Origin of the sequence: Stenotrophomonas maltophilia, assembly GCF_001676385.1 — a bacterium.
Classification (GTDB): domain Bacteria; phylum Pseudomonadota; class Gammaproteobacteria; order Xanthomonadales; family Xanthomonadaceae; genus Stenotrophomonas; species Stenotrophomonas maltophilia_J.
Genome location: NZ_LYVJ01000005.1, coordinates 57,672 through 115,104 on the forward strand (window position 1 = coordinate 57,672; position 57,433 = coordinate 115,104).

Genomic DNA, 57,433 nt, shown 5'->3' on the forward strand with positions numbered 1-57,433 from the left:
TGGCGCAGGCGTTCGGCCAGGGCCAGCACGCCCTCCAGGGCAGTACCCGGCACGATGACCGCGAACTCCTCGCCGCCATAACGCGCCACGCTGTCGGCCGCCCGGCCGGCAGTAGCCTGCAGCAGCGCAGCGACCGCCCGCAGGCAGCGGTCACCGGCGGGGTGGCCGTGCGCATCATTGAAGGCCTTGAAGTGATCGATGTCGACCAGCAGCAACGCCAGTCCGGTGCCATTGCGCCGGGCCCGGTTCCATTCCGCCTGCAGCACGGCGTCGAACTGCCGGCGGTTGGCCACGCCGGTCAGGCCATCCTGCCTTGCGAGCTGGTCGAGCGCTGCCTGCCGTTCCATCAGATCGGTCTGCAGCAGGACACTGCGCAGGCCGAAGCCCAGTGTCGCCACCACGAAGCCTGCGACGGCCAGCGCGCGTGCATGGTCGACCACCAGGGTACCCACCACCAGCAGCAGCAACGGCAGGATCATCGGGCCTGCGGCCTGCACCGTACGTACCAGCCGGGGATGCGGTCCTGTGCCCGTCGCCGGTGCGCGGCCCACGGCCAGCACGGCCAGCAGCAGGAACGGCAGATCGATCAGCAGATCATTGAGGGCGCCGAACGACTGTTCGGACGTGTAGTGGTTGATGTAGTACGCCACCAGCAGATAGGCCAGTGCGTACGCCGCCAGCGCGCGGAAGAAGCTGCGCCGCTCGGGTGCCTCGCCGGCCAGCCAGCGCACCACCGCAAAACCGGCGATGCACAGGTTCTGGATGTCGAACATGCGTTGCATGTTGGACATGGCGTAGCGGTCGACTTCGACGTGTTCAGCGAACGAGCGGGTGTGCACGAAGAACAGCACACCCAGCAGTGCCGCCATCACTGCGTCGATCAGGCTGATGTTCAATTGCTCACGGCGTGCGCGGGCGAGGATGAACACCAGGGGCACGCCGTACAGCACGTACAGCAGCAGGCTGGCCTGCGGGGTGAAATCCGCGCGGCCGACACCCAGCGCGTCCACCATGTTCAGGCCCATGCCACCGGCCCACAGCAGCAATGCCATCGCGGTCGCACGCCAGCCCAACGCAGCGCGGTCGCGGCGGGCCCGGTACAGGCAGGCCACAGCCGCCAGCAGCGGCGCAGCGGTCAGGAACACGAACGAGCCCAGGCCGGCCGGACCGGGCCACAGGATTACGACCACTCCATGGCACAACACATACAGCAGCGCCAGCACTACCGGCATGCTTCCCCCAATCCGCAAGGCCGTACGGCCGCACCATAGCGCGGAGCGGTACCACGAGGGTGTGACCCACACCCGAAAAGCGGTGCACAACCGCAGAGCCAGGCCCAGGCTCGGCGGTCATCCGGGCGCAGGCTCAAGGGAGAGCCCAGCGTGGGCTCCGCTCTACAGGGAGTCAGTCCTTCAGCGCGCGGGCGTGGTGGGCGATGTGCTCGCCGATGAAGCTGGCGATGAAGTAGTAGCTGTGGTCGTAGCCGGGCTGCAGGCGCAGGGTCAGTGGATGGCCGGCGGCGATGCAGGCCTGCTGCAGGCGCTGCGGCTGCAGCTGGACCTGCAGGAACTCATCGGCTTCACCCTGGTCGACCAGCAGCGGCAGGCGCTCGCCTGCCGTGGTGATCAGTTCGCAGGCATCCCACTGCGCCCAGTCGGCGGGGTTGTCCCCCAGGTAGGCGGTGAACGCTTTCTGCCCCCATGGCACCTGGCTGGGTGCAGCGATCGGCGAGAACGCAGATACGCTGCGGTAGCGCCCGGGGTTGCGCAGCGCGATCACCAGCGCACCGTGGCCGCCCATCGAGTGGCCACTGAGGGCACGTGCAGCGGTCACGGGGAAGTTCGCTTCGATCAGCGCCGGCAGCTCCTGCGCCACATAGTCATGCATGCGGTAGTGCTTCGCCCAGGGCGCGCGGGTGGCATTGAGGTAGAACCCCGCCCCCTTGCCGAGGTCGTAGCCTTCGGCATCGGCCACGTCGTCACCGCGCGGGCTGGTATCGGGCGCGACGATGATCACACCGTGTTCGGCCGCATAGCGCTGCGCGCCCGCTTTGGTGATGAAATTCTGCTCGGTGCAGGTCAGCCCGCTCAGCCAGTACAGCACCGGCAGCTTCTGGGTTGCCGCCTGCGGCGGCAGGTACACGGCGAACTGCATGGCGCAGCCCAGCGTGGTCGAATGATGCCGGTAGACGTCCTGCCATCCGCCGGAACAGGCGCGGTGTTCGATGCATTCCATGGGGCTCTCCTGCGTGGCGCTTGCGCGCACACGCGCTTTTGGTAGATGCCGGCCCTGGCCGGCCTATCCACGCTTGGCGTGGATCCCTTTGTTGATCAGTTCATCCAGCTGCGACAGCAGGCGCAGCAACGGCTCGACACCGGGCTGGCCATCGAGGTTGCGATACGCCGCCACGGCCACAGTGCTGCGCGAAGGCCATTGGCCCTCGGCACGCGCTTCGTGCAGGCGCGGCAGGAATACCTGGGCCAGCCAGTGCTCGAACGGCATCTCGTCGATGCCGAACGGCGAATCCACCGCGCGCGGTGGCCCCACCTCGCCCTCGACCCAGCCCAGCGCGCGCAGCGCCTGCTCGATCGGGTCGACCAGGGCCGCGCGCGGATCCTCCGCGTGCGGCCTGCGCAGGGCATCGAGCCAGCCCACGCCGCGGCTCAGTAGTGGATCACCGAACGGATCGACTTGCCTTCATGCATCAGGTCGAAGGCTTCATTGATCCTGTCCAGGTCCATGGTGTGGGTAACGAACGGTGCCAGTTCGATGTCGCCCTTCATCGCGTCCTCGACCATGCCCGGCAGCTGGCTGCGGCCCTTCACGCCGCCGAAGGCGGTGCCCATCCACTTGCGGCCGGTCACCAGCTGGAACGGGCGGGTGGAGATCTCCTGCCCGGCACCGGCCACGCCGATCACCACGCTCTGGCCCCAGCCGCGGTGCGCGCATTCCAGCGCCGCGCGCATCACGTTGACGTTGCCGATGCACTCGAAGCTGTGGTCCACGCCCCAGGTGGTCATTTCCACAATGACCTGCTGGATCGGCTTGTCGAAGTCCTTCGGGTTGATGCAGTCAGTGGCGCCGAATTCGCGCGCCAGCTCGAACTTGGACGGGTTGGTGTCCACCGCGATGATGCGGCCGGCCCTGGCCTGGCGCGCGCCCTGGATGACCGCCAGGCCGATGCCACCGAGGCCGAACACCGCCACGCTGTCACCTTCCTGCACCTTGGCGGTGTTGTGCACCGCGCCGATGCCGGTGGTGACACCGCAGCCGAGCAGGCAGACGTGCTCCGGGTTCGCTTCCGGATTGATCTTCGCCAGCGAGACCTCGGCCACCACGGTGTACTCGCTGAAGGTCGAGCAGCCCATGTAGTGGTACAGCGGCTCGCCGTTGTAGCTGAATCGGCTGGTGCCGTCGGGCATCACGCCCTTGCCCTGGGTGGCGCGCACCGACACGCACAGGTTGGTCTTGCCGCTCTTGCAGAACAGGCATTCACCGCACTCGGCGGTGTACAGCGGAATCACGTGGTCACCCGGCTTGACGCTGGTCACGCCCTCGCCCACCTCCACCACGATGCCGGCACCTTCATGGCCCAGCACCACCGGGAACAGGCCTTCCGGATCATCGCCGGACAAGGTGAACGCATCGGTATGGCAGACGCCGGTATGGGTGATCCTGACCAGCACTTCGCCCTTCTTTGGCGGAGCAACGTCGATCTCGACGATCTGCAGCGGCTGGCCGGGACCAAAGGCGACGGCGGCACGGGACTTCATGGTGGCTTCTCCAGGATCAGGCGGGAATGGGGTACAGCGTGATCGGCGCAACGTCGCGCCATCGTCATTTCAGGTACGAGCGGAGCAACGCGCTCATGTCGCGCACGCGTTCGGCGCGCTGTTCGTCGGATGCCGCAGGCTGGCCGAACTCCTCGCGCAGATGGGCCTCCATCACCTCGGACATCAGGCCGTTGACCGCGCCACGGATGGCGGCGATCTGCTGCAGCACCGGCCCGCAGTCGGCGCCGGCTTCCAGCGCGCGGTCCAGCGCATCGCACTGGCCGCGGATGCGGCGCACGCGGGCCAGGACCTTCTTCTTCTCTTCGGGGGAGTGCGGCATGGCGAGGCCACCCAGGAACTATACTGGGGGATAGTATACACAGCGTGCCGTGGAGCTCAATCGACGTCGCTCGATCGAACGCCCTCAGCTGCCGACCCGGCGACGTTCGCCTCTCCGTTCACCGCCGATCCGGAACAGGTCGAGCGCAGCGGCGATAGCGCGCCGGCCAGGCTTGGGCACGGCACCTGTTGCGGCGAGGAAGGCGGGCTTGATGACCCGGTCGCAGGCCGACCGCGCGATGGGCCGGAGCACGGCTGATGGCCGCGCTCCGACCGACGTGGATCAGGCCTCTTCGCGTACGTAGGCGAACGACTCGTCCAACCGCTCGAAGCCGATCACTTCAGCGACGATGTCCTGGGCGTCGTCGTCGCTGATGTCTCCTTCCTCAATGTCCTCGACGCGGGCGAACAGCCGCTGCAACGCCGCGTACTGGTCGTCGCGCAGGAACGGCTGGTGGCTCTGCAGCCAGCGCTGCAGGTTCCCGGCCAGCTCGCCGTGCGAAAGCAGCGAGTAGGGTGGCTCATATTCGGCAACCGCTTCGACCATCTTGCGGAAGAGGAAATCCTGGTAGTTGGCGGCCAGCACATCGGCACGGTCGTCGTCATGCCACACCAGCACGACTGGCGGCTCGGCGAAACCGGGCGCGTTGCTCCAGAAACAGTAGCTGTCGCCCGCGCCGGTCCGCGCGAACGGCAGCAGCTGCAGGTCGGGGCGCAGGGGATTGTAGTGGTCTTCGGCAGTCAGCTCCTGCCACGCCTCGAGCAGCTCATCGAGTTCCAGGGGTTCATAGTCCTGGGCGTACAACAGCACTGGCGGATCTGCCTGCAGCGTCGGGAACACCACCTCGGACCATTCCGGATGGGGGGCGCCCCAGCTCAACCGTCCGGCCTCATGCAGCTGCTTGAACAACGGCGGGAAAGACTGGCCGGTGGCCTGTTCGATGGCAGATAGCGTGCTCATGGATGTCCTTGTCGACAGAGGTCGCACAGCTTGCCCGAATTCCCGCAGAAGATGAACCGGCAGCTGCTGGCGGCGGGACTAGACTGCGGGCCACCGGATGCCGCCAATCACAGCCATGGACTCCACTGCCTGCAGCTTCATCGCCAATATCGACGTCCCCGACCTGCCCGCCGCCGAAGCGTTCTACGTGGCCGCGTTTGGATTGCGCGTCGGCCGCCGGCTCGGTACCGGCGCGGTGGAGCTGCTGGGTGGACCGACGCCGCTGTACCTGCTGCAGAACGTCGCCGGCAGCGCCGCCACCGACGACGGCGACGTGCGCGACTACGAGCGCCACTGGACGCCGCTGCACCTGGACTGGGTAGTGGATGACATCAAGGCCGCGCTGGTTCGTGCGGTCGCGGCCGGGGCGACGGTCGAGCAGCCCGTGCGCGATCGCCGCTGGGGGCGCATCGCCGCGCTGGCCGATCCGTTCGGGCATGGTTTCTGCCTGATCCAGTTCAGTGGCGATGGCTACGATGCACTGGTGACATGAGCGATGGCGGTTGCCGGCCGTTGGTCGGCACTGCAGCCCCCAACCGCAACTACTCCCGCAACATATCCACGAACGCACGCAACGCGCCCGGCATCTGCCGCTGCCTGGGGTAGTAAAGCGCGAAGCCGGCGAATGGCTCGCTCCAGTCTTCCAGCACCGCCACCATCTGCCCCGATTCGATGTACGGCCTTGCGGTGTCTTCCAGCACATAGGCCAGGCCGATGCCATCGAGCACCGCCCGCACGACCGTGCCCTGCTCGCCCAGGGTCAGCCGCCCGGGCACGTCGATTTCCAGCGCCTGTCCATCGCGTTCGAACTGCCACTTGTACAGGTGCCCGCTGGCGAAGCGGAAGCGGATGCACTCGTGCATGGCCAGGTCGCGCGGATGCTGCGGTGCCGGCCGCCGCCGCAGGTAGTCCGGCGAGCCGACGATCAGCCCGCGCAGCGGCGGCCCCATCGGCACCGCCACCATGTCCTCCGGCACGAACTCGTGCAGGCGTACGCCGGCGTCGTAGCCCTCGGCGACGATATCGACCAGGCCATCGTTCTCGGTCAGCTCAACGCGCACGTCGGGGTGGGCGCGCAGGAAGTGCGCCAGGCGGGGTCCCAGTTGGGTCGGTACCGCCGCACGGGTGGCATTGATGCGCAGCAGGCCGGCCGGAGCGGCGCGGAACTGGTTCATCTCTTCCAGCGCATCGTGCACCTGCCCCAACGCGGGCTGCAGGCGCTCCAGCAGGCGTTGCCCGGCTTCGGTCAGGGCCACGCTGCGCGTCGTGCGATGGAACAGGCCCACACCCAACCGTTCCTCCAGCGCGCGGATCGCATAGCTCACCGCCGAGGTGGACAGCGCGAGCTCGGCACCGGCACGGCGAAAACTGCGATGGCGGGCGACCGCGGCGAACGCGGCCAGGTGCGAGAGGTTGTCAGTGGCCATGATTATGCAGTCCGACTTGATGAATCATGCCGATATCCACGCTTCTTGCTGCTGGGTACGGGGCGTATTGTAAAACGCCTTTCCATAAACCCCGCCAAGGATTACCCATGTCCCTTGCCCATGGCTATGCGGTCCGCAGCAACACCGCCCCGCTTGAGCCTTTCACCTTCGAACGCCGCGCCGTCGGCGCCAGCGACATCCGCATCGAGGTGCTGTACAGCGGCATCTGCCATTCCGATCTGCACCAGGCCCGCGACGACTGGGGTGGTGCCGCATACCCGATGGTGCCCGGCCACGAGATCATCGGCCGGGTGGTCGAAGTCGGGCCGGACGTCACCACCCTGAAGGTCGGCGATTTCGCCGGCGTCGGCTGCATGGTCGATTCCTGCCGCCACTGCGATGCCTGCGACCACGACCTGGAGCAGTACTGCGAAAAGGGCCCGACCTACACCTACAACAGCCACGACCGGAACACCGGCGAGCTGACCATGGGCGGCTACTCCGACCACATCGTGGTGGAACAGCGTTTCGTGGTGAAAGTATCCGCGAAGCTGGACCTGAAAGCGGCAGCGCCGCTGCTGTGCGCCGGCATCACCACCTACTCGCCGCTGCGCCACTGGAAGGTCGGCCCCGGCCAGAAGGTAGGCGTCATCGGCCTGGGCGGCCTGGGCCACATGGGCGTGAAGTTCGCCAAGGCGATGGGCGCCACCGTCGTGATGATCACCACCACTCCAGAAAAAGGTGCCGATGCCAAGCGCCTGGGCGCGGACGAGGTGCTGGTCTCGCGCGATGCCGCACAGATGAAGGCCCACGCCAACAGCTTCGACTTCCTGCTCAACACGGTGCCGGTCAGCCATGACACCAACCCGTACATGAGCCTGCTCAAGCGCGACGCCACCATGTGCCTGGTCGGCGTCATCACCGAACTGGACCCGCCGCTGAGGGGCGGTGCGGTGATCTTCGGGCGCAAGCACGTTACCGGTTCGGCGATCGGCGGCATGGCCGAAACCCAGGAAATGATGGACTTCTGCGCCGAGCACAACATCGTCAGCGACGTTGAGGTGATCGACATCAAGGACGTCAACCAGGCGTGGGAACGCATGGCGAGAAACGATGTGCGCTACCGCTTCGTGATCGACATGGCAACGCTGAAGAACGCGGCTTGATCCAAGGCAGATGTAAGAAAGAAAAACCCCGGCAATGCCGGGGTTTTTTCATGGCATGCCGACCAAGGTCGGCACCCACCCAACATCATCAATAAGCGAACTCGCGGAATACCGGGTCGACATCGCCATGCCAGCGGCCGTGGAACAGCGCCAGCTTGCGTTCGGCCGGGGTGAGGCCGGATTCGACGATCTCCTGCAGCACGTCCAGGAACTTGCTCTCGTCTTGGCCGTCGGCATTGCGTGCGGCGCGGCGCTTGAGGCCTTCCACCGAGATCTTCAGGGCTTCACGTGCCAGGTCACGTACCGTGCCATTGCGGAACGGCAGGTTCATCGCATGCTTCGGCACGCCATCGCGCAGCGCATGGCGCTCGGCCAGGGTGAAGTCACGCACCAGGTCCCAGGCAGCATCCAGCGCAGCGTCGTCATACAGCAGGCCGACCCAGAACGCCGGCAAGGCACACAGGCGGCTCCACGGACCGCCGTCGGCGCCGCGCATTTCCAGGTATTTCTTCAGGCGCACTTCCGGGAACGCGGTGGTCATGTGGTCCGACCAGTCGCGCAGGGTCGGAAGCGCGCCCGGCAGGACCGGCAGCCTGCCCTGCATGAAATCGCGGAAGCTCTGCCCGCTGGCGTCGTGGTAGATGCCATCGCGGTAGGAGAAGTACATCGGCACGTCGAGCAGGTAATCGACATAGCGTTCGTATCCGAAGCCATCTTCGAACACGAAGTCGAGCATGCCGGTGCGGTCGGCGTCGGTGTCGGTCCAGATGTGCGAACGGTAACTCAGGTAGCCGTTCGGCTTGCCTTCGGTGAACGGCGAATCGGCGAACAACGCGGTGGCGATCGGCTGCAGTGCCAGCGATACGCGGAACTTCTTCACCATGTCCGCTTCGGTGGCGTAGTCCAGGTTCACCTGCACCGTGCAGGTGCGGGTCATCATGTCCAGGCCCAGCGAGCCGACCTTGGGCATGTACGCGCGCATGATCCTGTAGCGGCCCTTCGGCATCCATGGCATTTCGTCGCGCTTCCACTTCGGCTGGAAGCCCATGCCGAGGAAGCCCAGCTGCAGTTCGCCGGCCACCTGTGCCACTTCGTTGAGGTGGGTGCCGGTCTCCACGCAGGTCTGGTGGATGGTTTCCAGCGCCGCGCCGGACAGTTCCAGCTGGCCGGCCGGTTCCAGCGTCACCGAGGCGCCATCGCGCAGCAGGGCGATGGTGTTGCCATTCTCCTGCACCGGTTCCCAGCCGAAGCGGACCAGGCCGTTGAGCAGCGCTTCGATGCCGCGCTCTCCCTCAAAGGTCGGCGGCCGCAGGTCATCCAGGCGGAACCCGAACTTCTCGTGCTCGGTGCCGATGCGCCACTGCGCGCGGGGCTTCTCGCCGGAGGCGATCACCTCCACCAGCTGCGAGCGGTCGGTAATGGGGGTATCGGCGACGTGGCTGGGGCTCGACAAGGGGAAGACTCGCTGGGCTGTGGCGGGGGATGTGGGGCTGGCGGCCTCCCATCGCAAGGGCGCACTATAGCGTGGCACTCCGTCGCGTCATGCAACGATGACAGGTTTCAGCATCCTATCGGCACCCACTTGACCCTCGTACACTCCGAGGCATGAGCCGCCATTCACGACATACCGAACTGCACCGCTCCGAACGCGTCGGCTGGCTGCGCGCTGCCGTACTGGGGGCAAATGACGGCATCGTCTCCGTGGCCGGCCTGGTGGTCGGCGTAGCCGCCAGCGGCGCGTCGGCCAGCACCATCCTGGCCACCGGCGTGGCCGGCACCGTAGCCGGCGCGATGTCAATGGCCGCTGGCGAGTACGTCTCGGTACAGACCCAGGCCGACACCGAAGACGCCGACCTGGCGATGGAAAAGCGCGAACTGCGGGACAATCCGCACAGTGAACTGGAAGAACTTGCCGCGATCTATCGCCACCGGGGCCTGGACCCGGCGCTGGCGCGCCAGGTCGCCGAGCAGCTGACCGCCCACGACGCGCTGGGCGCCCATGCCCGCGACGAGCTGGGCATCACCGACACGCTGCGCGCGCGCCCCCTGCAGGCGGCGCTGGCGTCGGCCGGTGCCTTCACCTGTGGCGCTGCGTTGCCGGTGCTGATCGCGCTGCTGGCGCCGGTGGACAGGGTTGCGTTGATGACCACTACCAGCACCCTGCTCGGCCTGTGCCTGACCGGCGCGATGGCGGCCCAGGCCGGCGGCGCGTCCCCACTGCGCGGTGCAGTCCGGGTCGTATTCTGGGGCGCCTTGGCCATGGCCGCTGCCGCCGGCGTTGGCCGCCTGCTTGGCATCCACGTCGCATGACCGGCATGTTGCCCCCGGCCACCGCCCTGCTGGCCGAACTGGCCAGCCTGGCCGGCTGCGAACGCGCCGAAGGCTACGCCTGCATCAGCGCCCGCCGTGAGCATGGCGCCAGCTCGGTGGAGGTTCCGCAACCACAGTTCGCGATCCTGCTGGAGGGCCGCAAGCAGGTGCGTACAGCGCACCAGGCACTGGCGTTCGTCCCCGGTGACATCCTGCTGCTGACCCAGCGCTGTCGCATCGACGTAGTCAACACCCCTGATCCACGCAGCGGCCGCTACCTCAGTGTCATCGTGCCGCTCTGCGCCGAAGTGCTTTCGGCGGCGCGCACGCTTTGGAACGAGGAGCTTCCCGCGCCTGGCCAGGCGATGGCGCGGCTACCGTTGACCGAACACGGCGCGGTACTGCGCCAGTGGCGGCAATCGCTGCAGGACGGCCGATACAGCGACGCACGCCTGGCCCTGGCCACGCTGGTACTGGCCCTGTGCCGGCAGGGCCATGGCAACCTGCTGCTGCCGCAGGCGCCCAGTCTGGGCGAGCAGATCCGCGACCGCATCGCCGCCGACCCGGCACGCGACTGGCAATCCCGCGATGTGGAAGAACTGTTCGCGCTGAGCGGCGCGACCCTGCGCCGCCGGCTTGCCGCCGAAGTCACCAGCCTGCGCCAGCTGCTCACCGAGGCGCGGCTGGCGCATGGCATGCAGCTGCTCTACACCACCGACCTGCCGCTGAAGACCGTCGCCGCACGCGCGGGCTACCGGTCTGCGGCCAGTTTCAGCAAGCGCTTCGCCGAGCAGTACGGCCTGGCTCCCACAGACATTTGAGGGGGTTCGGCAGGGCTTGCAGCCCTGCACCTGCAGAGGCAACGGCAACAGCGAAAGCAACAGCAACAGCGGGCTATCCGTGGGATGGCGGGGCGGTGTGGGTGGGCAGGACACGCCGTAAACCCATCCATGGCGCCAACGGTCCTGCCCACCCACACCGCCCCGCCTCTGACAGATCTTCGCGGCTGTTGGTAGGTGTCGACCTTGGTCGACACATCTGTCAGATATCGAAATCGATCTGGGGTCAGATCCGTTTTCCTCCGGAAAACGGATCTGACCCAAAGAGAATTTCCAACAGATCGCGGAAAACTGTCGAAGGCGGGGTGGGTCCGGTTGCGGGAGTGTCCGCGGCATGGATGCCGCGGCCAAGCCCCCAGGGATGGGTTTACGGCGTCTCCCCCAACCGGACCCACCCCGCCATCCCACGGATAGCCCGCTGTTGCTGTTGCTGTTGCTGTTGCTTCGGCCGTTGCCCTGGCTCGTAGCGGGTGCAGGGCGCAGCCCTGCAGACAACACCCCCCTGAGCATTCCGCGCAGTGGATTGAGCGCCACGCACACGCTGGCCACGGCACGCTGGCGGCAACGGAACTGCCCGTCATCTACCGAGAACCGCCATGACCTCCCATTACCTGCCGCTGCGCGGCGCCCTGTTGCTGGCCCTGTCCTCCCTGCCGCTGGCCGCGCTGGCCGAGGCCACTTCGCAGGCCCCCACCCAGCAGGTGCCGGGCGTCTACCACCAGCGCGTCGGTGCACTGCAGGTCACCGCCCTGTTCGACGGCGTGGTCGCGCTCGGCCGGCAGGAGGTGGTGGACGTGCCGCCAACGCTGGTCAGCCGGCTGCTGGAAGGCCGCTACGTGCCGGAGGACAAGAAGGGCCTGCAGACCGCGATCAATGCCTTCCTGATCCGCCAGGGCACCCACCTCACCCTGGTTGATACCGGCACCGCGCAGTGCTTCGGACCCGGCCTGGGCCAGGTGCTGGGCAACCTCCGCGCATCCGGCGTGGACCCGGCCGAGGTGGACGAGGTGCTGCTGACCCATGCCCATCCGGACCACCTGTGCGGGGTGCTCGACGCACAGGGCAAGCCGGCCTACCCGAATGCAACGGTGTGGCTGTCCAGGGCCGATGCCGACTATTGGCTCGATCCGGCCAGCGAGGCCACCGCGCCGAAGGGCGTGCGCTTCGCCTTCCCGCTGGCGCGCAATGCGGTTGCGCCGTACCAGGCCAGCGGCCGCCTGCGCACCTTCAGCCCCGGCGATGCCCTGCCCGGCGGCGCAGTAGCGATGGATACCCATGGCCATACCCCCGGCCATGTCTCCTACCGGTTTGACAGCCAGGGCCAGGCCCTGCTGGTGTGGGGCGATGTGCTGCACTTCCATGCAGTGCAGTTCGCGCATCCTGAAGCGGCGTTCGAGGCGGATTCGGACCGCAAGGCAGCCGTGGCCAGCCGTCGCAGCCTGCTGCAGCAGGCCACCGCCCAGGGTTGGTGGGTGGCCGGTGCCCACCTGCCGTTCCCCGGCCTGGGCCACGTACGCAGTGAAGGCCAGGCCTATGCGTGGGTCCCGGCGGAGTATTCGCCGTTGAACTGACCCGTGTAGAGCCGAGCCCATGCTCGGCTACCGCGCTCAGCGTGCCGGGATTCCACAGCCGAGCGTAGGCTCGGCTCTACAGGAAGGCAGGGGAAGCCTTATTCCAGCCCCAGCCAGCCGCCGATCACGGCACGGGCTTCGTCCACGCCGGTACGGTCTTCGCCGGAGAACACCTGCACGCTGACGCTGTCACCGTAGGCCGACTGCAGCTCCTTGCGCACCTTCTGCAGGGACTGCATCTGCTGGCTGCGGCTGAGCTTGTCGGCCTTGGTCAGCAGCGCGTGCGCCGGCAGGCCGCGCTGCACGGCGTAGGACAGCATCTGCCGGTCGTAGTCCTTCAGCGGATGCCGGATGTCCATCACCACCACCAGCCCCTTCAGGGCTTCGCGGGTGCGGAAATACTTGTCGATGAAGGCCTGCCAGTGCGCCTGCAGGTCCAGCGGCACCTTGGCGTAGCCGTAACCGGGCAGGTCGACCAGATGCGCTTCCGGGGTGACCTGGAAGAACACCAGCTGCTGGGTACGGCCGGGGGTCTTGGAGACACGGGCCAGGGCGTTCTGGCGGGTCAGCGCATTGAGCGCACTGGACTTGCCGGCGTTGGAGCGGCCGGCGAAGGCCACTTCGGCCCCTTCGTCGGGCGGCAGCTGCCGCACGTTGTGGGCCGAAAGATGGTAACGGGCGCGTTCGATGAGCAATGACATGTGCCTAGGATCGCATGTTGCGGCGCCGCGCGCCCGTGCCGGCGGCCGCTGCGGCCACTTTGCTGCACTGCTGCGTTGACCGTGCGCGGAAACGGCGTTGATAATCCGGGCGATGCCGGCGGCCACCGCCCGGCCCGGTCCATACGGAGCTTCAGCATGCGCCACGCTCGCGTTCTTGCCGTATCCGCTCTTGCCACTGCCGTAGTCGTTGCCGCCGCTGCGTTCGCGCAGACCACGTTGACCCCGCTGCCCGACAACGGGCCGATCAACACCGCCTCGCTGGAGGTGGATTTCAGCAAGACCCACTGGGGCGACGCCAAGGCCGGCCAGGCCAAGGCCTCGGCCTGCGCGGCCTGCCATGGCGTCGACGGCAATTCCACGGTCGAGATGTACCCGTCCATCGCCGGCCAGAGCGAACGCTACGTGGCCCAGCAGATGGCCCTGATCGCCAACGGCCAGCGCAGTTCAGGCGCGGCGGCGGCGATGGTGCCGTTCGTGCAGAACCTGACGCCGCAGGACATGCGGGACATCGGTGCCTTCTTCGCCACCCAGAAGGCCGCGGCCGGCATCGCCGACGACACTGTAGTTGCCGACGGCCCCTACAAGGGCATGAAGTTCTACGAGATCGGCCAGCAGCTGTATCGCGGCGGCGATGCCAAGCGCGGCCTGCCGGCCTGCATGGCCTGCCACGGCCCCAGCGGTGCCGGCAATCCGGGCCCGGCCTATCCGCATATTGGCGGCCAGCACGCCAGCTATGTCGCACGCCGCCTGCAGGAATACCAGGCCGGCCAGACCCACGAAACGGACAGGACGCATTTCCAGATCATGGCCACGGTCGCGCAGAAGCTGAGCGAGCAGGAGGTGCAGGCGCTGTCGAGCTACCTGCAGGGCCTGCACAACAAGGCCGACGACGTGGCCGCAGCGGCCGCGCCGACGCAACCGGCTGCCGCCCCCTGACCACCACTGGTCGGCCCGGGCCGCCACGTCGGCCCACGGCTGCGGTATGTTCCTTCACGCCGGCGGCTGCGCCGGCGTTGCTTTTTTCAACGGAGATGCGTGTCGATGAGGTTGATTTCCCGCCTGCTGTTGTCCCTGCTGGTCCTGTTGCCGCTGGCCGCCAGCGCCGCCCCTGCCAACGCGCCGCTGGTCGAGGGCCGAGACTACGAGCGCATCGCCCAGCCGGGCCCGTTCCAGCCGCTGGCCGGCAAGATCGAGGTGGTCGAAGTCTTCGGCTACACCTGCCCGCACTGCGCCCATTTCGAACCGCAGCTGGAAGCCTGGGCGGCCAAGCTGCCGGCCGACGTACGCTTCACCCCGGTCCCGGCGGCCTTCGGTGGCACCTGGGATGCCTGGGCACTGGCCTATTACGCCGCCGACGAAGTCGGCGTGGCCAAGCGCAGCCACGCTGCCGTGTTCAAGGCCCTGCACGAACAGGGATCGCTGCCGATGCAGAACGTCTCGGCCGATGAGCTCGCCACCTTCTACAAAGCCTATGGCGTGACCCCGGACCGTTACCTGCAGGCCCTGCGCGGCGATGCCGTGCAGAAGAAGGTCGATGCCGCCCGTGCGTTCGCCCAGCGCACCCGGATCCCGGGCACCCCGGCGCTGATCATCAACGGCCAGTACCTGGTGCGTGGCAACAGCTTCGATGACCAGCTGCGCATTGCCTCCAGACTGATCGCCGAGGCCCGCGCCGCCCGCGGCCGCTGAACCGATACCCACCCTTCAACACGGCGCTGTCGCCGCCGCGTGTCATCATTTCCCCCTGGCTGGCGCCTGCCGCCGGCCCCACCTTTCCAGATGCTGGAGACGTTTCCATGAAGATCCGTTACGCCCTCGCCCTCGCCGCGCTGCTGCCGATCCTGGCCGCCTGCAAAGCCGACGACGGCAGCACCAACACCACCGCCCCAGCCGAACCGGCCGCCGTTCCTGCCACCACCGAGCCTTCGGCTCCGGCCGCCGGTGCCGAGGGCGCCGCCCCGGCCGCTACCGAAGGCGACAAGGCCGCAGCTGACGCCACGCCCGCCGCCGCGCCGGCCCCGACCACTGCCGCGCTGACCGGCCCGGCCCCGGTGGAAGGCGCCGACTACCAGGTGATCCCGAACGGCCAGCCGTTCCAGCCGGCCACCGGCAAGATCGAAGTGACCGAGATCTTCGGCTACGTCTGCCCGGCGTGCGCCGCATTCCAGCCGCTGGTCGGCCCGTGGAAGGCCGGGCTGCCGAGCGACGTGAACTTCGTCTACGTGCCGGCCATGTTCGGCGGCACCTGGGATGACTACGCCCGTGCCTTCTACGCCGCGCAGACCCTGGGCGTGCAGGAAAAGACCCATGAAGCGCTGTACGCCGCCATCCACTCGCAGAAGACCCTGAAGGGCGAGCGCGGTCGTGACTCGGTGGAAGACATCGCCAAGTTCTACAGCGCCTACGGCGTGGATCCGAAGCAGTTCGCCGCCACCATGGGCAGCTTCGCGGTGAACGCCAAGACCAACTCGGCCAAGCAGTTCGCGCAGCGCAGCCAGATCAGCGGCACCCCGTCGATCATCGTCAACGGCAAGTACCTGGTGAAGGGCAAGAGCTTCCCGGACATGCTGCGCATTGCCGATCACCTGATCGCCCGCGAACGCGGTGCGGCCCAGGCTCACTGATCCAAGAGAAGCGTTTCCCGGCCGTGAATTCCCCCCAGACACGGACCCTGCGCTTGCTGACGGCCAACATCCAGGCCGGCTCAAGTACCCGCCGCTACAGCGATTATGTGACCCGCAGCTGGTCACATGCGCTGCCGGCGGGCCGCAAGCGCAGCAGCCTGGACGCGATCGCCACCCTGGCGCGCGACCATGACATCGTCGGCCTGCAGGAGGCCGACCCGGGCAGCCTGCGCTCGGGCTTCACCAACCAGACCCACTACCTGGCCCAGCGCGCCGGCTTCAATTACTGGAGCCACCAGCCGAACCGGCGCATGGGCGGTGTCGCCTCCAGCGCCAACGGCCTGCTGAGCAGGCTGGAACCGGTCGAAGTGCAGGACCACGCCCTGCCCGGCCGCATCGGCGGGCGCGGCGTGCTGCTGGCCAGGTTCGGCGATGGTGCCGATGGCCTGGCGGTGGCGGTGGCCCATCTGTCGCTGGGCGCGGGCTCGCGGATGGCGCAGCTGGGCTTCATCGCCGAGCTGCTGTCCGATCATCCCAACGCGGTGCTGATGGGCGATTTCAACTGTCTGGCCGAACGCCCGGAAATGCAGGTGCTGTACCAGAAGACCCGGCTGCAGCCGCCAGACTGCATCGTGCCGACGTTTCCCAGCTGGCGCCCGGACCGCGCCATCGACCACATCCTGGTCAGCAGCGGACTACAGACCCGCACCGTGGAAGCCGTACCGGCCGCGTTCTCCGATCACCTCGCCCTGGCGATGCAGATCGACGTCCCGGCCGACGCCCTGCGCTGACTCGCCGTTACGGTAGGTGCGGACCGTTGGTCCGCACGCTCTGCGCCGGGCGCCGCCCGGCGCCCCCTAAATCGGGGCACAAACGACTTAATCCCCTCCGTCCCCTTTTTTCATGCGGTGGCCGGCGCCTTCAACCCCCGCGCCGTCATCGTGCTGCCCACCGAGGCCAGCACCGTGCAGCCGATCGCCAGCCACTGCAGCCCGTGCAGGTGCTCGTGCAGCAGCAGCATCGCCCACAGCGCAGCCACCGCTGGCTCCATGCTGATCAGGATGCCGAAGGTCTCCTTCGGCAGGCGCTTGAGCGCCATCATCTCCAGCGACATCGGAATCGCGCTGGAGACCAGTGCCACCAGCAGGCCCGCAGCCAACAGCTTCGGATCAAGCAGCGCGGCGCCGGCATGCACCACGCCCACCGGCACCACCACCAGCGAAGCTGCCAGCAGCCCCAACGACACCGAATGCCCGGCGTGCAGGTGGCCGGCGCGCTTGCCGAACACGATGTACAGGCCCCAGCATGCCGCCGCGCCCATGGCGTACAGCACCCCGGCCGGATCCAGCGCCGGGCCACCACCGAGCGGCAACAGCAGCAACAGCCCCACCACGGCGCAGCCGACCCAGACGAAGTCGATCCACCGTCGTGACGACAGCATCGCCACGGTCAGTGGCCCGGTGAACTCGATGGCCACCGCGATGCCGAAGGGAATCGTGCGCAGGGCCATGTAGAACAAAAGGTTCATCAGGCCCAGGGTGAGCCCGTAACGCAGGATCGTGATCGCATCCACGCGCGTGGTTTTCCAGCGCCATGGCCGCCAGAACAGCAGCAGCAACAGCGCCGAGAAACCCACGCGCAGCGCGCTGGTGCCCTGCGCGCCGATCAGCGGGAACAGCTGTTTTGCGTACGAGGTGCCGATGGCCAGCGAGGTGACCGAGCCGAGCACCGCCAGCGCCGGCAACATCTGCGCAAGTCGTGAGGTCTGCATGGGCCAAGTCTATTGCGCCGGCGCCGAGCACTTGGCTCAATTGACGGCCCGTTCGTGCAATTTCTGCTCGCCATGGCTACCGCCCCCGTGCTCGACCGCTTCGACCGCGCCATCCTCGATCTGCTGCAGCGTGACAACACCTGCCGCAGCGCGAAATCGCCGAGGCCGTGCACCTGTCCACCCCGGCCGTGCAGCGCCGCATCAAGCGCCTGCAGGACGGCGGCGTGATCGCCGCCAACGTGGCGGTGATCGACGCAGCCAAGGTCGGGCGCCCATTGACCATCATCGCCGAGGTGCGCGTGGTCAGCGAGCAGCGCGAGCGCGTGGCGCCGTTCAAGCGCCGCGTTCAGGACGACCCGGCCGTGCAGCAGTGTTATTCGGTCACCGGCGATGGCGATTTCCTGTTGCTGCTTTCAGCGGCCTCGATGGAAGAGTACGAGGCGATCAGCGAGCGCTTGTTCGGCGGCGACGACAACATCGAGCGCTTCCGCACCTCGGTGGCGCTGGCCACGTTGAAGCGGAGTTTCCAGGTGCCGCTGGCACCGCCCCTGTAGCGTCGAGTCGTGCTCGACTGCCGTTCGCACCGACGGCCGGGGCCCACCTCTGCATTCCCTGGATTTGTAAATGGGAATAGTTCGTATTAACATTCCTTTCGTTTCCGGGGGTGGGGCCAGGACGGCCCGCTTGCCCTTCCCTTCTCCGTAGCGCCTCGCCTCCTGGATGCCGGCCGAATGCGCGTGCTCGTCCAGGATCCCCATGACCCGTCCCGCCCTTCGTACCCTGCAGCCGCAGCGGCTGTCCGTTGCCGTGCTCGTCATCCTCTGCGCCGTGGCCCCGGCCGCCTTCGCGGACACCGCCGCCGACCCGACCACGCTGGACAAGGTCGTGGTCAAGGGCGAACGCGCCGAGGGCTATTCGGTGCGCCGCACCTCGGCCGGTACCCGCTTCGACCTGGCACCGCGCGAGATCCCGCAGTCGGTCAGCATCATCAGCCACCAGCGCATCGAAGATCAGAACCTGGACGACATCATCGACGTGCTGGCCAACACCACCGGCGTGACCAGCACCCAGTCCGACAGCGAGCGCACCGAGTTCTACGCGCGCGGCTTCTACATCGATGCCTACCAGTTCGATGGCCTGCCCACGCAGATGGTGCAGAACTGGAGCTATGGTGATTCCGGCCTGGACCTGGCGCTGTACGACCGCGTGGAAGTGGTGCGTGGTGCCACCGGCCTGCTCAGTGGTGCCGGCAATCCGTCCGCGTCGGTGAACCTGGTCCGCAAGCACGCCGACAGCGCCGAACGGGCTGGCAGCGTGTCGGTCAATGTCGGCAGCTGGGGCCGCACCCGCACCACGGTGGACGTGGGCAGCGCACTCAACGCCAGCGGCAGCGTGCGTGGCCGCGTCATCGGCAGCTACCTGGATACCGACGCGCAGATGGACCGCTACAACCAGCAGAAAACGCTGGGCTACGTGGTGATCGATGCCGACCTGACCCCGGACACGCAGTTGAGCGTGGGCTACGACTACCAGCACAAGCGCGCCAACGGGGCTACCTGGGGCGGCTTCCCCATGCTGTACTCGGATGGCTCGCGCACCGGCTACGACGCATCGTTCAACGCCAGCCCGGACTGGACCTACTGGGACACCACCAGCAAGCGAGCCTTCGCCACGCTGCAGCACGCCTTCAGCAATGGCTGGAAGTTCAAGGTCGGCGCAACCCATGATGAAACCAAGGCCGACGACAAGCTGTTCTATCCGGCCTACAACGATTGGACCACGGGTGCGTCGAACTTCGACAGGACCACGGGCACGGGCATCTCGCCGTCCGCGGGCTTCTACAACACCGAGCGCAAGGTCACCGGCGTCGACGGCTACGTGGATGGCCCGTTCCAGCTGTTCGGCCGCGAGCACCAGTTGATGGCCGGCCTGAGCTACAACAAGCGCGAGTACGCCAACTACGGCGACTACCAGGTCGGTGGCCCCGGCCAGGCCTGGGACCCGTTCGCCAGCTATCTGAACTGGACGGGCAATATCAGCGAGCCAAGCTGGAATCCGCTGGCCTTGGCCAGCGAAGGCGCGATCACGCAGAAGGCCGGTTACGCGGCCGCACGCCTGTCACTGGCCGATCCGCTGAAACTGATCATCGGCGCACGCTACACCGACTGGAAGAGCGAGGGCGAAGGCGCCGACCGCACGCACAAGGTGACCACGCCTTACGCGGGCCTGGTCTTCGATATCAACGCGACGTACTCGACCTACGCCAGCTACACCGAGATCTTCCAGCCGCAGACGCTGAAGGACCGCAACGGCCGCTACCTCGATCCGGTCGATGGCAAGAGTTACGAAGTGGGCGTCAAGGGCGCCTGGTTCGACAACCGCCTCAACGCATCGCTGGCTGTGTTCCGCATCGAACAGGACAACGTCGGCCAGGCCACCGGTGAGCCGGTGCAGGGCAGCCAGAACGAGTTCGCCTATCGCGCCGCACGTGGCACGGTCAGCCGTGGCTTCGAGTTCGAGCTCAACGGCGAACTGGCACCGGGCTGGAATGCCACCTTCGGCGCCTCGCGCTACGTGGCCAAGGACATCGACGGCGCCGACATCAACACCAACCTGCCGCAGACCGCGCTGAAGCTGTTCACCAGCTACACCCCGCAGTCGCTGCAGGCACTGACCGTCGGTGGCGGCGCCAACTGGCAGAACCGCATCTACTACCCGGTGCCGGCCTACGGTCGCATCGAGCAGAGCGGCTACGCACTGGTCAGCGCCTTCGTGCGCTACCGCCTCTCGCCCGAGTTCAGCGTGCAGGCCAACCTCAACAACCTGCTGGACAAGGAGTACCTGTCGCAGATCAACGGCTACGGTGCCTACGGCGATGGCCGCAACGGCTCGCTGACGTTCACCTGGTCGTTCTGATCAGGCGCGGGGCACGACCGCCCCGTAACTGTAGAGCCGAGCCCATGCTCGGCTCAGAGAATCAGCCGAGCGCGGGCTCGGCGCTACATCCGCAAGGCAGCGCCGGAACCGACCGGCGCTGCCACCCTCACATCAGAACCGCAGGTCCGCGCGCAGGTACCAGTAACGGCCACGCGGGATGTCGTAGGTCGAGGCGTCGTAGCCGTTCAACGAGCACGACAGGCAGATCGGCGGATCCTTGTCGAACACGTTGTTCAGGCCGGCTGTCAGCTGCAGCCCTTTCATCCAGTCGATCTTGTAGCCGACCTGCAGGTCATGGAACGTAGTGGCCGACAGCGTGTTGGTGCCGGCGGCCTGGTTGCTGCACACCGGGAACGCTACCGCGTCCCCGCAGTCTTCGGTCAGCTCGGAGATATGGCGCACCGTCCAGTTGGCGCTCCAGTTGTCCAGCGTCCAGCCGATGCTGGCGTTGCTGGTCCACTCCGGAATGGAGCTGTCGGCCACCTCCACGCCCGGCTTCTGCGGCTGCCTCTGCCCGGCGGCGCCGGTAGCCTCATAGCGACCGACGAAGGTGTTCTTCCAGGCCAGCTTGAACTGGCCGATGGAGGTCTGCGGCAACGTCCAGAACAGGTCCACGTCCCAGCCGTCGGTCTTGATCGAGCCCAGGTTGGTGAGGCGGTTGTTGAAGCTGCTGACCGCACCGGTGCTGGCACGGGTAATGCCGTCGCAGTAGACCGGGTCCAGCGTATCCACGCACAGGTCCAGCTGGGTCTGCGCATTGATCGCCTGGATCGCGCCATCGATGGCGTGGCGGTAGAACGTCACTTCCACGTCGAAGCGCTCCGACCACGACGCGTTGTTGCCGAACCAGGGGCTCCACACGAAGCCGGCACTGAAGCTGCGCGAGCGCTCCGGCTCCAGCTCGCGGTTGCCGCCGGTGGTCACCGAGATCTGCGAATTGGCCTGCTGGAACCCAGCCGGCACGCTCAGCGCGGCGCAGTTGGCGGCGCTGCCGCGCGGCGCCGTGCCGCCCAGGCCGACCGAGCACGGATCGAACAGCTGCAGGTCGGCGCGCGCGGCCGAACCATACAGTTCACCGATCGACGGCGCACGGAAGCCCTCGGCGTAGGTCGTGCGCAGCACGAAGTCGTCGGTTACCTGCCAACGCAGGCCGTACTTGGGCGTGAACTCGCCGCCGAACGTCGAGTAGTCCGAGTAGCGCCCGGCCAGGCTCAGGTCCAGCTTCTTGCCGAACGTGGAGTCGGCGAAGATCGGAACACTCAGCTCCAGATAGGCCTCGTTGACATCGTAGGAGCCCGAGGTCGGCTGCGACGGAACACCGTTGTAGTGACCGGCCACGGTCAGTGGATCAGGCTGGTACCAGCCTTCGTACTTGCGGTACTCGTAGCCGGTCGCGAACGACACCGGGCCCGCCGGCAGCGAGAACAGCTCGCTGGACAGATTCGCCGTGAACAGGCTCAGTTCGTTCTGGCTGCGGTCGCGTACCACCGGCTGTATCCACTTCAGCATGTCCGGGGTGATCGAACCGGCGCCGCCGAAGATGTTCAGCGGCACGCAACCGGGCGTTGCCGCACAGACGGCCGGGTCGCCCAGCGCCATGTTGACGTTGTAGATGTTGTAGCTGCCATGGTTGGTCTGCTCGGCCTTGTTCTTGCTGTACATGCCGTTGACGTCCCAGTACCAGCTGCGGTCGGCCGCGTGGAAGTCGCCGACCAGGCCGGTGGCGAAATAGGTGGTGTTCACCTCCTGCTTGAACACGCGCGGTCCGCCTTCGACCGGTCGGCGACCGATCAGGCTCATGTTGTCGCCTGATACCAGATCAAATCCGAACGGGTTGTAGGGATTCAGGCGCGAGACCACGATGTTGTCGGCCAGTGGATTGCCAGTGGCGCCATCCGGACCGAAGAACAGCGGTTCCGGACCGGCCTGGTTGGTCGACTCGCGGCGATTGCCCAGCGCCTTGATGTACCACTGCACGTTGTCGGTGATGTCGAAGCGGAACTGGCCGAACAGGCCCTTGCGCTCCGACGGCGTGAGCACCATGTTGTACTCGGCGAAATTGAAGCGGTCGGCCGTGGTGAAGCAATGGTAGTCATCGCTGCGGTTGCAGCCGGCACTGCCGTCGTAACGCGGATTGCTCACGCCGGTGTTGGGCACGATGTTCTGCACGGCACCGGTGTTCGGGTCGGTGAACATGAAGCGGCCCTGCGGGATGCCGCCGCTGCCGAACGCCAGGCCCGTTCCTGGTATCGGGAAGCGCGACTGCTCGCGGTCCTTGGCAAACACCGGGTCCTGCTTGGTCCAGCTGGCACCGAGGAACAGGCTGTAGCGATCGCCACTCTTGCCCCACGCCAGGTCCACGCCCTTCTGCGTGCCATCGCCCTTGCTGTACTCCCCGTAGTTCAGCGTCACCTGGCCGCCATCGAAGTCGCGGCGGGTGATGATGTTGACCACGCCGGCGATGGCGTCGGAGCCGTACAGCGACGATGCGCCGTCTTCCAGTACCTCGATGCGTTCGACGATGGCCAGCGGAATGGTGTTGAGGTCGGTGGCCGCACCCACGCCCGATGCCGACGACTCGTTGACCCAGCGGATGCCGTCGACCAGCACCAGCACGCGCTTGGCGCCCAGATGACGCAGGTCGACCTGCGCCGAACCGGCACCCACGCCGCTGCCATCGGGCGGGAAACCGAAATTGCCGGACGAATTGAACTTGGCATTGAGCGCCGAACCGGAGCCGGTGAGCTGCTGCAGCACCTCGCCGATCGAGGTGAGGCCGGTGCGCTCGATGTCGCCGCGGGTCAGCGTCTGGATCGGCACCTGCCCCTCGACTTCAGCGCGCTTGATGCGGGTACCGGTGACTTCCACCGCATCGAGATTGGTGGTGGATTGCGCAGCGGCACCCAGCGGTGCCAGGGCCGTCACGCACAGCGCGACGGCAACCGCCAACGGGCGGTGATGCAGGTGAATCATTCGCTCTCTCTCCAAAGGAATGTCGGGACATGGACTACCGCGCTCCCCCTGCATGGCGGCAGCGCCTCCTTTGTAAACAAGCGGTAAAAATCACGGCGTGATGATCGACACTCTTTCACATGGATTTGACGTGATTGACGGCTGATTACGCCAGATCGCTGCACATTCAGACCGGACGCTGCTGTCCATCACAGCGGCATGGATGCCGACAGCGACAACTCGCGCCGAGATCCGCTACCGCCCATCAAGGGGTCTTGTCGATACCGCCGCCAGTTGCCTGCGCGCCGATGCGCAGCCCATGCTGGCTGACGGCCAGCAGCACGCGTGCCATGTCTCCGTAGTCAGTGTCGTCGGCAGTCGACAGATGCACCCAGGGGCGATGCTGCGGCGGACTCTGTTGCGCCTGCGCCAGGTAGCGCTGCAATGCGGGGGCATCCAGCGGCTGGCCATTCCAGAAGACCGCCCCCGCTGCGTCGATGCGCAGGTTGATCGGCTGGAGCGAGGCCGCCGGCCAGGGTGGGCACGAGGTGCGCTGCGGGAACGCCAGGAGGCCGGTTGCCTGCGCCATGGGCAGCGTGGTGATCACCAGTGCCAGCAGCACCAGCAGCACGTCCACCAGCGGTGCCAGATTGGGGGTGGCAATCCATGAGGTCGCGCGCTGTGTCCCGTATCGCATGCTACGTTTCCGCGCAGAAAGAGCGACCTGCCGATGGCAGGCCGCCCGTTGACGGCCTCACCGCACGAAGGCGATGCGCTCCATGCCGGTGGCTTCGGCCGCAGCCAGGATCCGCGCCATGCCTTCGTACTCGGCCGACGGATCGGTGGCGATGCGCAGCTCCGGCAGATTCCCGGCATGCTCACTGGCCTGCGCCTGCAGGCGTATCTGAAGATCGCCGATGGCCATCGGCTGGCCGTCCCAGCTCAGCTGGTTCGACGCATCCAGGCGCAGCTCGATCGGCGGTGGTGGTTCGGGACGGTCGACCACGCGATCGGTGGCTTGTGGCAGCTGCACCGCAATCGGCCGGGCCACGATCGGCGCGGTCACGATGAAGATGATCAACAGCACCAGCATCACATCCACCAGTGGCGTGACATTGATGTCCGCCAGCGGGCCGCTTCTTCCTGCGCTACTGAACGCCATGTGCCGCTCCCTGCAGCCGGGCCGTTCGCCCAGGGCCGACGTTACGACGCCTGCCAGCACCTCCGGCAGAGGTGTGCGCGGGTTCATTCAGCTGCCGTTGCCGACGCCCCGCGTGCACGCAATGCGAAACTGAATTCAGCCACTGCCCGCTATGCTGCCGCTATGACCCGACGCTCTTCGACCGCCCTCACCTTGTTCCCATTGGCCGCCACGCTGCTGATCGGCTGCGCCAATGCCCAGTCCCTCGACGCCCAGAATGCGCAGCTGAAGGCCGCGATCGCTGCCGCCGAGCGCGGCCAGTTCGATCCCGGCCAGGCCGCAGCACTCAGCCGCCACCCGGCCTATGCCTGGCTGGAGTACGCGAACCTGCGCCGCAACATCGATACCGTCGATACCGCGCAGGCGCAGGCCTTCCTCAAGCGCTACGACGGCCAAGCGGTGGCCAACACCTTCCGCAGCGTGTGGCTGCCCTCGGTCGCGCGCCGCCAGGATTGGCCGACCCTGCTCGCCAACTGGGCCCCTACCGACAATGCAGGCCTGCGCTGTGCGCAGCTGACCGCGCGGCAGGTGACCGGCAAGGTCGATCCGCAGTGGATCAGCGAAGCACAGGACCTCTGGCGCAGGAACGGCAAGTCGCTGCCGGACGGCTGCGACGCGGTATTCGCCGTGCTGCAGGCGCAGGGCGGGCTGAGCGACGCCCTGCGCTGGGAACGCATCGATGCCGCCGCCGACGCGCAGCAGCCGGCGGTGATGCGCAGTGCCGCGCGCGGCCTGCCCGCCGCCGAGCTGGCGTTGGCCAACAGCTATGCCGCCTTCGTCGATTCGCCCAATGCCAGTGCCCTGAACTGGCCGCGCAACGAGCGCAGCCGGCGTATCGCCACCGATGGCCTGGCCAAGCTGGCCAAGGCCGACCCGGCCGCCACCGAGCAGCAACTGCCGCAGTACGCACAGTCCCTCGGCCTGAGCGCCGAGCAGCAGGGCCAGGTGCGGTACCAGATCGCGCTGTGGACAGTGGCGTCCTACCTGCCCGACTCGGCGCGCCGCCTCAACGCGGTGCCGGAGTCGGCCTATGACGAACGCCTGCACGAATGGCGCGCGCGCGAAGCCATGTCGCGTGGTGACTGGCCCGCCGCGCTGGCTGCGATCCGCAAGATGGGCAACAAGCAGCGCAATGATTCGCGCTGGCGCTACTTCGAAGGCCGCATGCTGGAAAAGACCGGCCAGGCACAGCAGGCGCAAGCGCTGTTCCGCGATGCCGCACGCGCGCCCACCTTCCACGGCTTCCTCGCCGCCGACAAGCTGCAGCAGGGCTACACGCTGTGCCCGTGGAAGCCGAATGACAGCGCGCAGGCGCAGGCCGTGATCGCGCGTGACCCAGCCATCCAGCGCGCGATGGCGCTGTACCAGATCGACCGGGCTGGCTGGGCCGTGGCCGAATGGAACAGCGCGCTGTCGCGCTTCGATGACACCCAGCGCCGCCTGGCGGTACGCGTGGCACAGGACAACGGCTGGTTCGACCGTGCCGTGTTCTCGCTCGGCAAGCAGCCGCAGGAGCAGCGCCTGTACGATCTGCGTTTCCCGCTGCACCACGACGCCACCATCCGCCGCGAATCGGCCCGCAATGCGCTGGACCCGGCCTGGGTCGCGGCAGAAATCCGTGCGGAGAGCGTATTCAACCCACGCGCCCGTTCCCCGGCCAACGCGATGGGCCTGATGCAGGTGCTGCCGGGCACGGGCGCGGGAGTGGCCAGGTCCACCGGACTGACTGGCTATGGCGGCGCCGACAGCCTGTATGACCCCGATACCAACATCGCCATCGGTACCGCCTACCTGCGCCAGCTGCTGAACAAGTACGAGGGCCTGCCCTACGTGACCATCGCTGCCTACAACGCCGGTCCCACGCCGACTGCGCGGTGGCAGAGCCAGCGCCCGGGCTACGATCCGGACCTGTGGATCGAGACCATCAGCTACAAGGAAACCCGCGAATATGTCGCCCGCGTGCTGGCCTTCAGCGTGATCTACGACTGGCGCCTCAACGGCGATGCCCTGCCGCTCAGCGACCGCCTGGTGGGGCGCCTGGTGGACAAGCGCAAGCGCTTCAGCTGCGCTGCCGACGCCGACCAGGGCGGCGACTGATCGCGCAGCGCCTGTAGAGCCGGGCCTGCGCTCGGCTGCTGTTCGTTCCGGTCGCATTGCCACGCGATGAGCCGAGCACGGGCTCGGCTCTACAGGCCGGCCATGCGATCATCCCCCCCATGAAGATCTATCTTGTCGGCGGCGCCGTGCGCGACCGCCTGCTGCAGCGCCCCGCCGGCGACCGCGACTGGGTCGTGGTCGGTGCCACCCCCGCGCAGATGGAGGCGCAGGGTTACACCGCCGTGGGCCGCGATTTCCCGGTGTTCCTGCACCCGAAGAGCGGTGAGGAATACGCGCTGGCGCGTACCGAACGCAAATCCGGCCGTGGCTATCGCGGCTTCGTGGTCGATGCCGATCCGGCGGTGACGCTGGAAGAAGACCTGCAGCGCCGCGACTTCACCATCAACGCGATCGCCTGCGATGAAGAGACCGGCACGCTGGTCGATCCCTATGGCGGTGTGCGCGATATCGAGCGACGCGTGCTGCGCCATGTCGGCCCGGCGTTCGTGGAAGATCCGCTGCGCGTGCTGCGCGCGGCCCGGTTCATGGCGCGCTTTGCGCCGTTGGGTTTTACCGTCGCCGAAGAGACCATGGCGCTGATGCGCGAGGTCGCCGCCAACGGCGAGCTGGACGCGCTGGTACCCGAGCGTGTGTGGCAGGAGCTGCGCAAGGCACTGGCCTGCGAGCGCCCCTCGGCCTTCCTGCGCACGCTGCACGATGCGCATGCGTTGGGCCCGATCCTGCCTGAGCTGGAAGCGCTGTACGGCGTACCGCAGCGTGCCGAATTCCACCCGGAAGTCGACACCGGCATCCACCAGGAAATGGTCAGCGACATGGCCGCGAAACTGGCGCCGGGTGATGACCTGGTCGGCTTCGCTGCCCTCACCCACGATCTCGGCAAGGGCCTGACCCCGCCGGAGGAATGGCCGCGCCACATCATGCACGAGCAGCGCGGCATCAAGCCGTTGAAGGCACTGTGTGCGCGGTTGAAGATTCCCACCGAACACCAGCAGCTGGCCGAAGCGGTCTGCCGCGAGCACCTGAACGTGCACCGCATCGACGAACTGCGCGATGCCACCGTGCTGGAACTGCTGGGCCGATGTGATGCGCTGCGCCGGCCGGAACGCGTGGCGCGCATCGCGTTGTGCTGCGAGGCCGACAAGCGCGGCCGGCTCGGCTTCGAGGACGCCGACTACCCGCAGGGCGAAACGCTCAAGCGCCTGCACCAGGCAGCGCTGTCAGTGCAGGCGCGGGATCTGGATACCACGCATCTGAAGGGACCGGCCGTTGGCGAAGCGCTGGCCAAGGCGCGGGTGAAAGCCATCGCGGCGGCCCGCTGAAGTACCCGGTAGTGCCGGCCGCTGGCCGGCACCTTCATATCGCTGGATTCAATGCGCCATGCCGCGGGTGATCGCCGCCGCACGCTGCTTCAGCTGGGCCACGGCATCGGGAATCATCTCCATGCCCACGTCCAGGCCCGGGTTCAGCACCAGGCCGACGCCGTCGCCGATACCGGCCAGCAGCGCGTGCACCGCGATCGGCATGGCATGCGCAAACTGCGGCAGCTGCTCGTGCCACAGGCCGGCGCGCTCGGGTGCGGTGAACACCGCGAACATCGGCTCGCCGCTCTCGCTGGTCAGCACCAGCGGCGAGATGCTCTCGTCCCAGGCGCCATCTTCGCCGATGGCCTTGTCCAGCAGCACGAACGCCGTCGAGGTCAGCAGGCCGTCGAGGAACTGCGCTGCGGTCAGCGTGCCGTCCTGGGCCTGCAGCAGGCGCACCTCGAGGTCGTTGAGGGGGTCGAACGGGGTGTCGTGGTCCATGGTCGGTTCCGGTACGTGATTGCAGGGCAGACTTTAACAGGCCCCGTCCTCAGCCGATGAATCCGTGCCGCCACAGCCAGCCCAGCGCGGCCAACCCAACCACCCCCAGCAGCATCAGCGGCAGGCCGAAGCGGTGCCGCCATGGGATCGGCACCCCGCCCAGCTGCTGGTCCATGGTCTCCGTGTCCAGCACCCAGCCATGCTCGCAGCGGCTGCAGGCCAGCTCGTAGCGGCGCTGGTAGGTGAACCCGAACAGCAGGTCGATGCGCGCCATCTTGTAACGCAGCTGCGGGGCGAACTCGGTTTCCGTCTGGCAGCGTAGGCAGTGGTGGGCTTCGGTTGGGCCGACCACCACCACCCGCTCCTGCTGGCCGATCAGGATCATGGATCAGCGGCCTTGGCAGGCAGGTTGGGCCAGCAGCCAGGCTTGGGCGGCGGCCACGGTGGCCGCGTCACCCTCGACACGCTCATCGGGTTCAATCTTCAACCCATCGCCACGATCATTGCGGTCCCGCATCACGCTGGTGGTCAGCAACAGGCGGCTGCCATCGGCAAGGGTGTGCACGACATTGCCGGTGGAGACACCCGCGGTCGGCTGGCCGAAACTCCGCGCCTGCGCGCGGCCGCGCCACGCCAGCACCGAGGCCTCGCCCGAACTGGCGGTGCGAGGCCCGAACAGCACCGCCACCGGCGCGCCCGGCTGCCGCAGCACATGACCCGACTGGCCGAAGTCCAGCAGCGGCTTGCCCGCCAGCTGCACGGCGGCCGCCGTCAACGTCCATCGCTGTGGCCCCTGCGCGGTTTCGAACGAGCCAACGTCCTCGCTGTTCAGCACCGAGGTGCGCAGCAGCGGTGCCATGCCCAGCAGCATCGGCCACATGGTGCCACCGCCATTGTCACGCAGGTCGACGATCCAGCCACAGCGCGTGCCGTCGTCCTTGCTGCGGATGACCTGCTGCCACCGCGCGGCACGCTGGATGTCCTGGCGGAATTTCTCCTGCGGCGTCGCGCCCGGCGCCGAAGCATAGCCCTCGATGACCACCCAGCCGATGCGTGCATCCACCGCATCGGCGGCCCTGGCCCTTTCCACGGCAGCGGCGCCGACCTGCTGCACGCGCGCAAGGGATTCGCGCTGGCGCTGGGTCGTCGTCCATGCGCCATGATTGCCGGTGCTGAGCGCGATGGCCTCGCGCAGCACAGTCAGCCGTTGCGCAGGGTCGCCCTGCACCGATTGCAACCGGGCGCGGGTGGCAGGCCAGTCCACCCGGTCGCGATACAGCGCCTGCCGTTCAAGCAGCTTGAGGATCTCGGCCTCTACCTCCGGCGAGGGCGCCTCGACCGGCTTCGGCATATCGGCCATGGCGTTGGCAGCCACCAGCGCGATCATCAGCGCACCCATACGGCGCACTCCCTTGCGAACCTGCATGTGACGTTTCCTTGTCGTTGAGGCAGACGCACAGCATAGCCCGCAGGTGATGACTTCCGCCATGCGCAAATTGTCGTATCCCGCCACGTCGCGGGTTGCAGCAAGACAGGTGGTGGAGAGGCGACCGCACGCAGCCCTGGTGCTGGCCGATCATGCCGGGCGCTGGTCAAAGCGGATGCACGCGCCCCTGTTGTAGAGCCGAGCCATGCTCGGCTGCGTGGGACAGGATCAAAGCAGCCGAGCATGGCTCGGCTCTACAGGGTCATGGCGGCGGAAAGCACCGTGTCGACCAAGGTCGACACCAGAGCGGGTCATGCCGCCGGATATGGACCGGTGCTACCAGTCCGCGCGCAGGCCGATATTGCCCTCGATGATACGGCGCTTCTCGTTGCGATCGCCGCCCAGTTCGCGCGTGTAGTCGGCCACGGCATAGGCGCTGATCGTGCGGTTGAAGCGCCCGACCACGCCGACACCGGCTTCCAGCGCACGCGAGCGCTGCGAATTGATGATCACGTCATCGTCGAAGCGGATGCGGTCTTCACCGGAACGGCCGTGCCAGTAGTTGAGCTTGAAATACGGCTGCCAGCCGTTGTCGGCCAGCTGGTAGTCGCCTGCCAGGCGCAGGCCGATGCGGCCGGTCCAGGCGTTGTCGTTGTCGAAGCGCACGCTGGATACTTCATCGCGACGGTCGTCCAGCGAGGTGCGCTGCCAGATCACCTGCAGCTGTGGCTCCAGCCACCATGCGGACTGCCCGAAGTGCAGCAGCGGCTTGCCGGCCTCCACCGACAGGCTGGTGCCGTCGCCGCTCAGGCCGAAGCCAAGCCCGCGCGAGGATCGCACGCGGCCGTCGTAGCGGCTCTGCATCGCCACGGCGTCGATGTAGCCCCCGCTGCTGTCGGTGAGCGTCCAGTACAGGCCCACGTGCTTGTCGTCCAGGCGGTTCTGGCCCACCTGCACGTTCTCCCAGCCCAGTGCCAGGCCGGTAGTCCTGCCCTGCGCGCGGGTACGGCCGACGAACACGCCGACCTGGTTGCGATGGTTGCCAGAAGCAGCGGCCCACACATGGAGGCCGGCCTGCAGGCCCATCACATCGCCATCGAAGCCGGGCTGCGCATCGCCCTTCCAGTGGATCTCGCTGCTCTGCCCAACCAGCCGGCCCCAGGCGGTGCGGAATGTGCCCTGGTTGTACAGCAGGCGCTGCTCGCCCTGCCGCTCGTGGAACGTGCCGAGGCTGGCCAGCGACGTCTCGCGCAGCAGCGGCGGCACCACGGCATAGGCGGCGGCCTCCACGCGGTACAGCGGCACCACTGCGCCCTCGGCGGGGCGTGCACCCGGCGTCGGCGGGCTGCCGGTACCGGGCAACGCTCCACTGGCCACCGGCACCTCCGGCACGGCCGGGTCGCTGGGCGGCGCCACCGGTACCGGTTCCGGCGGCGGCGGCGGCGGCGCGGTCTCCCCCGCGGTGAGGTCCGGGTCGGTGGCCCCCTCCGGTGGCGGGGGTGGCGCCGGGGTGATGGGCGGTGGTGGTGCCACCGGCGGAGTCGGCGGTGGTGGTGCCGCGCTGCCGCTGCCATTGGGCGCCGGTACCGGCCCGGTGACCAGGGTCGAGCGCAGGTACCAGTTCTCGCTGGTGCCGGCACTGACACCGCCCTTGAACAGGAAATACTCATAGGCACCGGCCGCCACCGGCGCGAACAGCGAGAACGCGCCCGGCGCGGTGGTTGCACCGTTCAGCGCCTGCACCACCAGGATGCCATCGGCCAGCGTGGCGGCACCGCTGCCGCCGGCATTGAGCACGCCGATGCCGGTGGTGCCGGAGGCGCTGCCGCCATCGATCACCAGGCGGTCGCTGGTGGAATTGTCCGCACCCAGCACGGTGCGCAGGTACAGGCCACCGCCGTCGCCGCGGTAGTTGCCCCGCACGGTGAACACATCGCCGGCGCCGGTACCGGTCAGGTCGATGCGCCCGGCATTGACCATCTCCACCAGGGCACCACTGTTGAGCGGACGGATGGCGTGGCCACCACTGCCCGCGTAGACGGTGCTGGTGTCATCGACGGTCAGCGTGCCGGTGCCGGTCGTGCTGTCGCCCAGCACCAGGTCGCCGTCGAAGCTCAGCTCGGTGCTGTTGGCCAGGCCGATCGCCTCCCAGTTCTGGAAGCGGCCGACGCCGGCGGTCTTGACGTTGCTGAAATTGAGCTGGTCGCTGCCGCTGCCACCATCGAACAGCGGTACCGCGCCCAGGTTGCCCTGGTTGAGGTTGCCGAGATTGGCCACGTCGTTGTCCGGGCCCATGTCGATCGCACCGTAGACAATGCCACCGCCGCTCCAGTTGAAGGTGTCCTCACCGGTACTGAGCAGCACCTGGCCGCGCACGGTGCCATCGGTGATGGTCACGCTGTCGGCACCGCCACTGACGCTGATGTTGCCGCCGATGTACGCCGTACCCGAGATGATGATGGTGTCGGTATCGAAGCCGGTCACCACGTTGCCATCGACCGTGCCGCCGGACTGGTCCCACAGGTTCTTGTCCAGCTTCATGTTGACGCGGCCGATGCGGCCGGCGGTCATCCACGCCTGGTCGCCGTCCTCGAACGCGCCGATGATGCGGCCACCGCTCATGCGGAAGGTATCGATGTTGTCGCCCTGCTGCAGCGCGCCGATCGTGCCGCCACTCATGACGAAATCGTCGCGGCCGCTGCCCTGCGCCACCACGCCGGTGACGGTGCCGCCAGTGACGGTCATCTGGTCATCGCCGTTGCCCTGGTCGACGCTGTCGATCGTGCCATTGCCGAGCAGCAGCACATCATTGCCATCGCCCTGCAGGACGCCCCCCGTGATGCTGCCAGCCTGCATTTCGAGGCGATCGTTGCCGCCACCGAACTGCACGCCGGCCTGCCCACTGATCGTTCCTCGATTGACCAGAACGCTGTCACCGCTGCCGATGAACTGCAGCGCGACGTTGTTGCCGGTGCTGATGCTGCCGATATTGTCGACCCGGCTGCCGCCCCCCAGCTGGACCGCCACGCCGCCCACCGAACTGATCGCGCCCTGGTTGGACAACAGGTGACCGCCCGCACCGGCCAGGGCGATGGCCGACGCACCACCGCTCTGCTGCAGCTGGGCATCGCCGGCGACGTTGACGGTAATGCCGGCTTCGCCGTTGGCCGTGATGGGAACCGTCTGCGGATTCGGTGCGTTGGCATCGCACGTGACGGTCTGGCCGGCGATGGGAGCGACGTTGTCACAGCCGGCCCAGGCGACGCTGGCGCCCGCCAATACCGCCGAGGGCACGGCCAGGGCCTGCAGCAGGGAAAGGGTCAGGCGGCGAGGATGGAGAAAACGCGGAACGGCACGGGACATGGAGCACTCCTGGACACTGGATCAGGAACTGCGTATGCACGGCACTGCCGGTGCAGTCTGCCTTGATGTGAACCGTTGCGGTAGGTGAAGTTGCGCGCAAGGAATCACATTTCGATCGTGAAGTCCGCCACGCGTCACGCCGTAATGACGTAACTGAAATCGTTCACTTCTTCGGCTCGCAGGTCGAGCGCACCGTATCGGCGCACAGCGGGAGCGACGCGGCATCAGATCTTCAGATAGATCTGCCGCCGGTCCAGCCACCACGCCACGCCCCACCACAGCGCGACGAACGCCAGCGCCTGCAGCATCGACGCGAGTTCGAGCGCCCGCGGCATGGCGGTGGCAAGCTGCTGCCAGATCCAGCCCCAGGCGCCCGTGGCCATCAACAGCACCGACATCACCGACGCGCCAAGATAGGCGGTAATCGCGTTGACCCCGAAACGGCGGCCCAGCGCCGGCCAGCCCTTCTGGTCGACCAGCACGTGGCCCAGCCACAGCGCAAGCGCGGCCAGGCCGCCGGTCCACAGCACGTAGCTGGGCGTCCACAACTGCTTGTTCAAGGGCAGCACCGCGGCCAGCAACAAGCCGAGCACGGCGGTCACCGCACCCAGCCCCGCCAGCGCCGCGGCACGCCCGCTGCGCAGCAGGCCACCGGCCAACAGGCCGAGCACGGTACTGGCCAGCGCGCCCAGCGTGCTCAGCAATCCTTCCGGGTCGTGCCCAAGGCCAGCGTCGGCATGCCACTGATAGATCCACGGAGCGAACAGCGCGGTATCCAGGCGGCTGGCCGGATTGGTCCACGGCGCCAGGTCACCGATGCCCAGCAGCAGCACGGTGTAGCCCACCAGCAGCGCGGCCAGCACGCCCACCTGCACGCGCGGCCGCGCATGCACCGCCAGCACGCCCACCAGCGCCGCGCAGACCGCAATCCGTTGCAGCACGCCCCAGATGCGGAAGTGATGGGTATGCAGCGCCCACCAGATCAGCAGGTGCAGCAGCACACCGGCCACCAGGATGCGCAGCGCGCGCTCCAGCACGCCGCGCGCCAACGCGGGTCGCGCCGCCGCATCCCGCGCGCGCGGCGCCACGCTGAAGGCCATCGACACGCCCACCAGGAACAGGAAGAACGGGAACACCAGGTCGGTGGGCGTGCAGCCATGCCATTCCGAATGGCGCAGTGGTGCGAACACCGCACTCCAGTCACCCGGATTGTTGACCAGCAGCATCGCCGCCACGGTGATGCCGCGCAGGGCGTCGATCGAGCCCAGGCGACGCGGCGGCGAGCCCTTCATCAGGCGGCCTCGTACTGTCCGGCAATCCAGGTGCCACGCACCTGCAGGGCGTCATCCAGCAGCACCAGATCGGCCTGGTAACCCTCGGCGATGTGGCCCAGGCGGTCGTCCACGTTGAGGAACTGTGCCGGATAGGTCGAGGCCATGCGCGCGGCTTCGGCCAGCGGCTGGCCAAGCAGCTGCACGGTGTTGCGCACTGCAGTGGCCATGTCCAGCGCAGAACCCGCGAGCGACCCGGCGGCGTTGCGTACCACGCCATCGATGGCGGTGATGGTCTCGCCGTAAAGCACGTAGCTGGGGTCGTCGGCGCCGACCGGCGGCATCGCATCGGTCACCAGCAGCAGGCGCCCGCGCGGCTTGGCCGCCAGCGCCACGCGCAGGCTGGCCGGATGCACGTGCACGCCGTCGACGATGATGCCGATCCAGCTGTCGCGGTCTTCCAGCGCAGCGCCCACCGCGCCGGGTTCGCGGCCCTGCAACGGCGACATCGCGTTGTACAGGTGGGTAAAGCCGCGCACACCGGCATCCAGGCCGGCGCGGATCTCCTCGTAGGTGCCTGCAGTGTGGCCGGCGGCGACGATCACGCCACGTTCGACCAGGGCGCGGATCGTCTCCAGCGGCACGCGCTCCGGTGCCAGCGTCAGCAGCGTCACGCCGTTGTCCAGCGACGCGGCCAGAGCGACCTCGTCTTCGTCGGGCACGCGGAACTTGCTGGCGTCGTGCGTGCCCTTGCGTGCCGGCGCGATGTACGGCCCTTCCAGATGGATGCCGATCACGCCCGGCACGCCCTGCGCAATGGCCTCGCGCATCGCGTCGATGGCTTCGCGCATCACCGCCAGGTCATCGCTGATCAGCGTCGGCAGCATCGCGGTGGTGCCGAAGCGACGGTGCGCCTGCGCGATGGTGCGCAGCGCTGCCACGTCCGGCGTGTTGTTGAACAGTGCGCCACCACCACCATTGACCTGCACATCGATGAAGCCGGGCAGCAGCCAGCCACCGCCCAGATCGACCTGCTCGGCGGCGTGGCCGAGCTGCGGCGCGGCATCGGGCAGCAGCGCGCTGATGCGGCCGTCCTCGATCACCAGCGCCAGATCATCGCGGAACTCGTCGCCGGCAAGGACGCGGGCGTTGCGCAGGACCGTCGCCATCACACCGTCTCCGTGACCTTGTTCAGGTGCGGCGGCAGATCCGGATTGAAGCCACGGCGCAGCGCCAGCGCATTGATCGCCCGGTAGAAGCTCTGCACGGTGAGCAGCGGTGCACACAGTGGATGTGGTGCAGCGGCCACGGGCAGGTTGCCACCGGCACCGGCCAGCCACACCTGCGCGCCCCGTGCGGAAAATTCCTCCACCACCGCGCGGGTCCCCGCACCGGTCTCGTCGGGTTGGGCGAAGGCCAGCACCGGGAAGCCTCGACCGACCAGCGCCATCGGGCCATGCTTGACCTCGGCCGAGCTGTAAGCCTCGGCATGCAGGCTGCAGGTTTCCTTGAACTTCAGCGCGGCTTCCTGCGCCGCACCGAGGCCCAGGCCGCGTCCGAGCACGAACAGGTTGGTGGCTCCGACCAGGCCCTCGGTCAGCGCCGTCCAGTCGCACTGCCAGGCCTGGCGCATCGCATCCGGCAGCAGATCCAGGGCATTGCGCAGGCTGCTGTCCTGCTTCCAGTACGCCGCCAGCTGCAGCAGCGCGGCCAGCGAGGCCAGGTAGCTCTTGGTCGCGGCCACGCTCTTCTCGGCACCAGCGTGCAGCGGGATGACGGTGTCGGCGAGCTGCGCCAGCGGCGAATCCTCGACGTTGACCAGCGCGACCACGCGCGCGCCCGCCGCCTTGGCGGCCTCGGCGTTGCGCAGCAGGTCCGGGCTCTTGCCCGACTGCGAGATGACGATGAACAGCGCACCGCGCAGCTGCAGCGGTGCGGCATAGACCGAACCCACCGACGGCGAGGCCGAGGCAACCACCAGGCCCAGCTGGGTTTCCAGCAGGTATTTGCCGTAAGTGGCGGCGTGGTCCGAGCTGCCGCGGGCACAGGTGACCACGAACGGCGGTGGCGCGGCACGCAGGCCCGCCGCCAGCGTCTCCATGACTGCGTGGTTGCGCGAGAACTGGCGGGCGACAACGTCGGCCGCTTCAGCGGCTTCAGCGAACATCAGGGTGGCGGTGGGGTCTGACAGCGGCATGACGGGCTCAGGCAGGATCGGAAGGAAGGGAGCGTGCGCCGGCCGGGCGCATCGGCGCGGTCGAACCGCGCACCACAAGTTGCGGCACGAAGCCCTGGTTGTGCAGCGGGGCCGGCGCATCGTCGTAGGCATCGCTGCGCAGCTGCGCGATCAGCAGGCGCGCGGCGTGGCGGGCGATGTCCTCGGTGGCCTGCTTGGCCGTGGTCAGCGGCGGCCACGACTGGCGCGAAAACGGGCTGTCCTCGAAGCCGGCGATGGACAGGTCGTACGGCACGTTCATGCCGGCCGACTTGGCGGCAGCCAGCACACCGGCCGCAATCTCGTCGTTGGAACCGAAGATGGCGGTGGGGGGCTCGCGCAGCGCCAGCAGGCGGCGCGCACCGCGGAAGCCATCGTCGAAGGTGTAGTCGCCCTGTACCACCAGGTGCTTGTCCACCGTCATGCCGTAGTCCTTCAGCGCGGCTTCGTAACCAGCATAGCGTTCGCCCGAGGAACGGTGCGAGCTGCCGCCCCAGAGGAAGCCGATGCGCTGGTGGCCCAGCTGGATCAGGTGCTCGGTGATCTCATAGGCCGCCTCGCGGTCGTCGACGAACACGCACGCACCGTCGGCGGGATCCTCGGTGGCGGCGATGATGCGCACCAGCTTGATGCCGCGTGCGGTCAGTGCCTGGACCAGGTCGCGGCGCTCGGACATCGGCGCGGTCAGCACCAGTCCAGCCAGGCGCGAACGCTGCACCCAGTCGGCCAGCTCATCGGCCAGCAGCGGCGAACTTGAATCGCAGGGGTGGATCTGCAGGCCGAAGCCAGTCTCGCGGCAGGCGGCGAGCACGCCGTTCTGCACACCGATGATGTGGTACGGATTGGGATTGTCGTAGACCAGCCCGATCACGAAGGTGGTGCCGCTGCGCAGGTTGCGTGCGGACGGATCGGGCTCATAGTCCAGCTCGGCGATGGCACGCAGCACCCGTGCGCGGGTGGCCTGCATCACCGAGGGCTCGTTGTTGATCACCCGCGAGACTGTCTTCAGCGAGACCTTCGCCTTCTCGGCGACGTCCCTGATGGTCGCTCTGCGCATGGATTTCCCCTGGGGTTGGCTGCCGTCCATCATCGCCGATCAGCGCTCCTGCGGCAGGCCGGCGCGATGGCCGATCACCGAATAGAACAGGATGTACAGGTAGCAGGGCACCATCAGCAGCACGAACACCAGCTGGAAGTCGATGTGCTGCTTGAGCACGGCGAACAGCTGCGGAATGATCGCGCCGCCGGCGATGCCCATCACCAGCAGCGCCGAGCCGGTTTCGGTGAAGCGGCCCAGGCCACGGATCGCCAGCGGGAAGATCGCCGGCCACATCATCGCGTTGGCGAAGCCCAGCAGGGCCACGAAGGCCACCGAGACGTAGCCGTGGGTAGCCCACGCGCCAAGGCAGAACACCACGCCCAGCACCGCCGAAATGGTCAGGTAGCGCGACTGCGAGACCAGGCCGGGGATCGCCAGCAGGCCGACTACGTAACCGGCCAGCATCGCACCGAGCGTCAGCGAGGTGAACATCTTGGTCTGGTCCAGCGGCAGGCCGAAACCGTGGCCGTAGGTACCGATCGCATCACCGGCCATGACTTCCACGCCTACGTACACGAACAGGCACAGCACGCCCAGCCACAGATGCGGGAACTGGAAGATGCTGCGGCGCTCGGCCGTTCCCGCTGTACCCGTTGGCGTTGCATTGGCTTCGGAGGACTTGATCTCCGGCAGAGGCGAGAACAGCACGGCGACCGCCAGCACCACCAGCAACGCGGCCATCGCCAGGTACGGGGCGTGGATCTTGGCGGCGAAATCGTCGAGCAGCGCGACCTTGGTGACTGCGTCGGCGGCCTGCACCTGCTTGTCCAGGTCGCCGATGCCATGCAGCACCAGCGTGCCGATCAGCACCGGCGCCAGGATGCCGGCAATCTTGTTGCAGATGCCCATCAGTGCGATGCGCCGCGCTGCGGTTTCGATCGGCCCGAGGATGGAGATGTAGGGATTGATCGCGGTCTGCAGCAGGGCCAGGCCACTGCCGATCACGAACAGGCCACCGAGCGCGCCGGGGTACCAGCGCTGGGTGGCGAATTCACCGAACAACGCGGCACCGCCGGCCATCACCAGCAGGCTCAGGCTCAGGCCCTTCTTCATGCCGGTGCGGCGCAGGATCCACGACGCCGGCAGGGCCAGGAAGAAGTAGGACAGGTAGAACACCATCAGCACCAGGAAGGCGCCGACCTCGCTGAGTTCGAAGGCGAGCTTGACGAAGGTGATCAGCGGGCCGTTGAGCCAGGTGAAGAAGCCGATCAGGAAGAACAGCACGCCGACGATGGCGATGGAGGTGGCCACGTTCGGGCGCGCGCTTGCAGCGGGGACGGCGGACATCAGGAGGGCTCCTGCGGCGACGGCCGCAGAGCGCGGCGTCGGAGAGTGGCTGGGAACAACGTTGTCACATTCTTTCGATGGACAACGGCGGTTTGTCAACTTTCATCCGAATGCCCATGAGCGTCGTGCTGCACTGCGCAAGCCGGTCGCGGCGCGTCGTGCTGAACGCGCTGCAGAGCTTGGGCCCCAGGGGGCAACGGTTCGCGAGTGAATCCAGCACTCACGCCATGTAAACGTTTACCGCCTGCTGCATTCGTTGCGCCGCAGCAACGAAAGTGTCACGAACTCGTTGACATCGTTGTCAGCAGAGTTACAGACTCCGCCCAGTTGCCGGCCCCGGCCCTGGGGTCGGGCCCACCCGCAGCAGGAGCCCGCGTGACCGCCAGCCACCCCGCCCCCGCCCATGTACTGTCCCGAGTGGCGCCTTCGTTCCTGGCCGCCGACGTCGGTGGCACCCATGTGCGCGTGGCCCGGGTCCAGGCCAGCGGTGATGCCGCCCATCCGGTGCGGGTGCTGGAATACCGCAAGTACCGCAACGCCGACCATGCCGGCCTCAGCGCGATCCTGTCCGACTTCCTCGGTGAAGGCCCGCGCCCCACGCACTGCGTAGTGGCCAGCGCCGGCTATGCCCGCGAGGATGGCACCGTGATCACCGCCAACCTGCCGTGGCCGCTTTCGGCGCGCCAGGTGGAGGCCGACGTCGGCCTGCAGCGGGTGTACATCGTCAACGACTTCGAGGCGGTGGCCTATGCCGCCGCGCAGGTGGATGCCAGTGGCGTGCTGCACCTGTGCGGGCCGGAGACCGCCGCCCGCGGTCCCACCCTGGTGGTCGGCCCCGGTACCGGCCTCGGTGCGGCACTGTGGATTCCCACCGCGCATGGCCCGGTGGTGCTCCCGACCGAAGCAGGACAGCCGACCCTGGCAGCCAGCACCGAACTGGAAATGGCCATCGTCCGGCACATGCAGCGCGACCGCGCGCACGTGTCGATCGAGCACGCCCTGTCCGGTCCGGGCCTGATGAACCTGTACCGCGCAGTGTGCGCACTGCAGGGGCAGGCGCCAACCCTGGCCAGCCCGGACGCAGTGACCGCAGCGGCCATGGCCGGTTCCGATGCGCATGCGCGCCAGGCACTGGACGTGTTCTGCGGCCTGCTCGGCAGCACCATCGGCGACATGGCCCTGTTCTACGGCGCCCATGGGGGCGTCTACCTGGCCGGCGGCATCCTACCCCAGATCCGCGAATACCTGCGTGCCAGCACCTTCGTCGAGCGCTACCTGCAGAAGGGACCGATGGGCGAAGCGCTGGCACGCATCCCGGTGAAGGTGGTCGAACACGGCCAGCTGGGCGTGATCGGCGCTGCCAGCTGGTACCTGCAGCAGCACCCGGCCGCCTGATACCACAACGGTTCCAACGCAATCGCAGCACGCAGTACGTGGCACGCCAACGCACGGGACTTCGCCACCAGCCCGCGCATGACATCGCAACCGCAACCGAACACCGCCGCCGGCATCCAATCGAGTGATGAGGAGAGACATCATGAACACCCGCAAGACCCTGCTTTCGGCTGCCATCGTCAGCTGCCTCGCCTTCGGCGCGCACGCGCAGCAGGCTGCCCCGACCGCCACCGACCTGGATACGGTGCAGGTCACCGGCATCCGCGGCTCGATGGAAAAGTCGCTGGACACCAAGCGCGACGCCAACGCGCGCGTGGAAGTGGTCACCGCCGAGGACGTCGGCAAGCTCCCGGCGCACAACGTCGCCGATACCCTGCAGCGCCTGCCGGGCGTGAACATCAGTTCCTCCAGTGCCGACGAAGGCGGCTTCGATGAAGCCGACCGGGTCAGCCTGCGCGGTACCAGCCCGAGCCTGACCCAGACCCTGATCAACGGCCACAGCGTCGGCTCGGCCGACTGGTTCGTGCTCAGCCAGGGCAGCAACGTCGGCCGCAGCGTCAGCTACACCCTGCTGCCGTCGGAACTGGTCCGCTCGGTGGAAGTGAACAAGTCCTCGCAGGCCAAGCTGCAGGACGGCGGCACCACCGGTACCGTCAACATCCTCACCCGCAAGCCGCTGGAGTTCGCCAAGCCGATCACTGCCGAAGCCTCGATCGGCGCCGTGCGTTCGGACCAGGCCAAGTCCACCGATCCGCAGCTGTCGGGCCTGTTCAACTACAAGAACGAAGAGGGCACCTTCGGCGTGATGGTGCAGGGCTTCAGCCAGAAGCGCGAACTGCGTCGTGAAGCGCAGGAAATCCCGTCGGGCTTCTTCAAGATCGACCCGAACGGCACCGTTGCCCAGTCCAATCCGGACCTGGCCGGCGTCTATGCACCCGCCCTGCTCGGCTCGACCCTGTTCGAACAGACCCGCGAGCGCAAGGGCGGCCTGATCTCGCTGCAGTTCAAGCCGGCCGACAACCTTACCCTGGGCCTGGAAGGCTTCAGTTCGAAGATGGAAGCGAACAACTACAACCGCAACTTCATGTTGTGGGGTAGCAAGATCATGGGCGATGACAAGAACGACGCCGGCGTGATCACCCGTCCGGGCCAGGCGCCGCTGCCCGGCTATGTCGTCAAGGATGGCGTGCTGACCAACGCCAACTTCGCAGGCGTCGCCGGCACGCCGTACGCGGTGTACGACATGATCTACCGCGAGGCCACTGCCAAGAGCAACTACGTCACCCTGGATGCCGACTGGCAGATCAGCGACAGCCTGACCGCCAGGTTCCAGGCCGGCAATACCAAGGGCACCGGCACCACCCCCCGCCAGTTCATCGCCGAAGTGACCGTGGCCGACGGTGGCGGCGCCAACTGGACCACCCACGGCAACGGTTCGCCGGTGGACTGGAACGTGGGCGGCGACATCAGCCCGAACGGCGTGACCAGCTTCGGCACCTGGGGCAACCAGGAAGTCACTGCCGAGGACAAGGAAAAGTGGTTCACCGCCGACTTCAACCAGTACTTCAGCGATGGCGGCGCGCTGAACTCGCTCGACTTCGGTGTGCGCTATGCCGATCACAAGCGTGAGGCACTGTCGCCGGAAGGCGCCACTCCGGGCGCGATCTGGGACGCACTGAAGGGGGCGCCAACCGGCAGCTTCCCGGGCGGCTTTGCCGGCGGCATCGGCGGCAACTTCCCGCGCAACATCTGGTACTACACTCCGGGTGCGTTGAAGGATGCCGTGCTCAACAACTCTACCTGGCTGGCCGGCAATGACGGCCCGACCGGTCGCCACAACTACGGCGCCGAGTGGAAAGTGGCCGAGAAGAACTTCGCCGGCTATGTGCAGGCCAACTTCAGCGGCGATCGCTGGAGCGGCAATGTCGGCCTGCGCTACGTCAACATCAAGCAGGACATCGACACCTACCAGGCCGTCAGTGATGCTGCCAATGCCGACGTCAGCAGCCTGTTCGGCAAGTGGAAGGCACTGTCCTTCGAGAACAAGCACGACCGCATTCTGCCCAGCGTGAACCTGAAGTTCGACCTGGCCGATGACCTGGTGTTCCGCTTCGCCGCCTCGCAGACCCAGACCCTGCCGGACTTCTCGGCGCTGGGCGCGTCGTCCTGGGGCTCGGACCTGACCAAGGTCGGCGGTGGTGGCAATCCGAAGCTCAAGCCGGTGCTGTCGACCAACTTCGATGCGAACGTGGAGTGGTACTTCATGCCGCGCGGGCTGTTGTCGCTGGGCGCGTACTCGATGAACCTGAAGGACTACGTGGCCTTCGGCACCCAGACCCAGATGCTGTACAGCGAGCTGAGCAACCAGCTGGAGGCCTACCAGGTCGCCGTGCCGGTCAACGCCGACGGCAAGGTCTACGGCATGGAGTTCGCCTACGAGCAGCCGCTGGGCGAGAACTTCGGCCTCAACGCCAACTACACCTACGCCGACGGCAGTACCTCGCATACCTGGGAAGACGGCAGCAACAACCTGCTGGGCACCTCGAAGAACACCTACAACGTGGGTGCCTACTTCGAGAACGACACCTTCGGTGCACGCGTCAGCTACACCTACCGTTCTTCGTTCCTGATCGGCCTGAAGGGCGCCAGCCCGTACTACCAGGACGATTTCGGCACCCTGTCGCTGTCGCTGAGCTACAAGGCCACTGACTGGATGAGCGTGAGCTTCGATGCGCTGAACCTCAACAACCCGACCCTGAAGTACTACCAGAGCGCGTCGATTCCGAGCGCGTTCTATGAAAACGGCCGCCAGTACTACCTCAACTTCCGCTTCAAGTACTGATCCGCCGGCAGCAACATCGCCGAGTCGTGCGTGCACGCCGGGCCTGGGTCATTCCGGGCCCGGCGTTTTTCATGTATAGCGTTCATCGCACCGTTCCAAGGAGTCGTTCCGATGGTCAAGCCTTCCCGTGCCCGGGTGCGCAGCGCACTGCTGCTGGGCAGCCTGCTCGCCCTGCTGCCGGCCGCGCCGGCACTCGCCGCCGATCCCGCGCCTGGCGCTGAAGCCCCCGGCCCGCAGCTGCGGGCCGGCAGCCTGATGCTGATCCCTGCCCCGGCCGATGTGCAGCACGGCCAGGGCAGCGGTATTACCGTTCACGCCGGCACCGTGCTGCAGGCCGACGGCGAAGCCGCCCGCCGCGTCGCTGCCCAGTTCGCCGACCTGCTTGCCCGCAGCGGCGGCCCGCGCCTGGCAGTGGCCAACGCCAGCACTGCAGCCAAGGACGGGGGCATCCGCTTCCAGATCGTTCCCACGTTCCGGGACAGCGGCGAAAGCTACACGCTGGAAAGCACTCCGCACGGTGTGCTGGTGCAGGCCGGCAACGAGACTGGCCTGTTCTACGGCGCCACGACCCTGGCCCAGCTCGCGACCGGCGGCAGCCAGGGCGTGCTGCCGGCAGTACAGATCCAGGACGCACCCCGCTTCAGCTGGCGCGGCTTCATGCTCGACTCGGCGCGGCATTTCCAGAGCCTGGACGAGATCAAGCGCGTGCTCGACGCAATGGCCGCGCACAAGCTCAATACCTTCCACTGGCACCTGACCGACGACCAGGGCTGGCGCATGCAGATCAAGCGCTACCCGAAGCTGACCGAAGTGGGCAGCTGCCGCCTGCCGGCCGGTGACGGCGGCATCGATCCGGCCACGGGCCAGGCACATCCGTACTGCGGCTTCTACACACAGGAGCAGATCCGCGAGGTGATCGCCCATGCCGCGAAGCTGCATATACAGGTGATCCCGGAAATCGACGTGCCCGGCCATGCCACCGCCGCGATCGCCGCGTATCCCGAGCTGGGCACCGTTGACACGCCATTGAAGCCGCTGAGCGAATGGGGCGTGTTCCCGAACCTGTTCAACGTCGAGGACAGCACCGTCGCCTTCCTCGAGAACGTGCTGGAAGAAGTGATCGAACTGTTTCCTGCCAGGTACGTGCACGTCGGCGGCGACGAGGCAGTGAAGGACCAGTGGAAGGCCTCCAGGCAGGTACAACAGCGCATGCGTGCGCTCGGCATCAAGGATGAGATGGCCATGCAGAGCCACATCATCAAGCGCCTGGAGACGTTCCTGGAAGCCCACGACCGGCGCCTGATCGGCTGGGACGAGATCCTTGAAGGTGGCCTGCCGCCGCAGGCCACGGTGATGTCCTGGCAGGGCACCGAGGGTGGCCTGGCCGCCGCCCGGGCAGGCCATGACGTGATCATGTCACCGGTCGGCTACCTGTACCTGGATTACCTGCAGACTGCCTCGCCAAACGAGCCGCCGGGCCGCCCGACCCAGGTCACCCTCGGCAAGCTGTACAACTTCGAGCCGGTGCCGGCCGGTCTTCCCGCCGACAAGCGCCAGCACATCCTCGGCCTGCAGGCCAACATGTTCACCGAGCACACGCGCACCTACGCGCGCCTGCAGCACAACCTGTTCCCGCGCCTGGCCGCAGTGGCCGAGACCGGCTGGAGCACGCCGGAACATCGCGACTTCCGCGATTTCCTCGCGCGCCTGCCGGCGCAGCTGCAGCGCTACCGCGCCTGGGGCCTGGCCTACGCGCAGACCCCGTTCGAAGTAGGCGTGGCCCATACCGACGACCACGCGGCCAACACCGTGACCGTGTCGCTGGCCAATCCGCTGGGCTACGAGGTGCGCTACAGCACCGATGGCAAGCCGGTGACCGCGCAGTCGGCGCTGTACCGGCAGCCGCTGACCGAAACGCTGCCAGCCACCGTCCAGGCGGCGGCGTTCTACCGGGGCCAGATGCTGGCGGCAACGCCGACCACCGCAGCATTCACCCCGCAGTCGCTGCTCAGCCGCCGCAGTGACGAGCTGCTCAGCTGCGTGGGCAACAAGGGACTGGTGCTGCGGCTGGAGGATGATGGCCCGCGCGAGGGCAACCGCGCCGTGTTCAACGTCGATATCTTCCAACCGTGCTGGCGCTGGCCGCAGGCCCAGCTGGACGGCATCGGCAGCGTGGAGGTGCGTGCCGGCCGCATTCCGTACTATTTCCAGCTTGCTCACGATGAACCCAAGCGCCGCTTTGAAAAAGCCAAGCGCACGCATGGCGAGATGCAGGTGCGTCGCGGCAACTGCAACGGCGAGGTACTGGCTGAGGCCGCGTTGCCGGCCAAGCCCGATGCGGATGGCTTCGTGACCCTGCGCGCTGCGCTGCCGAAGGGGACGCAGGGCACCGGCGATCTGTGCATCAACTTCACCGGCGACACGCGCCCGGCGATGTGGGTGCTGGATGAGGTCACGCTGGGGAAGTAACCGCAAGCCTGTCCTGGCGCAATCCATCCACGCATGGCGTGGATCTACTGTAGAGCCGAGCCCATGCTCGGCTGCCTTTCGGGAGGAAGCCGGGCATGGGCCCGGCTCTACAGGAAACCTTACCCGCGCCAGCGCAGCAGCAGATCGCGCAGCGGTGTGAACGCGATGCCCATGCCGGCCAGCACGCCGATCGTGTTGGCGAGCGCATCCATCGGATCAGCCATGCGGTTGCGGGTGAGCGCACCCTGGGCGAACTCGATGCCGATGCCCATCAGCACCAGGCCCACGCCCACCCACAGCAGCGGACAGCCGCGGCGGAACAGCTGCACGGCGCCACCTGCCAGAATGAAATAGGCCAGGAAGTGCTCGCCCTTGTCGCTGTTCTCCGGCAGCGGAATCGGCGGCGGCGGGATCAGGCACACGACGATGACCAGCAGCACCGCCAGTGCCCACAACGCGGTCCACAGCCGCGGACGGCGCAGCGGCTTGATCAATGGCGGCGTCTTGCTCACAGGCGCCAGCTCAGGTCACCCAGTTCGAAGGCCGGCTCGAAATCGACGCCACGCTGCAGTCCGATCGCCTGGAAGCGCTCGCCCATTTCGGTCGGCAGGGTCAGCTTCTTCACCTGGTCGCGCAGCTGGATGCGGCCGACCTCATCGGTGCGCTCCTCGGCCAGCAGCAGCACCCGGTCCAGGCCGTTGCCGAGCAGGAAGCTGGCCTGGCTGCAGTAACCGGCCAACTCGAAGCCACCGTGCATGCCGGCCTCGGCCATCGCAGTGAAATCCACCGAGGCGGTGATGTCCTGCAGGCCCGGCCAACGATGGACATCGTTATGTACGTGGTGGCGATAGAACGCGCGCACGGTGCCATCGTCGCGATCGGGTTGGTAGAACTCGCCCCGGGTGTAGCCGTAATCGATGAACAGCATCGCACCACGCTGCAGGCCACCGGCCACCGCCTGCAGCCAGTAAGGCAGCTGCGGCAGCACTTCGGAACGATAGCCATCGGCAAAGGGCTTCTCCAGGTAGCGCTCGATGTGGCGCACCGCACCGTTGAGCAGGAGGTCGGCCGGCTGTGCGCCGCGAATGAAATTGCCGCCGGCGTCCAGTTCGACGGTCTCTTCGTAGACCTCGCCGTCCTTGATCAGGAAGCGCGGGGTCGGCAGCGCGTCGATCACCTCGTTGGCGAATACCACGCCCTCCCAGTCCTCCTCGAACGGGCGATCGACCCAGTCCACGCGCGCGGCCAGCTCAGCCGGCAGGTTCTGCCGCAGGCGCTGCTGCTGGCGCTCGCGCAGGTCGGCGCTGGGTTCGAGGAGGGCGTATCGCGAGGGCAGCGCGTCCAGTTCGGCCAGGCGCAGCAGGACCGCCTCGGCAAACGCACCGGTGCCACCGCCAAGCTCCAGCATGCGCGCCTGCGCGCCGAGCTGGGCGAACACCGGTGCCAGCGCATGGGCCACGCTACCGGCGAACAGGCTGCCAAGCTCGGGCGCGGTGGTGAAGTCACCGCCACCGCCGAACTTGCTGGCACCGGCGCTGTAGTAGCCCCAACCGGGGGCGTACAGGCACAGCTCCATGAAGCGCGAGAATGGCATCGCCCCGCCCTGTGCAAGGATTTCGGCACGCAGGGCGGCCGCCAGCTGGTCGCTGTGGGCCAGGGCATCGGCTTCGGGCAGGGGGAAGGTGGGCTGCATGGCGTCTTCGAATGCGGTGACAATGGTGCACAGGATAGCCGAGCCTTGGAGGACCCTCGATGAGCGACACCGCCCCCGTGGCCCTGATCACCGGCAGCGCCCGGCGGATCGGCGCGGCCATTGCCCGACAGTTCCATGCCTGTGGCTGGTCGGTGGTGCTGCACGCCCATGCCTCCAGCGCCGAGCTACAGCAGGCCGCGTTCGATTTCGACAACGTCCGCCCGGGCAGCGTACTGGCATTGCAGGCCGACCTGCGGGACGCCGACGCCCTGCCCGATCTGGTCGAACAGGCGGTCAGCCACTTCGGCCGCCTCGACGCGCTGGTCAACAACGCGTCCAATTTCTTCCCCACCCCGCTGGGCCAGGTCACCGCCGCGGCGATGGACGAACTGTACGCGGTCAATGCACGCGCGCCACTGCTGCTGTCACAGGCGGCGGCACCGTACCTGCGCCGCCAGCAGGGCTGCATCGTCAACCTGACCGACCTGCACGGCACCGACCCGATGCGTGACCACGCCGCCTACAGCATGGCCAAGGCCGCGCTGGAGATGGCCACCCGTTCGCTGGCGCTGGAACTGGCGCCAAAGGTGCGGGTGAATGCGGTGGCGCCCGGCGCGATCCTGTGGCCGGAACAGGGCAAGGACGACTTCGCCCGCGCGGCACTGTTGGCGCGCACGCCGCTGGCCCGCATCGGCACCGTCGAAGAGGTCGCCGAAGCGGTGTACTGGCTGGTGGCCGAAGCCAGCTTCGTCACCGGCCACACCCTGCGCGTGGATGGCGGGCGCACGGTCAGTTGAAAGGTTGCCGGGGTCCATAACGGGGTCAGATCCCTTTTCCCGCCGGGAAAAGGGATCTGACCCCGTCACTCAAGGTCCACGACCTCGAACGCGTCGCCAAACTGCTTGTGCGCGCGCCACAGCGTGGCCAGGTCCAGCCCACTGACCGGATCGATGAAGTCCGGGGCAATGTCGGCCAGCGGCTTCAGCACGAAGGCATGCTTCAGCTCCGGGCGTGGAATGCGCAGGTGGCCGGGACCTTCCACCACCAGGTCACCGTAGAACACCACGTCGATGTCCAGGGTCCGGTCGGAAAAGCGCGGTCCACTGCGGTCGCGGCCGTGCGCGTCTTCCAGCGCATGCAGCCAGTCGTCCAGTTCCTGCAGCGGCAGGTCGGTCTCGATCGCCACCGCATTGTTGAGGAACGCCGGGCCGTCGAAGCCGACCGCGGCGGTACGGTAGGCCGGCGACACCCGCAGCGCGCCAAAGCGCTCGCGCAGGGCCGCCACCGCGGCGTGGAGGTAGCGGCGGGGCTGGATGTTGCTGCCCAGGCTCAGGAGCGCAATGGTCATGCAGGTCAGGTGACGACGGTGGGGGAGGCGGGCATGCCGCCATCACGGCGGCGCACCTACAATCCGGGACGCACATGATAGGACACCCACATGACCTATTGCGTTGGAATCGAGGTGGACGAGGGCCTGGTCTTCGCCGCCGACACCCGGACCAATGCCTCGCTGGACGATGTGCGCGTGCACCGCAAGCTGCACGTGTTCGAGTATCCGGGCGAGGCGGCCTTCGTGCTCATGGCGGCCGGCAACCTGGCCACCACCCAGCTGCTGGTATCGCGCCTGTGCCGCGACGCCGACGAGCGGCGGACGCCCAACCTGCGCGACATGAGGCACCTGTTCGAGGCTGCCGCCTATGTCGGGCAGCTGCTGGTGGACAGCCAGGTCAAGACCGAACACAGCGAGCACGGCCATGACGGGGTCAGTACGCAGGCGACATTGATCTTCGGCGGGCAGATCGCCGGTGAGCAACCCGGCCTCTACATGGTCTACCCGCTGGGCAATGCGATTGCGGCCTCGCCGGAAACGCCCTACCTGCAGATCGGTGAATCCAAGTACGGCAAGCCGATCCTCGATCGCATCGTCACGCCGGCCACCCGGCTGGAGGATGCGGCGCGCACGGCGATCGTGTCACTGGACTCGACCATCCGTTCCAACCTGTCCGTGGGCCTGCCGGTCGACCTTGCGCTGCTGCGCACGGGCGAACTGCGCATCGGCCAGCAGCTGCGGCTGGGGGCGGACTCGCCGCTGTACGCGGACATCCACCAGAACTGGTCGCGCCGGCTGGAACAGGCGGTGGACGCCCTGCCGCGCTTCCCGTGGGAATCTTCCCTGTAGAGCCGAGCCCATGCTCGGCTGCTGTTCGCATTGATCTCGACAGCCGAGCATGGGCTCGGCTCTACAGAACCCCAGCTGCGTCAGCCCAGCGCTTCGGCCACCGCGCGGAACACCTGCTGCATCTGCAACGGCTTGCGCAGCACATGCACCTCCACGCCGGCCGGGAATGCGTCGGCGGGCACCACCACGGCGGCGTCCTCCAGCACCAGCGCCGGGCCCCGGTAGCCCAGCGCAGCCATCTCGCCCAGCAACTGGCTGGCGGGCAGCAGCTTGGACCCGGCATCAGCGATCACCAGCGCCGGCATCGCCTCCTGCTGCATCCAGCGCAGCGCGGCCGGCCCGTCGGATGCCAGCTGCAGCTGGTAGCCCTGGCTGGACAGTGCATTGCCAAGCAGCGACAGGCGCGTGGCTTCGCCATCGACCACCAGGATCGACTGGCCACTGCCCAGTGCCACCAGCTGTTCGATCGGCTCACCGCCATCAATGGCCTCGTGCATCGGCAGCCGCAGCTCGAAGCAGGTGCCCTGCCCTGGCTGGCTGCTGACGTGGATGCTGCCACCGGCACCTTCGACGATGCGCTTGCAGGAAATCAGGCCCAGGCCGGTGCCATCGGCCTTGGTGGTGAAGAAGGGATTGAACAGGTGCGACAGCGTATCCGCATCCATGCCGATGCCTTCGTCGGCCACGCAGATGCGCATCCAGTCCACGCCGTCGCGCTGGCCAGCATGGCCGGCAGTCAGGCTGAGGCAGCCGCCGTCGGGCATGGCCTGGATCGCGTTGAGCGCAAGGTTCAGCATCACCTGCTGCAGTTCGGTGTAGTTGGCGTCCACCACCAACCCCTCGTCCTGCACCTGCAGTTCCAGCCTCACATTGTCGGGCACGTTGCTGCGCAGCAGCAGCGCCACGGCATCGAACAGTCCGTCGATCTCGATGCGTTCGCTTGGCTTGCGCGAGCCCCGCACGAACGACAGCATGGATTCGGCCATCTCATGGCCGCGGCGGCCGCACTCGGCGATGACATCGGCCAGATGGTGCAGCTGCGGGTCCTGGGTACGGGCCTTCAGCAGGTCCGGCATGATCAACAGCGGTTGCAGGATGTTGCGCAGGTCATGGCTGAGACCGGCAGCGAGCAGCGAAAGGCTTTCCAGCCGCTGTGCGCGCATCAGTTCGGTCTCCACCCGGGCGCGCTCGATCGCGCTGCGCGCATCGCGGATGGCCCGCGCCACCGCCGAGGGCAGGCGTGCGGGCTGGTGCTTGATGATGTAGTCGTTGGCGCCCATCTGCAGCGCCGCCACCGCGTTCTCTTCACCCATGGTGCCGGAGACGAAGATGAAGGGCACCTCCGGTGCGGTCTCGCGCACGATGCGCAGCGCATCGTCACCGGAGAACCCCGGCATGCTCAGGTCGGACAGCACGATGTCCGGCTGGAACGCGACCAGCGCCCGGCGCAGTTCGGCTTCGCTCTCGACGCGCTCGAAGCGCGCTTCCAGGCCGGCATCGAGCATCTGCTCGGACATCAGCTCGGCATCCTCCGGGGAATCCTCCACCAGCAGGATGCGCAACGCCCCCAGGGCAGGACCGGTCAAGGGCATGGGCTCACTCAAGCTCCGGTGCCTGGTTGATCAACGCCCAGAACTTGCCCAGGGTCTTCACCGCACCGAAGAACTGGTCCACGTCCACCGGCTTGACCACGTAGGCATTCACGCCCATGTCCCAGCTGCGGGCCAGATCGCTCTCCTCGCGCGAGGACGACAGGATCACCACCGGCAGGCGCTTGAGCTCTTCGTGGTCCCGGATCTGCCGCAGCACCTCCAGTCCATCCATGCGCGGCATCTTGATATCCAGCAGCAGCACCGCCGGCAGGCCTTCCTCGCGGTTCGCGTAGGCACCCCGCCGCAGCAGGTAGTCCATCACCTCCACGCCATCCTCGACGTGCACGATGGGATTGGCCAGATGTGCATCCTTGAGGGCGTCGATGGCCATCTCGGCGTCGGCCGGGCTGTCCTCGGCCAGGAGAATGGTGCGCAGGGTCGTCATGCTGGAGAACCTTTTTTATCCGTGTCGTTCGCGGGAGGCAGGTAGAAGTGGAAGGTGGCGCCGACGTCCGGTTCGGCTTCGGCCCAGATGCGGCCGCCGTGGCGGGTCAGCACGCGGCGCACGCTGGCCAGGCCAATGCCCGTACCCGGGTAATCACTGGCCTTGTGCAGGCGCTGGAACACACCGAACAACTTGCCGGCGTACGCCATGTCAAAGCCTGCGCCATTGTCGCTGACCGTGAACTGATGGCCACCATCGGGCTGCTGCTGGTAGTCCACGCGGATCCTTGCCGGTTCACGGTTGCCCGAGTACTTCACCGCATTGCCGAGCAGGTTCAGCCAGACCTGGCGGATCATGTTCTCGTCAGCGACCACGATCGGCAACGGTGCGATGCTCCACTCCACCTGGTGCACGCGACCGGTACTTTCAGCCTCAGCCTGCAGGTTGGAATCGAGCATGGCGCGCGTCTCGGCCACCAGCGACTGCATGTCCACGGCCTGCTGGCGCATCGCCGCACGGCCCAGCCGCGAGTAGACCAGCAGGTCATCGATCAGGGCCGCCATGCGCCGCGCCGAACTGGAGATCACCTCCAGGTAATGGCGGCTCTTGTCATCGGCGCCCTCACCGAGGTGCCGCGACAGCTTGTCCGAAAAGCCGGCGACATGGCGCAGCGGCGCGCGCAGATCGTGCGAGACGGAATAGCTGAAGGCTTCCAGTTCGCGGTTGACTTCGGACACCTGGGCGACCTTGCCCTCCAGCTGGCGATTCAGTTCTTCAACGCGCAGCTGCACCGCGCGCTGCATGGTGACGTCGCTGATGGTGAGCAGCACCACTTCGTCATCCGTATCGGGCAGCGGCATGCGCCGCGCGTTGAGCAGCATGTAACGCACCAGGCCGTCGGCGGTGCGCTGCTCATGTTCGAAGTCCCATAGCTCGCGGCCACGCAGCAATACGTCGGACAGGCGCTGGCGTACCACCGGATCCTGCCAGGCGCCCTCGCCTACCGTCTCCAGCAGCAGGCCGTCGGCGCGCTCGTCCTGCAGGCCGTACAGTTCAGCGAACGCCGGGTTGTGCAACTGCACGCGCAGGTCACGGTCGAGCAGCACGATCGGCTCGCGCACTGTCTGCAATACCGATGCGGCACGCGCGGCCGAGCGCAGCGATTGCCGTTCGGCGAGCAGGCGGCGGCCGATCTGCCGGTGCAGCAACCACAGCACCAGCCCCAGCAGCGCCAACTGCACCGCCAGCGAACTCCAGGACACGAGCTCGGTCTGCCTGCGCTGCCGCGCCGCCTGTTCTGCCCGCAGCGCCAACAACTTCTGCTCTCTGGCCTGCAGCTCCTCGACCAGGCCACGGATGGGGTAGCGCGTACTCAGGTCCTGCACCAGCCCACGCTGGTCGCTGTTCGGTTCGGACCGGGCCAGCTCACGCGCCAGTGCCATGCGGCCTTCCAGCATCGACTCGATACGGCCGATGCGGATCAGCTGATCGGGGCTGTCCCGGGTCATCCGGCCCAGCTCGGCCAGGCGCTCCGGAATGTCATTTGCACGCGCCATGCGCTCGCGCAGCCCGGGCGCGTCCACGCCCTTGGACAACGTCAATGCGGCCGATTCGACGTCGCGCACGTCGGCCTGGAGCTGCTGCAGCGCTACGCCCACGGCCTGCGTATGGGTAACCCAGGCCATGGCCTGTTCACTGTCCTGCTGCAGCTTGCGCAGGGTCAACCAAGGCACCACGATGATCGCGACCGCAGCGAGCGCCAAGGCGGGCAAACGCCAGCGATCCCGGATGTCGTCACTGAAAACCAGCGCCATAGTTCCTCTTCAGCACGGCCGCAGGGCGTCGGCCGGGACCGGCCCGGCTGCGGCGGAACCGGCAATATAGCGCAGGCGGTCACAACGCTGGGCTTTTCGGCCCGGTTGGCTGAACGGGTCGGAGCTTGCACCTGTAGAGCCGGGCGCCCCGGGCCGGGGCGCCCCGGGGTTCAGCGCCTGGCGCCGGCGCTGACCTTCAGCGCGCTCGCATCGACGCGGGTTACGCCTTTGATGCCCTTGGCCGTGGTCACCGCCTTGTCATGCTCGGCCTGGCTGGCCACGGTGCCACTCAGGCTGACCACGCCATTGACGGTCTCGACCTTGATTTCGGTGCCCGGCACGTTGCTGCTGGTCAGCAGATCGGCCTTCACCTTGGTGGTGATCCAGCTGTCGGTCACCGGCTCGCTGGAATCATGCTGGTCGGCATGATTCATCGCGGAATGGTCGGTCCTGGGCGGGCTCTTGGCGGCGCGATCATTGGCGGATGCGGCCGAGGAGGACAACGCAAGGCCCAGCGTCAGGGCCGAAGCGATCAGCGTGCGGGTCATCGTGCTCATCATGGGTTACCTCCTGCGGAATGTGCTGACAGTCTGGACATGCAGCTGTAGCGCAGGCGTGGCGTTGCGGTCACGCCGCCGTGAATCGGGCCCCTTGCACGGCAACGGTTCAGCTTGGGGCATCGGCCATGATCCTTTACCCTGTTTCCCCGCACCGCACGGAGCCTGCCCATGCGCCCCGACCTGCAACTGGCCCTGATCGGCTATGGCCTCGCCGGTCGCGTTTTCCATGCGCCGTTGATCCAGCACACGCCCGGGCTGGCGCTGCACAGCATCGTCAGCTCGCAGCGGGACACCCTGCTGCGTGCGTTCAGCGACGTCCATGTGCGTGCCACGCCCGAGGAAGCCTTCGATGACCCGGCCGTCGATGCCGTGGTGATCGCTACGCCGAACGAGCAGCATGCCCCGCTGGCCATCGCGGCACTGGCGGCCGGCAAGCACGTCCTGGTCGACAAGCCTTTCGCACTGGATGTCGCCGAGGCCGACGCCGTCCTCGCCGCCGCGCGTGGTGCCGGCCGCATCGTCACCGTGTTCCAGAACCGGCGCTTCGACGCCGACTTTCTCACCCTGCAATCGCTGCTGGCCAACGGGGCGCTCGGGGACATCGCCGAGTGCCACGCGCACTTCGACCGCTACCGGCCGCAGGTGCGTGATCGTTGGCGCGAACAGGACGGTCCGGGCAGTGGCCTGTGGTATGACCTCGGGCCGCATCTGCTGGACCAGATGCTGGTGCTGTTCGGCTGGCCGCAGGCGATCGAGGCAGATCTGGCCATCCAGCGCGAAGGCGGCACCGGCATCGATTATTTCCATGCCGTGCTGCACTATCCGCGGCATCGCGCCATCGTGCATGCCGGTTCGCTGGTCGCCGCGCCAGCGCCGCGCTTCAGCGTGCATGGCAGCAGGGCCAGTTGGATCAAGCACGGCCTGGATGTGCAGGAAGCGCAGCTGCGCCGCGGCGTGGCGCCGGGTGCGCCGGGTTGGGGGGTCGATCCACGGCATGGCGAACTGGTGCGTTGCGATACCGAGGACAACAGGCAACGCATGACCGTCGACAACCTGCCCGGTGACTACCGGCGACTGTACGCGCAGTTTGCGGCGGCCATGCACGGCGACGGCGGACCGACGGTCAGCCCGGTGCAGGCGCTGCAGCTGATGCGGTTGCTGCAGGCCGGCATGGACAGCGCGCGCGAAGGGCGGCGGGTGCCATTGGGGTGATCGGCAGGGCTGCGCCCTGCACCCGCCGAAGCCGAAGCGACAGCAAACTCCGGCTGTCCGGAAAGGGATCCGCCCCCCCCGCTTCGTGCTTACGACTTCTTGATCGCGTGGCCACCGAACTCGTTGCGCATCGCCGACAGCAGGCGATCGGTGAACGAATTGGACTCACGCGAGCGCAGTCGCTCCAAAAGGGACAGGGTGATCACCGGCGCCGGCACGTCCAGTGCGATCGCTTCGGCCACGGTCCAGCGGCCTTCACCGGAGTCCGCAACGTATGGCGCGATGCCATCCAGCGATGGGTTGCGCCTGAGCGCCTGCGCGCTCAGATCCAGCAGCCACGAGCGCACCACGCTGCCGTGGCGCCAGACCTCGGCGACCTGGGCCAGATCCAGCTCCATGTCCTCCTTGCGTTCCATCAGCGCGAAGCCTTCGGCGTAGGCCTGCATCATTCCGTACTCGATACCGTTGTGGACCATCTTGGTGAAGTGGCCGGCGCCGGACGGACCGACACGCGCCCACCCGCGATCCTCGGCCGGCGCCAGCGTGCGCAGCAGCGGTGCGATCTGCTCGACCACAGAAGCTTCGCCACCGAGCATGAGGCTGTAGCCCTCCTGCAATCCCCACACGCCACCGCTGGTACCGCAATCGACGTAGCCCAGGTCAGCGGCGGCGAGCGCGTTCGCGCGGCGGATGGAATCCTGGTAATTGGAGTTGCCGCCATCGATGACGATGTCACCCTCCGCCAGATGCGGGGTCAGCTGGCCCAGCGCCTGGTCGACGCTCTCTCCGGCCGGCACCATCAGCCACACCACGCGCGGCACCGGCAGCGCGGCGACGGCGGCGGCCAACGAGTCGACCACCTCCAGGCCGGCCTCGACGGCCCGTTCGCGGGCGCCCTGGCCGGGGTCGTAACCGACCACGCGATGGCCGCCACGATGCAGGCGCTGGGCCATGTTGGCGCCCATGCGGCCGAGGCCGATCATTGCAATATCCATTGTTTCACCTTCAGTTGGGGTCTAGGGTCAGGCTGCCTGGCCTGCCGGTCATCGCGCAGTGGCGCTGCTGCGCCTCGCGCCAGCGCCGGTAGAGCGTGGTGTGCAGATTGTGCACCGCAAGGTCAACCGAATACGGCGTTCGCGGATTGCGGTCGAGCAGGCGGACGATGTGGTAGCCAATCGGATGTATACCGCGCGGGTGCACATAGATCACGAACTGCTGGTAGAACGGATCGTCCAGCAGTTGGTCCATGCGCGCCAGCGCAGCGTGGTAACGCGGCGCCAGCCGTGCGCGCAGCGCAGTATCCCGCTCGAACAGCAGGCGTTCGAAATAGCGCCGGCCGACGCGCGGGATACCCTGCGCCAGTTCCCACAGCTCGGCATTGCGCTGGTCATACCAGGCCAGTCCGCCGTGCAGCGCCAGCGCCTGCGCAGCACCCTTGCCCACCTCGACCACCACGAAGTTCTCCGCCTGGTTGGCCAGGTCGTCCAGCGTGCTTTTGCCGTACACGTGTTCGATGAAGCCGGGCACGCCGACGAAGGCTTGGCGCCCCATCGACGAAGCACGCGCCGCCTTGCCATCGGCGAAGTAGTCGCCAGCGTGGGCGCCGAGCAGGATGCTGTCGGTCCCGTGCAGCGCGAGGAAGGTGCCGATCGACAGTTCCTCCGCAGCGAATTCGGCATCGAACGCGGCGTCGCCATACAGTTCGCGCTGGGTCGCCAGCTGCGCCACCTGCCGGCCGACACCGCATTCGGCGCGCACGGCACCGCTGTAGAACGCCTGCAGTGCGTGGCTGTTGCCCGCGCTGGGCACGAAGCCACGGCCGAAACTGCGCGTGCGCTGCCAGCCTTGCGCGTGCGCCCCGCGCGGGCCGAAGCCGATCCACCCGAGCTGCAGGCCGGAAAACCGGAACTCTGGATTGTCCTGCAATGCGCGCGTTGCACGCTCGGTGGCCCTGCCCAGCTCGAAGGCATAGGCGCAGACCGTGGCCGGGTCGTCCAGCAGCTGTTGCAGCAGGGCCTG

The 57,433-nt window shown here is 67.5% G+C and carries 49 protein-coding genes and 1 pseudogene (2 of these 50 only partly in view); 19 read left to right on the plus strand and 31 right to left on the minus strand.

The genetic code is table 11. From position 1 onward, the window contains the following. The 6 genes from A9K58_RS07595 to A9K58_RS07620 all read right to left on the minus strand — a co-directional run. A protein-coding gene (locus A9K58_RS07595) for a GGDEF domain-containing protein (RefSeq protein ID WP_065198793.1) crosses the window boundary here: on the minus strand, positions 1-1,232 show its 5' portion. The gene continues 184 nt to the left of window position 1, outside the view; 1,232 of the gene's 1,416 nt are visible here — the first part of the coding sequence; the start codon lies at positions 1,230-1,232; the stop codon falls past the left edge of the window. A 172-nt stretch (positions 1,233-1,404) separates the two neighbouring features. Then, positions 1,405-2,235: an S-formylglutathione hydrolase gene (gene fghA, locus A9K58_RS07600; RefSeq protein ID WP_065198794.1), complete on the minus strand. Its 831-nt coding sequence runs from the start codon at positions 2,233-2,235 to the stop codon at positions 1,405-1,407. A gap of 63 nt (positions 2,236-2,298) precedes the next feature. Next, positions 2,299-2,655 (minus strand): YqcC family protein, encoded by a 357-nt coding sequence (locus tag A9K58_RS07605; protein ID WP_065198795.1) that lies wholly within the window; start codon positions 2,653-2,655, stop codon positions 2,299-2,301. 8 nt (positions 2,656-2,663) lie between these two features. Next, a complete protein-coding gene (locus tag A9K58_RS07610) occupies positions 2,664-3,773 on the minus strand; it encodes an S-(hydroxymethyl)glutathione dehydrogenase/class III alcohol dehydrogenase (protein ID WP_065198796.1) in 1,110 nt (369 codons plus the stop codon). A 64-nt stretch (positions 3,774-3,837) separates the two neighbouring features. Beyond that, positions 3,838-4,113, minus strand: coding sequence for a metal/formaldehyde-sensitive transcriptional repressor (locus A9K58_RS07615; RefSeq protein WP_065198797.1), 276 nt, complete (start codon positions 4,111-4,113; stop codon positions 3,838-3,840). 282 nt (positions 4,114-4,395) lie between these two features. Continuing rightward, the gene (locus A9K58_RS07620; RefSeq protein WP_065198798.1) at positions 4,396-5,073 is read right to left on the minus strand and encodes an SMI1/KNR4 family protein; all 678 of its coding nucleotides are present in this window, start codon (positions 5,071-5,073) and stop codon (positions 4,396-4,398) included. Positions 5,074-5,188: 115 nt separating this feature from the next. On the opposite strand from A9K58_RS07620, the gene A9K58_RS07625 reads away from it, so the two are divergent. Beyond that, the gene (locus A9K58_RS07625) at positions 5,189-5,605 is read left to right on the plus strand and encodes a VOC family protein (RefSeq protein WP_065198799.1); all 417 of its coding nucleotides are present in this window, start codon (positions 5,189-5,191) and stop codon (positions 5,603-5,605) included. Positions 5,606-5,654: 49 nt separating this feature from the next. Here the strand turns inward: A9K58_RS07625 and A9K58_RS07630 are convergent, their stop codons facing one another. After that, positions 5,655-6,539 carry a LysR family transcriptional regulator gene (locus A9K58_RS07630; RefSeq protein ID WP_065198800.1) on the minus strand — a complete coding sequence of 295 codons (885 nt, stop codon included), beginning with the start codon at positions 6,537-6,539 and terminating at the stop codon, positions 5,655-5,657. Between the two features lie 107 nt (positions 6,540-6,646). Here A9K58_RS07630 and A9K58_RS07635 point away from each other — a divergent pair, with 107 nt between their 5' ends. Further along, entirely contained in the window at positions 6,647-7,705 is a 1,059-nt protein-coding gene (locus A9K58_RS07635) for an NAD(P)-dependent alcohol dehydrogenase (protein ID WP_065198801.1), read from the plus strand. Between the two features lie 88 nt (positions 7,706-7,793). Here A9K58_RS07635 and A9K58_RS07640 read toward each other — a convergent pair whose 3' ends face one another. Then, positions 7,794-9,158: a glutamate--cysteine ligase gene (locus A9K58_RS07640; protein WP_065198802.1), complete on the minus strand. Its 1,365-nt coding sequence runs from the start codon at positions 9,156-9,158 to the stop codon at positions 7,794-7,796. Positions 9,159-9,310: 152 nt separating this feature from the next. On the opposite strand from A9K58_RS07640, the gene A9K58_RS07645 reads away from it, so the two are divergent. From A9K58_RS07645 to A9K58_RS07655, 3 genes are all read left to right on the plus strand, one after another. Continuing rightward, the gene (locus A9K58_RS07645; RefSeq protein WP_065198803.1) at positions 9,311-10,015 is read left to right on the plus strand and encodes a VIT1/CCC1 transporter family protein; all 705 of its coding nucleotides are present in this window, start codon (positions 9,311-9,313) and stop codon (positions 10,013-10,015) included. Further along, positions 10,012-10,836: a helix-turn-helix transcriptional regulator gene (locus tag A9K58_RS07650; RefSeq protein ID WP_065198804.1), complete on the plus strand. Its 825-nt coding sequence runs from the start codon at positions 10,012-10,014 to the stop codon at positions 10,834-10,836. The genes A9K58_RS07645 and A9K58_RS07650 overlap by 4 nt, the downstream gene beginning before the upstream one ends. A 614-nt stretch (positions 10,837-11,450) precedes the next feature. Beyond that, positions 11,451-12,425 carry an MBL fold metallo-hydrolase gene (locus A9K58_RS07655; RefSeq protein WP_065198805.1) on the plus strand — a complete coding sequence of 325 codons (975 nt, stop codon included), beginning with the start codon at positions 11,451-11,453 and terminating at the stop codon, positions 12,423-12,425. A gap of 98 nt (positions 12,426-12,523) precedes the next feature. Here A9K58_RS07655 and yihA read toward each other — a convergent pair whose 3' ends face one another. Beyond that, positions 12,524-13,126 (minus strand): ribosome biogenesis GTP-binding protein YihA/YsxC, encoded by a 603-nt coding sequence (yihA, locus tag A9K58_RS07660; RefSeq protein WP_049414655.1) that lies wholly within the window; start codon positions 13,124-13,126, stop codon positions 12,524-12,526. Positions 13,127-13,282: 156 nt separating this feature from the next. Here yihA and A9K58_RS07665 point away from each other — a divergent pair, with 156 nt between their 5' ends. The 4 genes from A9K58_RS07665 (at position 13,283) to A9K58_RS07680 (ending at position 16,562) form a co-directional block, all read left to right on the plus strand. Further along, entirely contained in the window at positions 13,283-14,083 is an 801-nt protein-coding gene (locus A9K58_RS07665; RefSeq protein ID WP_065198806.1) for a c-type cytochrome, read from the plus strand. A 105-nt stretch (positions 14,084-14,188) separates the two neighbouring features. Further along, a complete protein-coding gene (locus A9K58_RS07670; RefSeq protein WP_065198807.1) occupies positions 14,189-14,836 on the plus strand; it encodes a thiol:disulfide interchange protein DsbA/DsbL in 648 nt (215 codons plus the stop codon). Positions 14,837-14,943: 107 nt separating this feature from the next. Continuing rightward, positions 14,944-15,771, plus strand: coding sequence for a thiol:disulfide interchange protein DsbA/DsbL (locus tag A9K58_RS07675; protein ID WP_065198808.1), 828 nt, complete (start codon positions 14,944-14,946; stop codon positions 15,769-15,771). Positions 15,772-15,824: 53 nt separating this feature from the next. Beyond that, on the plus strand, positions 15,825-16,562 hold the full coding sequence (locus A9K58_RS07680; protein WP_196769178.1) for an endonuclease/exonuclease/phosphatase family protein: 738 nt from the start codon (positions 15,825-15,827) through the stop codon (positions 16,560-16,562). Positions 16,563-16,672: 110 nt separating this feature from the next. Here the strand turns inward: A9K58_RS07680 and A9K58_RS07685 are convergent, their stop codons facing one another. Further along, positions 16,673-17,542, minus strand: a complete 870-nt coding sequence (locus A9K58_RS07685) for an EamA family transporter (RefSeq protein ID WP_065198810.1) — start codon at positions 17,540-17,542, stop codon at positions 16,673-16,675. A 72-nt stretch (positions 17,543-17,614) separates the two neighbouring features. Here A9K58_RS07685 and A9K58_RS07690 point away from each other — a divergent pair. Together A9K58_RS07690 and fhuE are read left to right on the plus strand one after the other, a co-directional pair. Beyond that, positions 17,615-18,096, plus strand: a pseudogene (locus A9K58_RS07690) (Lrp/AsnC family transcriptional regulator). Positions 18,097-18,298: 202 nt separating this feature from the next. Further along, entirely contained in the window at positions 18,299-20,458 is a 2,160-nt protein-coding gene (gene fhuE / locus A9K58_RS07695; protein ID WP_065198811.1) for a ferric-rhodotorulic acid/ferric-coprogen receptor FhuE, read from the plus strand. A 132-nt stretch (positions 20,459-20,590) separates the two neighbouring features. Here the strand turns inward: fhuE and A9K58_RS07700 are convergent, their stop codons facing one another. The 3 genes from A9K58_RS07700 to A9K58_RS07710 all read right to left on the minus strand — a co-directional run bounded on the left by A9K58_RS07700 (position 20,591) and on the right by A9K58_RS07710 (position 24,593). Beyond that, the gene (locus A9K58_RS07700; protein ID WP_065198812.1) at positions 20,591-23,452 is read right to left on the minus strand and encodes a TonB-dependent receptor plug domain-containing protein; all 2,862 of its coding nucleotides are present in this window, start codon (positions 23,450-23,452) and stop codon (positions 20,591-20,593) included. Positions 23,453-23,696: 244 nt separating this feature from the next. Then, on the minus strand, positions 23,697-24,128 hold the full coding sequence (locus A9K58_RS07705; RefSeq protein WP_065198813.1) for an ExbD/TolR family protein: 432 nt from the start codon (positions 24,126-24,128) through the stop codon (positions 23,697-23,699). A gap of 57 nt (positions 24,129-24,185) precedes the next feature. Beyond that, complete coding sequence (locus A9K58_RS07710) at positions 24,186-24,593, minus strand: ExbD/TolR family protein (protein WP_065198814.1); 408 nt, start codon at positions 24,591-24,593, stop codon at positions 24,186-24,188. Between the two features lie 162 nt (positions 24,594-24,755). Between A9K58_RS07710 and A9K58_RS07715 the strand changes: the two genes are divergently transcribed. Both A9K58_RS07715 and A9K58_RS07720 read left to right on the plus strand, forming a co-directional pair. Next, the gene (locus A9K58_RS07715; protein ID WP_065198815.1) at positions 24,756-26,729 is read left to right on the plus strand and encodes a transglycosylase SLT domain-containing protein; all 1,974 of its coding nucleotides are present in this window, start codon (positions 24,756-24,758) and stop codon (positions 26,727-26,729) included. 119 nt (positions 26,730-26,848) lie between these two features. Continuing rightward, on the plus strand, positions 26,849-28,069 hold the full coding sequence (locus A9K58_RS07720) for a multifunctional CCA addition/repair protein (RefSeq protein ID WP_065198816.1): 1,221 nt from the start codon (positions 26,849-26,851) through the stop codon (positions 28,067-28,069). A 48-nt stretch (positions 28,070-28,117) separates the two neighbouring features. Here A9K58_RS07720 and A9K58_RS07725 read toward each other — a convergent pair whose 3' ends face one another. The 9 genes from A9K58_RS07725 to A9K58_RS07765 all read right to left on the minus strand — a co-directional run bounded on the left by A9K58_RS07725 (position 28,118) and on the right by A9K58_RS07765 (position 39,213). Further along, positions 28,118-28,552 carry an SseB family protein gene (locus tag A9K58_RS07725; RefSeq protein WP_021204661.1) on the minus strand — a complete coding sequence of 145 codons (435 nt, stop codon included), beginning with the start codon at positions 28,550-28,552 and terminating at the stop codon, positions 28,118-28,120. A gap of 49 nt (positions 28,553-28,601) precedes the next feature. Beyond that, entirely contained in the window at positions 28,602-28,937 is a 336-nt protein-coding gene (locus A9K58_RS07730; protein ID WP_065198817.1) for a hypothetical protein, read from the minus strand. A gap of 3 nt (positions 28,938-28,940) precedes the next feature. Further along, positions 28,941-29,978: a S41 family peptidase gene (locus A9K58_RS07735; protein WP_065198818.1), complete on the minus strand. Its 1,038-nt coding sequence runs from the start codon at positions 29,976-29,978 to the stop codon at positions 28,941-28,943. Between the two features lie 336 nt (positions 29,979-30,314). Further along, a complete protein-coding gene (locus tag A9K58_RS07740; RefSeq protein ID WP_065198819.1) occupies positions 30,315-33,341 on the minus strand; it encodes an autotransporter family protein in 3,027 nt (1,008 codons plus the stop codon). A gap of 224 nt (positions 33,342-33,565) precedes the next feature. Further along, entirely contained in the window at positions 33,566-34,633 is a 1,068-nt protein-coding gene (locus tag A9K58_RS07745; RefSeq protein ID WP_065198820.1) for an acyltransferase family protein, read from the minus strand. Continuing rightward, on the minus strand, positions 34,633-35,781 hold the full coding sequence (gene nagA, locus A9K58_RS07750) for an N-acetylglucosamine-6-phosphate deacetylase (protein ID WP_065198821.1): 1,149 nt from the start codon (positions 35,779-35,781) through the stop codon (positions 34,633-34,635). The genes A9K58_RS07745 and nagA overlap by 1 nt, the downstream gene beginning before the upstream one ends. Then, positions 35,781-36,809 (minus strand): SIS domain-containing protein, encoded by a 1,029-nt coding sequence (locus A9K58_RS07755; protein ID WP_065198822.1) that lies wholly within the window; start codon positions 36,807-36,809, stop codon positions 35,781-35,783. The genes nagA and A9K58_RS07755 overlap by 1 nt, the downstream gene beginning before the upstream one ends. A 7-nt stretch (positions 36,810-36,816) precedes the next feature. Then, complete coding sequence (locus tag A9K58_RS07760; protein ID WP_065198823.1) at positions 36,817-37,884, minus strand: LacI family DNA-binding transcriptional regulator; 1,068 nt, start codon at positions 37,882-37,884, stop codon at positions 36,817-36,819. A 39-nt stretch (positions 37,885-37,923) separates the two neighbouring features. Then, positions 37,924-39,213, minus strand: a complete 1,290-nt coding sequence (locus A9K58_RS07765) for a sugar MFS transporter (RefSeq protein ID WP_065198824.1) — start codon at positions 39,211-39,213, stop codon at positions 37,924-37,926. A 375-nt stretch (positions 39,214-39,588) separates the two neighbouring features. On the opposite strand from A9K58_RS07765, the gene A9K58_RS07770 reads away from it, so the two are divergent. From A9K58_RS07770 to A9K58_RS07780, 3 genes are all read left to right on the plus strand, one after another. After that, positions 39,589-40,608, plus strand: coding sequence for a glucokinase family protein (locus tag A9K58_RS07770; RefSeq protein WP_065198825.1), 1,020 nt, complete (start codon positions 39,589-39,591; stop codon positions 40,606-40,608). A 142-nt stretch (positions 40,609-40,750) separates the two neighbouring features. Further along, a complete protein-coding gene (locus tag A9K58_RS07775; protein WP_065198826.1) occupies positions 40,751-43,450 on the plus strand; it encodes a TonB-dependent receptor in 2,700 nt (899 codons plus the stop codon). Between the two features lie 111 nt (positions 43,451-43,561). After that, complete coding sequence (locus tag A9K58_RS07780; protein ID WP_065198827.1) at positions 43,562-45,919, plus strand: beta-N-acetylhexosaminidase; 2,358 nt, start codon at positions 43,562-43,564, stop codon at positions 45,917-45,919. A gap of 119 nt (positions 45,920-46,038) precedes the next feature. On the opposite strand, the gene A9K58_RS07785 is transcribed toward A9K58_RS07780, so the two are convergent. Then, complete coding sequence (locus tag A9K58_RS07785; protein WP_065198828.1) at positions 46,039-46,431, minus strand: VanZ family protein; 393 nt, start codon at positions 46,429-46,431, stop codon at positions 46,039-46,041. Next, positions 46,428-47,612: a class I SAM-dependent methyltransferase gene (locus A9K58_RS07790; RefSeq protein WP_065198829.1), complete on the minus strand. Its 1,185-nt coding sequence runs from the start codon at positions 47,610-47,612 to the stop codon at positions 46,428-46,430. Before A9K58_RS07790 ends, A9K58_RS07785 begins: the two co-directional genes overlap by 4 nt. Positions 47,613-47,671: 59 nt before the next feature. Between A9K58_RS07790 and A9K58_RS07795 the strand changes: the two genes are divergently transcribed. After that, on the plus strand, positions 47,672-48,409 hold the full coding sequence (locus A9K58_RS07795) for a pteridine reductase (protein ID WP_065198830.1): 738 nt from the start codon (positions 47,672-47,674) through the stop codon (positions 48,407-48,409). Positions 48,410-48,474: 65 nt separating this feature from the next. On the opposite strand, the gene folK is transcribed toward A9K58_RS07795, so the two are convergent. Next, on the minus strand, positions 48,475-48,960 hold the full coding sequence (gene folK, locus A9K58_RS07800) for a 2-amino-4-hydroxy-6-hydroxymethyldihydropteridine diphosphokinase (protein ID WP_065198831.1): 486 nt from the start codon (positions 48,958-48,960) through the stop codon (positions 48,475-48,477). Positions 48,961-49,050: 90 nt separating this feature from the next. Here folK and A9K58_RS07805 point away from each other — a divergent pair, with 90 nt between their 5' ends. After that, positions 49,051-49,791, plus strand: coding sequence for a proteasome-type protease (locus tag A9K58_RS07805; RefSeq protein ID WP_065198832.1), 741 nt, complete (start codon positions 49,051-49,053; stop codon positions 49,789-49,791). A gap of 80 nt (positions 49,792-49,871) precedes the next feature. Here the strand turns inward: A9K58_RS07805 and A9K58_RS07810 are convergent, their stop codons facing one another. The 4 genes from A9K58_RS07810 to A9K58_RS07825 form a co-directional block, all read right to left on the minus strand. Beyond that, entirely contained in the window at positions 49,872-51,383 is a 1,512-nt protein-coding gene (locus tag A9K58_RS07810; RefSeq protein ID WP_065198833.1) for an ATP-binding response regulator, read from the minus strand. A gap of 4 nt (positions 51,384-51,387) precedes the next feature. Beyond that, on the minus strand, positions 51,388-51,828 hold the full coding sequence (locus tag A9K58_RS07815) for a response regulator (RefSeq protein ID WP_065198834.1): 441 nt from the start codon (positions 51,826-51,828) through the stop codon (positions 51,388-51,390). Next, positions 51,825-53,642: a sensor histidine kinase gene (locus A9K58_RS07820; protein WP_065198835.1), complete on the minus strand. Its 1,818-nt coding sequence runs from the start codon at positions 53,640-53,642 to the stop codon at positions 51,825-51,827. Before A9K58_RS07820 ends, A9K58_RS07815 begins: the two co-directional genes overlap by 4 nt. A gap of 170 nt (positions 53,643-53,812) precedes the next feature. Beyond that, complete coding sequence (locus tag A9K58_RS07825) at positions 53,813-54,199, minus strand: BON domain-containing protein (RefSeq protein ID WP_065199016.1); 387 nt, start codon at positions 54,197-54,199, stop codon at positions 53,813-53,815. A 171-nt stretch (positions 54,200-54,370) separates the two neighbouring features. On the opposite strand from A9K58_RS07825, the gene A9K58_RS07830 reads away from it, so the two are divergent. Further along, on the plus strand, positions 54,371-55,414 hold the full coding sequence (locus tag A9K58_RS07830; protein ID WP_065198836.1) for an oxidoreductase: 1,044 nt from the start codon (positions 54,371-54,373) through the stop codon (positions 55,412-55,414). A gap of 89 nt (positions 55,415-55,503) precedes the next feature. Here A9K58_RS07830 and gnd read toward each other — a convergent pair whose 3' ends face one another. Next, complete coding sequence (gene gnd / locus A9K58_RS07835; RefSeq protein ID WP_065198837.1) at positions 55,504-56,409, minus strand: phosphogluconate dehydrogenase (NAD(+)-dependent, decarboxylating); 906 nt, start codon at positions 56,407-56,409, stop codon at positions 55,504-55,506. A 10-nt stretch (positions 56,410-56,419) separates the two neighbouring features. Next, positions 56,420-57,433 carry the 3' portion of a hypothetical protein gene (locus A9K58_RS07840; protein WP_065199017.1) on the minus strand. The gene runs 240 nt beyond the window's last position, so only the last 1,014 of its 1,254 coding nucleotides appear in the window; its start codon lies off the right edge, out of view; its stop codon occupies positions 56,420-56,422.

Coding starts and splice junctions, on each gene's coding strand:
- A9K58_RS07645 (WP_065198803.1), top strand. CDS start 9,311: ATGAGCCGCCATTCACGACATACCGAACTGCACCGCTCCGAACGCGTC.
- A9K58_RS07810 (WP_065198833.1), bottom strand. CDS start 51,383: ATGCCCTTGACCGGTCCTGCCCTGGGGGCGTTGCGCATCCTGCTGGTG.
- A9K58_RS07815 (WP_065198834.1), bottom strand. CDS start 51,828: ATGACGACCCTGCGCACCATTCTCCTGGCCGAGGACAGCCCGGCCGAC.
- A9K58_RS07745 (WP_065198820.1), bottom strand. CDS start 34,633: ATGAAGGGCTCGCCGCCGCGTCGCCTGGGCTCGATCGACGCCCTGCGC.
- A9K58_RS07730 (WP_065198817.1), bottom strand. CDS start 28,937: ATGATCCTGATCGGCCAGCAGGAGCGGGTGGTGGTGGTCGGCCCAACC.
- A9K58_RS07670 (WP_065198807.1), top strand. CDS start 14,189: ATGAGGTTGATTTCCCGCCTGCTGTTGTCCCTGCTGGTCCTGTTGCCG.
- A9K58_RS07665 (WP_065198806.1), top strand. CDS start 13,283: ATGCGCCACGCTCGCGTTCTTGCCGTATCCGCTCTTGCCACTGCCGTA.
- fhuE (WP_065198811.1), top strand. CDS start 18,299: ATGACCCGTCCCGCCCTTCGTACCCTGCAGCCGCAGCGGCTGTCCGTT.
- A9K58_RS07825 (WP_065199016.1), bottom strand. CDS start 54,199: ATGAGCACGATGACCCGCACGCTGATCGCTTCGGCCCTGACGCTGGGC.
- A9K58_RS07675 (WP_065198808.1), top strand. CDS start 14,944: ATGAAGATCCGTTACGCCCTCGCCCTCGCCGCGCTGCTGCCGATCCTG.
- gnd (WP_065198837.1), bottom strand. CDS start 56,409: ATGGATATTGCAATGATCGGCCTCGGCCGCATGGGCGCCAACATGGCC.
- A9K58_RS07655 (WP_065198805.1), top strand. CDS start 11,451: ATGACCTCCCATTACCTGCCGCTGCGCGGCGCCCTGTTGCTGGCCCTG.
- A9K58_RS07700 (WP_065198812.1), bottom strand. CDS start 23,452: ATGATTCACCTGCATCACCGCCCGTTGGCGGTTGCCGTCGCGCTGTGC.
- A9K58_RS07610 (WP_065198796.1), bottom strand. CDS start 3,773: ATGAAGTCCCGTGCCGCCGTCGCCTTTGGTCCCGGCCAGCCGCTGCAG.
- A9K58_RS07615 (WP_065198797.1), bottom strand. CDS start 4,113: ATGCCGCACTCCCCCGAAGAGAAGAAGAAGGTCCTGGCCCGCGTGCGC.
- A9K58_RS07705 (WP_065198813.1), bottom strand. CDS start 24,128: ATGCGATACGGGACACAGCGCGCGACCTCATGGATTGCCACCCCCAAT.
- A9K58_RS07620 (WP_065198798.1), bottom strand. CDS start 5,073: ATGAGCACGCTATCTGCCATCGAACAGGCCACCGGCCAGTCTTTCCCG.
- A9K58_RS07720 (WP_065198816.1), top strand. CDS start 26,849: ATGAAGATCTATCTTGTCGGCGGCGCCGTGCGCGACCGCCTGCTGCAG.
- A9K58_RS07795 (WP_065198830.1), top strand. CDS start 47,672: ATGAGCGACACCGCCCCCGTGGCCCTGATCACCGGCAGCGCCCGGCGG.
- A9K58_RS07715 (WP_065198815.1), top strand. CDS start 24,756: ATGACCCGACGCTCTTCGACCGCCCTCACCTTGTTCCCATTGGCCGCC.
- A9K58_RS07635 (WP_065198801.1), top strand. CDS start 6,647: ATGTCCCTTGCCCATGGCTATGCGGTCCGCAGCAACACCGCCCCGCTT.
- A9K58_RS07790 (WP_065198829.1), bottom strand. CDS start 47,612: ATGCAGCCCACCTTCCCCCTGCCCGAAGCCGATGCCCTGGCCCACAGC.
- A9K58_RS07740 (WP_065198819.1), bottom strand. CDS start 33,341: ATGTCCCGTGCCGTTCCGCGTTTTCTCCATCCTCGCCGCCTGACCCTT.
- fghA (WP_065198794.1), bottom strand. CDS start 2,235: ATGGAATGCATCGAACACCGCGCCTGTTCCGGCGGATGGCAGGACGTC.
- A9K58_RS07805 (WP_065198832.1), top strand. CDS start 49,051: ATGACCTATTGCGTTGGAATCGAGGTGGACGAGGGCCTGGTCTTCGCC.
- A9K58_RS07830 (WP_065198836.1), top strand. CDS start 54,371: ATGCGCCCCGACCTGCAACTGGCCCTGATCGGCTATGGCCTCGCCGGT.
- A9K58_RS07685 (WP_065198810.1), bottom strand. CDS start 17,542: ATGCAGACCTCACGACTTGCGCAGATGTTGCCGGCGCTGGCGGTGCTC.
- yihA (WP_049414655.1), bottom strand. CDS start 13,126: ATGTCATTGCTCATCGAACGCGCCCGTTACCATCTTTCGGCCCACAAC.
- A9K58_RS07650 (WP_065198804.1), top strand. CDS start 10,012: ATGACCGGCATGTTGCCCCCGGCCACCGCCCTGCTGGCCGAACTGGCC.
- A9K58_RS07725 (WP_021204661.1), bottom strand. CDS start 28,552: ATGGACCACGACACCCCGTTCGACCCCCTCAACGACCTCGAGGTGCGC.
- A9K58_RS07760 (WP_065198823.1), bottom strand. CDS start 37,884: ATGCGCAGAGCGACCATCAGGGACGTCGCCGAGAAGGCGAAGGTCTCG.
- A9K58_RS07735 (WP_065198818.1), bottom strand. CDS start 29,978: ATGCAGGTTCGCAAGGGAGTGCGCCGTATGGGTGCGCTGATGATCGCG.
- A9K58_RS07630 (WP_065198800.1), bottom strand. CDS start 6,539: ATGGCCACTGACAACCTCTCGCACCTGGCCGCGTTCGCCGCGGTCGCC.
- A9K58_RS07710 (WP_065198814.1), bottom strand. CDS start 24,593: ATGGCGTTCAGTAGCGCAGGAAGAAGCGGCCCGCTGGCGGACATCAAT.
- A9K58_RS07820 (WP_065198835.1), bottom strand. CDS start 53,642: ATGGCGCTGGTTTTCAGTGACGACATCCGGGATCGCTGGCGTTTGCCC.
- folK (WP_065198831.1), bottom strand. CDS start 48,960: ATGACCATTGCGCTCCTGAGCCTGGGCAGCAACATCCAGCCCCGCCGC.
- nagA (WP_065198821.1), bottom strand. CDS start 35,781: ATGGCGACGGTCCTGCGCAACGCCCGCGTCCTTGCCGGCGACGAGTTC.
- A9K58_RS07755 (WP_065198822.1), bottom strand. CDS start 36,809: ATGCCGCTGTCAGACCCCACCGCCACCCTGATGTTCGCTGAAGCCGCT.
- A9K58_RS07780 (WP_065198827.1), top strand. CDS start 43,562: ATGGTCAAGCCTTCCCGTGCCCGGGTGCGCAGCGCACTGCTGCTGGGC.
- A9K58_RS07775 (WP_065198826.1), top strand. CDS start 40,751: ATGAACACCCGCAAGACCCTGCTTTCGGCTGCCATCGTCAGCTGCCTC.
- A9K58_RS07625 (WP_065198799.1), top strand. CDS start 5,189: ATGGACTCCACTGCCTGCAGCTTCATCGCCAATATCGACGTCCCCGAC.
- A9K58_RS07765 (WP_065198824.1), bottom strand. CDS start 39,213: ATGTCCGCCGTCCCCGCTGCAAGCGCGCGCCCGAACGTGGCCACCTCC.